At 67.8% G+C, this 54,997-nt stretch carries 55 protein-coding genes and 2 pseudogenes (2 of these 57 cut by a window edge); 27 read left to right on the top strand and 30 right to left on the bottom strand.

Annotated features, from left to right (window positions below; translation table 11 throughout):
• Together argJ and H536_RS0107575 are read right to left on the bottom strand one after the other, a co-directional pair.
• A protein-coding gene (gene argJ, locus H536_RS0107580; RefSeq protein WP_024349890.1) for a bifunctional glutamate N-acetyltransferase/amino-acid acetyltransferase ArgJ crosses the window boundary here: on the bottom strand, positions 1 to 74 show its 5' portion. 1,174 nt of this gene lie to the left of the window's left edge; 74 of the gene's 1,248 nt are visible here — the first part of the coding sequence; it begins with the start codon at positions 72 to 74; its stop codon lies beyond the left edge, outside the window.
• Positions 75 to 90: 16 nt separating this feature from the next.
• On the bottom strand, positions 91 to 975 hold the full coding sequence (locus H536_RS0107575; protein ID WP_244495381.1) for a peptidylprolyl isomerase: 885 nt from the start codon (positions 973 to 975) through the stop codon (positions 91 to 93).
• A gap of 304 nt (positions 976 to 1,279) precedes the next feature.
• On the opposite strand from H536_RS0107575, the gene secA reads away from it, so the two are divergent.
• A complete protein-coding gene (gene secA / locus H536_RS0107570; RefSeq protein WP_024349888.1) occupies positions 1,280 to 4,009 on the top strand; it encodes a preprotein translocase subunit SecA in 2,730 nt (909 codons plus the stop codon).
• Between the two features lie 270 nt (positions 4,010 to 4,279).
• Here secA and H536_RS0107565 read toward each other — a convergent pair whose 3' ends face one another.
• The 4 genes from H536_RS0107565 to H536_RS24920 all read right to left on the bottom strand — a co-directional run bounded on the left by H536_RS0107565 (position 4,280) and on the right by H536_RS24920 (position 7,858).
• The gene (locus H536_RS0107565; protein WP_306302715.1) at positions 4,280 to 5,227 is read right to left on the bottom strand and encodes a L,D-transpeptidase family protein; all 948 of its coding nucleotides are present in this window, start codon (positions 5,225 to 5,227) and stop codon (positions 4,280 to 4,282) included.
• A 346-nt stretch (positions 5,228 to 5,573) separates the two neighbouring features.
• Positions 5,574 to 6,524: an acetyl-CoA carboxylase carboxyltransferase subunit alpha gene (locus H536_RS0107560; protein ID WP_024349886.1), complete on the bottom strand. Its 951-nt coding sequence runs from the start codon at positions 6,522 to 6,524 to the stop codon at positions 5,574 to 5,576.
• A gap of 180 nt (positions 6,525 to 6,704) precedes the next feature.
• Complete coding sequence (locus tag H536_RS0107555; RefSeq protein WP_024349885.1) at positions 6,705 to 7,691, bottom strand: site-specific tyrosine recombinase XerD; 987 nt, start codon at positions 7,689 to 7,691, stop codon at positions 6,705 to 6,707.
• Positions 7,688 to 7,858 carry a hypothetical protein gene (locus H536_RS24920; protein WP_169513621.1) on the bottom strand — a complete coding sequence of 57 codons (171 nt, stop codon included), beginning with the start codon at positions 7,856 to 7,858 and terminating at the stop codon, positions 7,688 to 7,690. Before H536_RS24920 ends, H536_RS0107555 begins: the two co-directional genes overlap by 4 nt.
• Before the next feature lie 170 nt (positions 7,859 to 8,028).
• On the opposite strand from H536_RS24920, the gene H536_RS0107545 reads away from it, so the two are divergent.
• The 3 genes and pseudogenes from H536_RS0107545 to H536_RS0107535 all read left to right on the top strand — a co-directional run.
• Entirely contained in the window at positions 8,029 to 8,610 is a 582-nt protein-coding gene (locus H536_RS0107545; protein ID WP_024349884.1) for a shikimate kinase, read from the top strand.
• Complete coding sequence (gene aroB, locus H536_RS0107540) at positions 8,607 to 9,764, top strand: 3-dehydroquinate synthase (protein WP_024349883.1); 1,158 nt, start codon at positions 8,607 to 8,609, stop codon at positions 9,762 to 9,764. Before H536_RS0107545 ends, aroB begins: the two co-directional genes overlap by 4 nt.
• Positions 9,761 to 11,017, top strand: a pseudogene (locus H536_RS0107535) (HlyC/CorC family transporter); the annotation flags it as partial. The gene aroB and the pseudogene H536_RS0107535, both read left to right, overlap by 4 nt.
• Before the next feature lie 377 nt (positions 11,018 to 11,394).
• On the opposite strand, the gene H536_RS0107530 reads toward H536_RS0107535, so the two are convergent.
• Positions 11,395 to 11,697 carry a BolA family protein gene (locus H536_RS0107530; RefSeq protein WP_024349881.1) on the bottom strand — a complete coding sequence of 101 codons (303 nt, stop codon included), beginning with the start codon at positions 11,695 to 11,697 and terminating at the stop codon, positions 11,395 to 11,397.
• 142 nt (positions 11,698 to 11,839) lie between these two features.
• Between H536_RS0107530 and H536_RS0107525 the strand changes: the two genes are divergently transcribed.
• The 4 genes from H536_RS0107525 to H536_RS0107510 all read left to right on the top strand — a co-directional run bounded on the left by H536_RS0107525 (position 11,840) and on the right by H536_RS0107510 (position 16,557).
• Positions 11,840 to 12,469, top strand: coding sequence for a J domain-containing protein (locus tag H536_RS0107525; RefSeq protein WP_009210722.1), 630 nt, complete (start codon positions 11,840 to 11,842; stop codon positions 12,467 to 12,469).
• A gap of 162 nt (positions 12,470 to 12,631) precedes the next feature.
• Positions 12,632 to 13,618, top strand: a complete 987-nt coding sequence (cobS, locus tag H536_RS0107520) for a cobaltochelatase subunit CobS (RefSeq protein WP_024349880.1) — start codon at positions 12,632 to 12,634, stop codon at positions 13,616 to 13,618.
• A 6-nt stretch (positions 13,619 to 13,624) separates the two neighbouring features.
• On the top strand, positions 13,625 to 15,535 hold the full coding sequence (gene cobT / locus H536_RS0107515) for a cobaltochelatase subunit CobT (RefSeq protein WP_024349879.1): 1,911 nt from the start codon (positions 13,625 to 13,627) through the stop codon (positions 15,533 to 15,535).
• On the top strand, positions 15,535 to 16,557 hold the full coding sequence (locus H536_RS0107510) for an esterase-like activity of phytase family protein (protein ID WP_024349878.1): 1,023 nt from the start codon (positions 15,535 to 15,537) through the stop codon (positions 16,555 to 16,557). The genes cobT and H536_RS0107510 overlap by 1 nt, the downstream gene beginning before the upstream one ends.
• Positions 16,558 to 16,563: 6 nt before the next feature.
• Here H536_RS0107510 and H536_RS0107505 read toward each other — a convergent pair whose 3' ends face one another.
• Together H536_RS0107505 and rpmB are read right to left on the bottom strand one after the other, a co-directional pair.
• Positions 16,564 to 17,256, bottom strand: coding sequence for a queuosine precursor transporter (locus H536_RS0107505; protein WP_024349877.1), 693 nt, complete (start codon positions 17,254 to 17,256; stop codon positions 16,564 to 16,566).
• A 108-nt stretch (positions 17,257 to 17,364) separates the two neighbouring features.
• On the bottom strand, positions 17,365 to 17,661 hold the full coding sequence (gene rpmB / locus H536_RS0107500; RefSeq protein ID WP_009210727.1) for a 50S ribosomal protein L28: 297 nt from the start codon (positions 17,659 to 17,661) through the stop codon (positions 17,365 to 17,367).
• Between the two features lie 232 nt (positions 17,662 to 17,893).
• On the opposite strand from rpmB, the gene H536_RS0107495 reads away from it, so the two are divergent.
• Both H536_RS0107495 and yddG read left to right on the top strand, forming a co-directional pair.
• Positions 17,894 to 18,676 (top strand): DUF3108 domain-containing protein, encoded by a 783-nt coding sequence (locus H536_RS0107495; RefSeq protein WP_024349876.1) that lies wholly within the window; start codon positions 17,894 to 17,896, stop codon positions 18,674 to 18,676.
• A 131-nt stretch (positions 18,677 to 18,807) separates the two neighbouring features.
• Complete coding sequence (gene yddG, locus H536_RS0107490) at positions 18,808 to 19,692, top strand: aromatic amino acid exporter YddG (RefSeq protein ID WP_024349875.1); 885 nt, start codon at positions 18,808 to 18,810, stop codon at positions 19,690 to 19,692.
• On the opposite strand, the gene H536_RS0107485 is transcribed toward yddG, so the two are convergent.
• Together H536_RS0107485 and gloB are read right to left on the bottom strand one after the other, a co-directional pair.
• Complete coding sequence (locus tag H536_RS0107485; protein WP_024349874.1) at positions 19,689 to 20,141, bottom strand: cupin domain-containing protein; 453 nt, start codon at positions 20,139 to 20,141, stop codon at positions 19,689 to 19,691. The two genes, yddG and H536_RS0107485, sit on opposite strands and share 4 nt — an antisense overlap.
• Complete coding sequence (gloB, locus tag H536_RS0107480; RefSeq protein ID WP_024349873.1) at positions 20,141 to 20,911, bottom strand: hydroxyacylglutathione hydrolase; 771 nt, start codon at positions 20,909 to 20,911, stop codon at positions 20,141 to 20,143. The genes H536_RS0107485 and gloB overlap by 1 nt, the downstream gene beginning before the upstream one ends.
• Positions 20,912 to 20,967: 56 nt before the next feature.
• Here gloB and H536_RS0107475 point away from each other — a divergent pair, with 56 nt between their 5' ends.
• Positions 20,968 to 21,849, top strand: coding sequence for a class I SAM-dependent methyltransferase (locus tag H536_RS0107475; RefSeq protein ID WP_024349872.1), 882 nt, complete (start codon positions 20,968 to 20,970; stop codon positions 21,847 to 21,849).
• Positions 21,850 to 21,867: 18 nt separating this feature from the next.
• Here H536_RS0107475 and H536_RS0107470 read toward each other — a convergent pair whose 3' ends face one another.
• Positions 21,868 to 22,908: a helix-turn-helix domain-containing protein gene (locus H536_RS0107470; protein WP_024349871.1), complete on the bottom strand. Its 1,041-nt coding sequence runs from the start codon at positions 22,906 to 22,908 to the stop codon at positions 21,868 to 21,870.
• Between the two features lie 134 nt (positions 22,909 to 23,042).
• On the opposite strand from H536_RS0107470, the gene H536_RS0107465 reads away from it, so the two are divergent.
• Positions 23,043 to 24,092 (top strand): alpha/beta hydrolase family protein, encoded by a 1,050-nt coding sequence (locus H536_RS0107465; RefSeq protein WP_024349870.1) that lies wholly within the window; start codon positions 23,043 to 23,045, stop codon positions 24,090 to 24,092.
• A gap of 65 nt (positions 24,093 to 24,157) precedes the next feature.
• Here H536_RS0107465 and H536_RS0107460 read toward each other — a convergent pair whose 3' ends face one another.
• The 3 genes from H536_RS0107460 to metX are packed head-to-tail and all read right to left on the bottom strand — an operon-like array spanning position 24,158 to position 26,711.
• The gene (locus H536_RS0107460) at positions 24,158 to 24,826 is read right to left on the bottom strand and encodes a YoaK family protein (RefSeq protein ID WP_024349869.1); all 669 of its coding nucleotides are present in this window, start codon (positions 24,824 to 24,826) and stop codon (positions 24,158 to 24,160) included.
• 47 nt (positions 24,827 to 24,873) lie between these two features.
• A complete protein-coding gene (gene metW, locus H536_RS0107455; RefSeq protein ID WP_155898416.1) occupies positions 24,874 to 25,527 on the bottom strand; it encodes a methionine biosynthesis protein MetW in 654 nt (217 codons plus the stop codon).
• Positions 25,528 to 25,529: 2 nt separating this feature from the next.
• Positions 25,530 to 26,711: a homoserine O-acetyltransferase MetX gene (gene metX, locus H536_RS0107450; RefSeq protein WP_024349867.1), complete on the bottom strand. Its 1,182-nt coding sequence runs from the start codon at positions 26,709 to 26,711 to the stop codon at positions 25,530 to 25,532.
• 256 nt (positions 26,712 to 26,967) lie between these two features.
• Between metX and pheA the strand changes: the two genes are divergently transcribed.
• From pheA to H536_RS0107435, 3 genes are all read left to right on the top strand, one after another.
• Positions 26,968 to 27,765 carry a chorismate mutase gene (pheA, locus tag H536_RS0107445; RefSeq protein ID WP_024349866.1) on the top strand — a complete coding sequence of 266 codons (798 nt, stop codon included), beginning with the start codon at positions 26,968 to 26,970 and terminating at the stop codon, positions 27,763 to 27,765.
• A gap of 164 nt (positions 27,766 to 27,929) precedes the next feature.
• Entirely contained in the window at positions 27,930 to 29,027 is a 1,098-nt protein-coding gene (gene hisC / locus H536_RS0107440; protein WP_029702876.1) for a histidinol-phosphate transaminase, read from the top strand.
• Entirely contained in the window at positions 29,024 to 29,980 is a 957-nt protein-coding gene (locus H536_RS0107435; RefSeq protein WP_024349864.1) for a prephenate/arogenate dehydrogenase family protein, read from the top strand. The genes hisC and H536_RS0107435 overlap by 4 nt, the downstream gene beginning before the upstream one ends.
• On the opposite strand, the gene H536_RS0107430 is transcribed toward H536_RS0107435, so the two are convergent.
• Positions 29,981 to 31,000 carry a DUF2125 domain-containing protein gene (locus H536_RS0107430; RefSeq protein WP_024349863.1) on the bottom strand — a complete coding sequence of 340 codons (1,020 nt, stop codon included), beginning with the start codon at positions 30,998 to 31,000 and terminating at the stop codon, positions 29,981 to 29,983.
• Between H536_RS0107430 and H536_RS0107425 the strand changes: the two genes are divergently transcribed.
• Positions 30,999 to 31,577 (top strand): gamma-glutamylcyclotransferase, encoded by a 579-nt coding sequence (locus H536_RS0107425; protein ID WP_081651870.1) that lies wholly within the window; start codon positions 30,999 to 31,001, stop codon positions 31,575 to 31,577. The two genes, H536_RS0107430 and H536_RS0107425, sit on opposite strands and share 2 nt — an antisense overlap.
• A gap of 16 nt (positions 31,578 to 31,593) precedes the next feature.
• On the opposite strand, the gene H536_RS0107420 is transcribed toward H536_RS0107425, so the two are convergent.
• The 4 genes from H536_RS0107420 to ftsE all read right to left on the bottom strand — a co-directional run bounded on the left by H536_RS0107420 (position 31,594) and on the right by ftsE (position 34,941).
• Entirely contained in the window at positions 31,594 to 32,355 is a 762-nt protein-coding gene (locus H536_RS0107420) for a lysophospholipid acyltransferase family protein (RefSeq protein WP_024349861.1), read from the bottom strand.
• A 121-nt stretch (positions 32,356 to 32,476) separates the two neighbouring features.
• Complete coding sequence (locus H536_RS22455; protein ID WP_009210742.1) at positions 32,477 to 33,211, bottom strand: YdcF family protein; 735 nt, start codon at positions 33,209 to 33,211, stop codon at positions 32,477 to 32,479.
• Positions 33,212 to 33,299: 88 nt separating this feature from the next.
• On the bottom strand, positions 33,300 to 34,289 hold the full coding sequence (locus H536_RS0107410; RefSeq protein WP_024349860.1) for a cell division protein FtsX: 990 nt from the start codon (positions 34,287 to 34,289) through the stop codon (positions 33,300 to 33,302).
• Positions 34,282 to 34,941, bottom strand: a complete 660-nt coding sequence (gene ftsE / locus H536_RS0107405) for a cell division ATP-binding protein FtsE (protein WP_024349859.1) — start codon at positions 34,939 to 34,941, stop codon at positions 34,282 to 34,284. Before ftsE ends, H536_RS0107410 begins: the two co-directional genes overlap by 8 nt.
• Positions 34,942 to 35,111: 170 nt before the next feature.
• Between ftsE and H536_RS0107400 the strand changes: the two genes are divergently transcribed.
• The 3 genes from H536_RS0107400 (at position 35,112) to H536_RS0107390 (ending at position 36,977) form a co-directional block, all read left to right on the top strand.
• On the top strand, positions 35,112 to 35,864 hold the full coding sequence (locus tag H536_RS0107400; RefSeq protein ID WP_024349858.1) for a hypothetical protein: 753 nt from the start codon (positions 35,112 to 35,114) through the stop codon (positions 35,862 to 35,864).
• Complete coding sequence (gene hpt, locus H536_RS0107395; RefSeq protein WP_009210746.1) at positions 35,861 to 36,397, top strand: hypoxanthine phosphoribosyltransferase; 537 nt, start codon at positions 35,861 to 35,863, stop codon at positions 36,395 to 36,397. The genes H536_RS0107400 and hpt overlap by 4 nt, the downstream gene beginning before the upstream one ends.
• Positions 36,398 to 36,548: 151 nt before the next feature.
• Positions 36,549 to 36,977: a response regulator gene (locus tag H536_RS0107390; RefSeq protein ID WP_024349857.1), complete on the top strand. Its 429-nt coding sequence runs from the start codon at positions 36,549 to 36,551 to the stop codon at positions 36,975 to 36,977.
• 104 nt (positions 36,978 to 37,081) lie between these two features.
• Here the strand turns inward: H536_RS0107390 and H536_RS0107385 are convergent, their stop codons facing one another.
• The 4 genes from H536_RS0107385 to argH form a co-directional block, all read right to left on the bottom strand.
• Complete coding sequence (locus H536_RS0107385) at positions 37,082 to 39,691, bottom strand: TIGR02302 family protein (RefSeq protein ID WP_024349856.1); 2,610 nt, start codon at positions 39,689 to 39,691, stop codon at positions 37,082 to 37,084.
• A 94-nt stretch (positions 39,692 to 39,785) separates the two neighbouring features.
• A complete protein-coding gene (gene lysA / locus H536_RS0107380) occupies positions 39,786 to 41,060 on the bottom strand; it encodes a diaminopimelate decarboxylase (protein WP_024349855.1) in 1,275 nt (424 codons plus the stop codon).
• A gap of 39 nt (positions 41,061 to 41,099) precedes the next feature.
• A complete protein-coding gene (locus tag H536_RS0107375; RefSeq protein ID WP_024349854.1) occupies positions 41,100 to 41,402 on the bottom strand; it encodes a hypothetical protein in 303 nt (100 codons plus the stop codon).
• Between the two features lie 88 nt (positions 41,403 to 41,490).
• Complete coding sequence (gene argH / locus H536_RS0107365) at positions 41,491 to 42,912, bottom strand: argininosuccinate lyase (RefSeq protein ID WP_024349853.1); 1,422 nt, start codon at positions 42,910 to 42,912, stop codon at positions 41,491 to 41,493.
• 26 nt (positions 42,913 to 42,938) lie between these two features.
• On the opposite strand from argH, the gene tlpA reads away from it, so the two are divergent.
• Entirely contained in the window at positions 42,939 to 43,610 is a 672-nt protein-coding gene (gene tlpA, locus H536_RS0107360; RefSeq protein ID WP_024349852.1) for a thiol:disulfide interchange protein TlpA, read from the top strand.
• Positions 43,611 to 43,649: 39 nt separating this feature from the next.
• Here tlpA and H536_RS0107355 read toward each other — a convergent pair whose 3' ends face one another.
• Positions 43,650 to 44,837: an MFS transporter gene (locus H536_RS0107355; RefSeq protein WP_024349851.1), complete on the bottom strand. Its 1,188-nt coding sequence runs from the start codon at positions 44,835 to 44,837 to the stop codon at positions 43,650 to 43,652.
• Positions 44,838 to 44,936: 99 nt separating this feature from the next.
• On the opposite strand from H536_RS0107355, the gene H536_RS0107350 reads away from it, so the two are divergent.
• The 5 genes and pseudogenes from H536_RS0107350 to H536_RS0107335 all read left to right on the top strand — a co-directional run bounded on the left by H536_RS0107350 (position 44,937) and on the right by H536_RS0107335 (position 47,522).
• Positions 44,937 to 45,845, top strand: a complete 909-nt coding sequence (locus tag H536_RS0107350) for a LysR family transcriptional regulator (RefSeq protein ID WP_024349850.1) — start codon at positions 44,937 to 44,939, stop codon at positions 45,843 to 45,845.
• A 50-nt stretch (positions 45,846 to 45,895) separates the two neighbouring features.
• Positions 45,896 to 46,056, top strand: a pseudogene (locus H536_RS25105) (TlpA family protein disulfide reductase); the annotation flags it as partial.
• Between the two features lie 89 nt (positions 46,057 to 46,145).
• Complete coding sequence (locus H536_RS0107345) at positions 46,146 to 46,424, top strand: hypothetical protein (RefSeq protein ID WP_024349849.1); 279 nt, start codon at positions 46,146 to 46,148, stop codon at positions 46,422 to 46,424.
• A gap of 479 nt (positions 46,425 to 46,903) precedes the next feature.
• A complete protein-coding gene (locus H536_RS0107340; RefSeq protein WP_024349848.1) occupies positions 46,904 to 47,107 on the top strand; it encodes a hypothetical protein in 204 nt (67 codons plus the stop codon).
• Between the two features lie 157 nt (positions 47,108 to 47,264).
• Positions 47,265 to 47,522, top strand: a complete 258-nt coding sequence (locus tag H536_RS0107335) for an AbrB/MazE/SpoVT family DNA-binding domain-containing protein (protein WP_024349847.1) — start codon at positions 47,265 to 47,267, stop codon at positions 47,520 to 47,522.
• A 9-nt stretch (positions 47,523 to 47,531) separates the two neighbouring features.
• On the opposite strand, the gene H536_RS0107330 is transcribed toward H536_RS0107335, so the two are convergent.
• From H536_RS0107330 to H536_RS0107310, 5 genes are all read right to left on the bottom strand, one after another.
• Complete coding sequence (locus tag H536_RS0107330) at positions 47,532 to 48,413, bottom strand: 3-hydroxybutyryl-CoA dehydrogenase (RefSeq protein ID WP_024349846.1); 882 nt, start codon at positions 48,411 to 48,413, stop codon at positions 47,532 to 47,534.
• 79 nt (positions 48,414 to 48,492) lie between these two features.
• Entirely contained in the window at positions 48,493 to 49,422 is a 930-nt protein-coding gene (locus H536_RS0107325; protein ID WP_024349845.1) for an electron transfer flavoprotein subunit alpha/FixB family protein, read from the bottom strand.
• Between the two features lie 83 nt (positions 49,423 to 49,505).
• Positions 49,506 to 50,255, bottom strand: a complete 750-nt coding sequence (locus tag H536_RS0107320; RefSeq protein WP_024349844.1) for an electron transfer flavoprotein subunit beta/FixA family protein — start codon at positions 50,253 to 50,255, stop codon at positions 49,506 to 49,508.
• 200 nt (positions 50,256 to 50,455) lie between these two features.
• Positions 50,456 to 51,193, bottom strand: a complete 738-nt coding sequence (locus tag H536_RS0107315) for a rhomboid family intramembrane serine protease (protein WP_024349843.1) — start codon at positions 51,191 to 51,193, stop codon at positions 50,456 to 50,458.
• Positions 51,194 to 51,444: 251 nt separating this feature from the next.
• Positions 51,445 to 52,017 carry a cob(I)yrinic acid a,c-diamide adenosyltransferase gene (locus H536_RS0107310; RefSeq protein WP_024349842.1) on the bottom strand — a complete coding sequence of 191 codons (573 nt, stop codon included), beginning with the start codon at positions 52,015 to 52,017 and terminating at the stop codon, positions 51,445 to 51,447.
• A 295-nt stretch (positions 52,018 to 52,312) separates the two neighbouring features.
• Here H536_RS0107310 and H536_RS23655 point away from each other — a divergent pair, with 295 nt between their 5' ends.
• Together H536_RS23655 and H536_RS23650 are read left to right on the top strand one after the other, a co-directional pair.
• A complete protein-coding gene (locus H536_RS23655) occupies positions 52,313 to 54,073 on the top strand; it encodes an nSTAND3 domain-containing NTPase (RefSeq protein ID WP_081651847.1) in 1,761 nt (586 codons plus the stop codon).
• 48 nt (positions 54,074 to 54,121) lie between these two features.
• A protein-coding gene (locus H536_RS23650; protein ID WP_244495380.1) for an IS630 family transposase occupies positions 54,122 to 54,997 on the top strand; the annotation gives its coding sequence in 2 pieces (ribosomal slippage) (positions 54,122 to 54,458 and positions 54,458 to 54,997; 945 coding nt in all) (it continues 68 nt past the right edge of the window).

The raw sequence follows: 54,997 nt of genomic DNA, 5'->3' as shown, positions 1-54,997 counted from the left end.
CGCATGCCGTCGATCGGCGGCAGCGCAGCCAGTTCCGTGGGGGCGAGAGGCGAGACCGGGGTGGACTGGGCCATGGGGATCGCCGACCGCTTACTGCTCGGCGGGCGCGGCCGGAGCGGCCGCGGGATCCATCGACTTCTCCAGCGCCTCGACCTGGCTCTTCATCGCCGGGTCGACATATTCGACCGGCAGCTCGTCGCGGGCCTTCTGGACGAGGCCCATATATTTCTCGCGCAGCACGACCTGGCGGACCTGGTCCTTCACCGCGTCGAATTCGGGCTTCGGCGCCTCGCGCTTCTCCTCGACCTTGATCACGTGCCAGCCGAACTGGGTCTGGACCGGCTCCTTGGTGTAGGTGCCCGGCTCCATGGTGAAGGCCACCTTCTCGAATTCCGGCACCATCTGGCCGGCGCTGAAGAAGCCCAGGTCACCGCCCTCGGGGCCCGACGGACCGGTGGAGCTTTCCTTGGCGAGCTCGACGAAGTCGGCGCCGCCGTCGAGCTTGCCGATCACCGCCTTGGCCTCTTCCTCGGTCTTCAGGAGGATGTGGCGGGCATGGACCTCTTCGGTCGCCGGCATCGCCGCGACTTCCTTGTCGAAGCGCGCCTTCAGCTCCTCCTCGGTGATGTTGGCGACGCCGTTGCGGGCGAAATAGGCGTTGTGCAGCGTGCGCTCGCGCAGGAAGTCGATCTGCGCGGCGACCTCGGGATCGTCCTGCAGCGTCTCGGCCTCGGCCTGGCGAGCCAGCACCTTGATGTCGATCAGCGCCGACAGGACGGCGAGCTTGCGCTGGTCGGCCGGCAGGCGGGCGAACTGCTCGCCGACCTCGGCCGCGGCCGCCTTCAGGTCGCGCTCGGTGATCTCTTCCGATCCGACCCGGGCGACGACGTCCTCGTCGGCGGCATGGGCAGCGGTGCCGAATGCGGCGAAGACCAGCGCGCCGGCCAGAAGGGTCGAACGAAAAGCGGTGTTCATGGCAAAGAACGTCCTTGCGATAGCGTTGGATGGGCAGTCCGAGGGAACGGGAGAGAGGGCCGAAGGTGCCTGCGGCAAGAGATGCAGCCGCTTCTGTTCGTCCCGCCTCGACGGCGCGGTCGCCTCCCGGGCGCGCCGTTGACATCGGTTTGGCCCCCTCTTATCTCTCGCGCCAACCGAAAGTCCAGCCGACTTCCGCAAAGTTTGAAGCCTCCCGAAATTCTGCAAGTTGGTAGGATCGGTGGCATCGGCCTGCAAGCCGGCCACGGCATCGACGGTGCGATATCTTTTGGAAGGACCGGTTATGGTCAGTATTGGCGGGCTCGCCCGTAAGTTGTTGGGTTCGGCGAACGACCGGGTCGTTCGACGCTACGACGCCCGGGTCAAGGCGGTCGCGGCACGCGAAGCCGACATCGCCGCCCTCACCGACGACGAGCTGCGGGCGCGGACCGAGACGTTCCGCAGCGAGATCGCCGCCGGCAAGACCGTCGACGATCTGTTGATCGAGGCCTTCGCCGTGGTGCGCGAGGGCGCCAAGCGTGCCCTCGGCATGCGCCATTTCGACGTCCAGATGATCGGCGGCATGGTGCTCAATTCGGGCGCCATCGCCGAGATGAAGACCGGCGAAGGCAAGACCCTCGTCGCCACCCTCGCCGTCTATCTGAACGCGCTCGAGGGCAAGGGCGTCCACGTCGTCACCGTCAACGACTACCTCGCCCGCCGCGACGCGGAATGGATGGGGCGTCTCTACCGCTTCCTCGGCCTGACCGTCGGCATCATCGTCCACGGCATGTCCGACGAGGAGCGCCGCGCGGCCTATGCCTGCGACGTCACCTACGCGACGAACAACGAGCTCGGCTTCGACTATCTGCGCGACAACATGAAGTACGAGCGCAGCCAGATGGTCCAGCGCGGCCATCGCTACGCCATCGTCGACGAGGTCGATTCGATCCTCATCGACGAGGCGCGCACGCCGCTGATCATCTCCGGTCCGCTCGACGACCGGTCCGAGCTCTACATGACGATCGACGGGTTCATCCCGCAGCTCGACAAGAGCGACTACGACATCGACGAGAAGCAGCGCACGGTGACCTTCACCGAGGACGGCACCGAGAAGCTGGAGCGGCTTCTGGAGGCCGCCGGCCATCTCGTCGGCGATTCGCTCTACGACATCGAGAACGTCGCCATCGTCCACCACGTCAACAACGCATTGAAGGCCCACGCGCTGTTCCAGCGCGACAAGGACTACATCGTGCGCAACGACGAAGTGGTCATCATCGACGAGTTCACCGGCCGCATGATGCCGGGCCGCCGCTTCTCGGAAGGCCTGCACCAGGCGCTGGAAGCCAAGGAAGGCGTGACCGTCCAGCCCGAGAACCAGACGCTGGCCTCGATCACCTTCCAGAACTATTTCCGCATGTACGACAAGCTGGCCGGCATGACCGGCACGGCCCAGACGGAAGCGGCCGAGTTCGGCGACATCTACGGCCTGGACGTCATCGAGATCCCGACCAACCTGCCGATCCAGCGCATCGACGAGGACGACGAGGTCTACCGCACGGTCGAGGAGAAGTTCCGGGCGATCAGCCGCGAGATCCAGGACTGCGCCAAGCGCGGCCAGCCGATCCTCGTCGGCACGACCTCGATCGAGAAGTCCGAGCTTCTGGCCGAGCGCCTGCGCAAGGATGGGCTCAAGGACTTCCAGGTCCTCAACGCCCGCTACCACGAGCAGGAGGCCTATATCGTCAGCCAGGCCGGCGTGCCGGGCGCGGTGACGATCGCCACCAACATGGCCGGCCGCGGCACCGACATCCAGCTCGGCGGCAATGCCGAGATGCGCATCGACCGCGAACTCGCCGACATGGCCGAGGGACCGGAGCGCACCGCCAGGGAAGAGGCCATCAAGGCCGACATCAAGCGGCTGAAGGAAATCGCCATCGAGGCCGGCGGCCTCTACGTGCTGGCCACCGAGCGCCACGAAAGCCGGCGCATCGACAACCAGCTGCGCGGCCGCTCCGGCCGCCAGGGCGATCCGGGCCGCTCCAAGTTCTATTTGTCCCTGCAGGACGACCTGATGCGCATCTTCGGGTCCGACCGCATGGATTCGATGCTGACCAAGCTGGGTCTCAAGGAGGACGAGGCCATTGTCCATCCGTGGATCAACAAGGCGCTGGAAAAGGCCCAGAAGAAGGTCGAGGCGCGCAATTTCGACATCCGCAAGAACCTGTTGAAATACGACGACGTGATGAACGATCAGCGTCGCGTCATCTTCGAGCAGCGCATCGAGCTGATGGATTCCGAGGAACTCGACGAGGCCGTGGCGGACATGCGCCACGCCACGATCGAGGGCATCGTCTCGCGTCACATTCCGGAAAAGGCCTATCCCGAGCAGTGGGAGACCGAGGCTTTGAAGGCGGAGACGCTGGAATACCTCAATCTCGACCTGCCGATCACGGAATGGGCGAACGAGGAAGGCATCGCCGAGGACGACATCCGCGAGCGCATCCGCGAGCATGCCGACCGCGCCGCCGCCGAGAAGGCCGAGCGCTTCGGCCCGCAGGTGATGACCTATGTCCAGCGCAACATCGTCCTGCAGACGCTGGACGCCCTGTGGCGCGAGCATCTGGTCAATCTCGACCATCTGCGTTCGGTCGTCGGCTTCCGCGGCTACGCCCAGCGCGATCCGCTGAACGAGTACAAGTCGGAATCCTTCGAGCTGTTCGAGGCGATGCTGGGCAATCTGCGCGAGCGCACCACTTCGCAGCTCACCCGGGTCGAGATCGTCCAGCCGGAGCAGCGCCAGCCGGCGCCGCAGGTCCCGCCGATGGAGGCGCATCATGTCGACGCCACGACCGGCGTGGACGAGATGGGCGATGGCGCCGCGCGGCTGACCGCCAACTTCACCCCGGCCGCCGCCGACGGCCTGCGCCGCGATCCGGAGAACCCGGACAGCTGGGGCCAGGTCGGCCGCAACGAGCCCTGCCCCTGCGGGTCCGGCAAGAAGTTCAAGCACTGCCACGGCGCCTTCGTCTGAGGCAGACCGCAGCGACACATCGAGGCCGCCGGATCCGAAAGGTCCGGCGGCCTTTTTCGTGCCTTGTGTGTCTTGCGCTGGGGCGCGCGTCGCCGTGAGGGTCGCGGTACAGACCCCACCAGGCAGCCCGCTCTCACCGACCGTGGCCGCGCCTCCGAATGGCCCTGCGGCTCCTGCCCGAACACGAAAAAGCCCGCGACGGATGCCGCGGGCTTTTCCTAAACCGGATGGTTCGGCAGGGCCTGATCGCCCCGCCGCCGTCCGGCTGCGCTATTTCAGGAAGCTCGAGAAGATCGAGCCGCCACCGCCGCCGACGCGGTTGCCTTCGCGGTCATAGCCCTCGCGGCGATGCTGCTCCTGGGCATAGGCCTCGGGCGTGATCGGCTGGCCGGTGCGGTAGCTGAAGGTCGAGGTCTCGGCGAAGTCGCTCGGCGAGAAGCTCGAGGCGATCTTCTCCTCCTCTGCATGGTCGGCTTCCACCTTGGCGACGACCTGCGCCGGCAGGGAGAAGTCCGGGCAAGCGCCCGTGGCCGACAGGCCGGCGACCGTCTCGGCGCTCTGGTCGAAGACGTAGCGGCGGTCGCAGACGCCGACATTGGGCTGCTGGCGGGTCATCTCGAAATAGTCCGAGCCCTTCTTCAGCATCTTCCAGAAGTCGTAATGCTCGGAATTGCGGTGCCGCGCCATATTCTTCGGCGTCATGCGGAAGGGATAGGCCTGGATCTGGAAGGCGCGCTGGCCGCCCTCGAAGGAATGGCGGGCGAGCGAATAGATTTCCTGCACCTGCTCGTCGTCCATGGCATAGCAGCCGGACGAGTTGCACGAGCCGTGGATCATCAGATGCGAGCCGGTCCGGCCATTGGCCCGGTCATAGGTGTTCGGATAGCCCATGTTGAGGGCGAGATGGAAATTGGAATTCGGGTTCAGCTGCGCCGGCGTCACCGTGTAGAAGCCCTCTGGCGCCTGACGGTCGCCTTCCTTCTTCTTCGGGCCGAGCTTCCCGGACCAGGCGCAGATCTCGTAGGTCTTCAGGAGCGCGTAGGTGCCGTCGGTCTTCTGCTTCCAGACCTCGAGGTCCGACTCTTCCTTGTAGAGGCGGACGAGGATCGGCGACTTGACGCCCATCCCGTTGGACTTGATCGCCTGCACGAGAGCGGCCGGCAGCGGCGCTTCGGCGGGCAGCAGATCTTCGTACTGGCAGGCGGAAACTGCGAACATGGCTGTCGCAAGCGCGGCGGCCGTCACGAGGCGTCGAAACAACATCCCCTCATCCCCATCGCATTGACGGCACATCGGCCGTCCCCACTCGGACCGGCGCCTGCGAAGCGCCCGGACCATCGCGGCGGCCATATCCCAGTCGGATATCCCGTCGCATGCCTTTCCCCGTTCTGCCGCAACCGTCGTTAAGCAATCGTTAATGTTCAAAATTAGATCGATTGCCGACGACAGGCCGGACGACGACAGGCTGCGTTGATTTCGCCCCTCACCTTACGTCGTCCGGGAGCATCCTTGCAGAGCTTGAAGCCCAAGGGAACGGGAGGGCGTTGCCGCCAGGCAACAGGCTTTAGAGATTCCGCCCGATGGCGAGGAACTTTTCGCGGCGCTGGCGGCGGAGGCCGTCGCCGTCGAGCTCGGCCAGTTCGGCGAAGGCGGCGCGCACGCGCTCGGCGGCGGCCGCGATGCCCTCGGCGGGTGCCCGGTGGATGCCGCCCAGCGGCTCCTCGACGATGCCGTCGATGATGCCGAAGCCGGCGAGATCCTGCGCCGTGATCTTCATCGCCTGCGCCACGTCGCGGGCGCGGGTCGCGTCCCGCCACAGGATCGAGGCGCCGGCCTCCGGCGAGATCACCGAATAGATGGCGTGCTCGAGCATCAGCACCTTGTTGGCGGTGGCGATGGCGATGGCGCCGCCCGAACCGCCCTCGCCGATGACCAGCGAGACCATCGGCACGCGCAGATTGAGGCAGGCCTCGGTGGAGCGGGCGATCGCCTCGGCCTGGCCGCGCTCCTCGGCGCCGATGCCCGGATAGGCGCCGGCGGTGTCGACGAAGGTCAGCACCGGGATCTGGAAGCGCTCGGCAAGTTCCATCACCCGCACCGCCTTGCGGTAGCCCTCGGGCCGGGCCATGCCGAAATTGTGCTTCAGGCGGGTCTGGGTGTCGGAGCCCTTCTCCTGGCCGATGACCGCGACGGACTGGCCGTCGAAGCGGCCGAAGCCGCTGATGATGGCGTGGTCTTCCGCGTAGAAGCGGTCTCCGGCCAGCGGCACGAAGTCGGTGATCAGGGCAGCGATGTAGTCGAGGCAGTGCGGCCGGTCGGGATGGCGGGCGACCTGGGTCTTCTGCCACGGCGTCAGCTTGCGATACAGATCGGCCAGCGCCTCGCGGGAGCGCTTCTCCAGCCGCTGGATCTCGTCGGTGACGTCGACGGCGTCCTTGCCCTCGATCTTCTTGAGTTCCAGGATCTGGCCTTCGAGATCGGCGACGGGTTTTTCGAAATCGAGATAATTATGCATGGGTGCGCGGCGTCGAGCCGTCCTTCGAGATTTTGGCGACCGGACGCGACGGCCGACTGACCGCAGGGCGCGCGGCGCACGTGGGTCTGGCCCGCATGCGCCCCGCCCGCGGCGCAACGTCTGTGTTGCGGCGGAAACTGGCCATGCGCCGCACCCTTGTCAAGAAAACCGTGCGGCGCATCAATGCCGGCTCTCGTCCGACAGGGGATGATGGTCGGTGACCAGCCGGATCAGCCGCTCTTCCAGGACATGGGTGTAGATCTGGGTGGTCGAGATGTCGGCATGGCCGAGCAGCTCCTGCACCGCCCGCAGATCGGCGCCGTTCTGCAGGAGATGGCTGGCGAAGGCGTGGCGCAGCACATGCGGCGAGATCCGTTCGGCCGGAATGCCGACGCGGGCGGCCAGCGCCTTCAGGTCGCGGGCGAAGGCCTGGCGGGTCAGATGGCCGGTCTCCGACAGGGCCGGGAACAGCCAGCGCCCCTCCTCGCCGACGCCGGCGAGCTTCATAGCCTCGGCGAAGCGGGTCAGCGCATCGCGCGCCGCCTCGCCGATCGGCACCATGCGCTCCTTGTCGCCCTTGCCGCGCACGACGATCATGCGCTGGCGGCCGCGCAGCACGGCCCGCGGCAGGCTGACCAGTTCGGAGACGCGCATGCCGGTGGCGTAGAGCAGTTCGACCAGCGCATGCATGCGCGCGGCCCGCACCAGCCGGGCGGGCGACTGTTCGGGATCGACCGCCTCGGCGGCGGCCCGGTCGAGCAGCCGGTCGACCTCGTCCTCGCTCATCACCTTGGGCAGCGGCCGCTTGCGGCGGGCGCCCTCGATCGGACCGGTCGGATCGTCGCCGCGCCGGCCCTCCACATAGAGAAAGCGGTAATACTGGCGCAGCGCCGACAGCCGGCGCGAGCGGCTGGTCTCGGCAAAGCCGCGGGCGGCGAGCCGGCCGACATAGGCGCGGATGTCCTCGGTGGTGGCGGTCATCAGCGAGCCGCCCTGCCCGGCCATGAAGCCGCTGGCGTCCTCGAGGTCGCGGCGATAGGCGGCAACGGTGTTGTCGGCCGCGCCGCGCTCGACCGCCATCATCTCCAGGAAGGTCTCGATGTCGGCGCCCTCGCGGGCCGAAAGCCCCGTGGCGGCGGGCGCGCCGGGGGCCGGCGCCGGGCTCATGGCCGCAGGCCGCCGCCCGTGCCGGCGGGCTCGGTGGACGGCATCGGAATCTCGACGGTGGTTTCCCGGCGGGTCGGATCGACGAAGTAGACGAGCGCCGCCATGATGCCGTAGATGATGGCCGCAAGGATCAGGAGCGTCGTCAGGAGGCGGACGAGTGTCGGCATCGCGGTCTGGCGAACTCACCTTGGTGTGGGCGTCCCTTGCAATCGCCCGCTTCTAACGCGAACGGGACGCAACGCAAGCGAGACGGGCAGCCCCTGACGGGGTAAACGGCGAACTTTAAGATTTCCTCATGTTTGCATACGGCAAGGGTGGGACGGCTGCGAAAGGCGCAATGAGAAGCGAATTGCCATCGGGCGGAACCGACACCATCCAGGACCGCCTGGGCACGCGTTCCGTCACCCTCGTCGGCCTGATGGGCGCCGGCAAGACCACGGTCGGACGCCGGGTCGCGGCGCTTCTCGACCTGCCCTTCCACGACACCGACCACGAGATCGAGCTGGTCTCGCGCATGTCGATCCCTGAGCTGTTCGAGGCCTATGGCGAGCCCGAGTTCCGGGCGCTGGAGGCCCGCGTCGTCGGCCGCCTCATCGGCGAGGGCCCGCAGGTCGTGGCCACCGGCGGCGGCGCCTACATGCACGAGGAGACCCGCAGCCTTCTCCAGCAGTCGGCGATCACCGTCTGGCTGAAGGCCGATCTCGACACGCTGATGGATCGCGTCCGGCGCCGGGCCAACCGCCCGCTGCTCAAGCAAGACGATCCGCGCGCCGTGATGCGCGGCCTGATCGAGACCCGCTATCCCATCTATGCCGAAGCCGACATCACCATCCCGACGCGCAACGTGAAGCGGGACGTGATCGCCCAGGAAATCATCGAGGCGCTGGACCGCCACCTCGCCACGGAGACCGACCGATGAGCAGTGTTCCCGCCGCCCCTGCCACCACCGACGCGCCGGCCGCGCCCCGCAGCCATGTTAGTGTCGAGCTCGGCGACCGCGGCTATGACATCGTCATCGGCCCCGGCCTGATCGACGTCGCCGGCGAGGAGATCGCCCGGCGCCTGCCCGGCGTGCGCGCCGCCGTCCTCACTGACGCGACGGTCGCCGGCCTGCATTACGAGCGGCTGTCCATTGCGCTCAGGGCCGCCGGCATCGACCACGTGCAGATCGTCGTGCCGCCCGGCGAGACGACCAAGTCCTTCGCGCAGCTCACCGACGTCGTCGACCAGATCATCGGCGCCCGCCTCGAGCGCGGCGACGTGGTCATCGCGCTCGGCGGCGGCGTGATCGGCGACCTCGCCGGCTTCGCCAGCGCCATCGTGCGCCGCGGCATGGGCTTCGTGCAGATGCCGACGACGCTGCTGGCGCAGGTGGATTCCTCCGTCGGCGGCAAGACCGGCATCAATTCGCCGCGCGGCAAGAACCTGATCGGCGCCTTCCACCAACCGGCCCTCGTCCTCTCCGACACCGCCCTCCTCGACACGCTGAGCCCGCGCGAGTTCGCCGCCGGCTACGCGGAAATCGCCAAGATGGCGCTGATCGACCGGCCGGACTTCTTCGACTGGCTCGACGCCAACCGCGAGGCGATCTTCACCGGCGGGCCGGAGCGGGTCGAATCGGTGCGCCAGAGCTGCATCGCCAAGGCCGCCGTCGTCGCCGCCGACGAGCGCGAGGAAGGCAGCCGCGCGCTGCTCAATCTCGGCCACACCTTCGGCCACACGCTGGAAGCGGCGGTCGGCTACGACGCAAAGCGCCTCGTCCATGGCGAGGGCGTCGCCATCGGCACTGTCCTGGCGCATCGCTTCTCGGCCAGGCTCGGCCTCTGCCCGCCCGCCGATGCCGAGCGCTGCGCGGCGCATTTCGCCGCCGTCGGCCTGCCCACACGCATTGCCGAGATTCCCGGTGCGCCGCTCGACGTGGCGACGCTGATGGCCGGCATCGGTCAGGACAAGAAGGTCCGGCGCGGCAGCCTCACCTTCATCCTCACCCGCGGCATCGGCCAGGCCTTCATCGCCAGCGACGTCGACCCGGCCGCCGTCGAGGCCTTCCTGACTGAAGAGTTGACCCGATGAGCGTGACCCTCTGGATTCTCCTCGGCATCGTCCTGGTCCTCGTCTCCATCTCCGCCTTCTTCTCGGGCTCGGAGACGGCGCTGACCGCGGTCTCGCGGGCCCGGCTGATGAGCTACGAGAAGAATGGCGACGCCCGCGCCACGCTCGTCCAGACGCTGATCGAGAAGAAGGACCGGCTGATCGGCGCCCTTCTCATCGGCAACAACCTCGTCAACATCCTCGCCTCGTCGCTGGCGACCACGGCCTTTCTCGGCCTGTTCGGCCAGGCCGGCGTCGTCTACGCGACGATCGGCATGACCGTCATCGTGGTGATCTTCGGCGAAGTGCTGCCGAAATCCGCGGCGATCGCCCGGCCCGACGGCTTCTCGCTGGCCGTCTCGCGGCCGGTGAGCTGGGTGGTGGCGCTGCTCGGGCCGCTGACCCGGGTGGTCAACTGGATCGTCCGCCGCATCCTGGCGCTGTTCGGGGTGAGTCTCGAATCCGGCGCCTCGCTCCTGACCGCCCACGAGGAACTGCGCGGCGCCGTCGAGGTGCTCCACCGCGAGGGTTCGCTGGTCAATGCTGACCGCAACCGGCTCGGCGGCCTGCTCGACCTGCACGAGCTGGAGGTCTCCGACGTCATGGTCCACCGCACCGCCATGCGGCAGGTCAATGTCGATGACGGGCCGATCGAGGTGGTGCGGCAGATCCTGGAAAGCCCCTATACCCGCATGCCGGTCTGGCGGACCCATTACGACAACATCGTCGGCGTGGTGCATGCCAAGGACATCCTGCGGGCGCTGCACGAGGTCGACAACGACCCGGCCAAGGTCGACATCCTCAAGATCTGCGCCCAGCCCTGGTTCGTGCCCGAGACGACGACGCTGCAGGACCAGCTCAACGCCTTCCTGCGCCGCAAGACCCATTTCGCCATCGTCGTCGACGAATATGGCGAGGTCGAAGGCCTGATCACCCTGGAGGACATTCTCGAGGAGATCGTCGGCAACATCGCCGACGAGCACGATGTCGACATGCAGGGCGTCAAGATCGAGGCGGATGGCTCGGTCATCGTCGACGGCCAGGTGCCGATCCGCGATCTCAACCGGGCGCTGGACTGGAACCTGCCGGACGAGGAGGCGGTGACGATCGCCGGGCTGGTCATCCACGAGACCCAGACGATTCCGGAAGAGCGGCAGGCCTTCACCTTCTTCCACAAGCGCTTCACTGTCCTGAAGCGCGAGAAGAACCGCATCGCCAAGCTGCGCATCCGGCCGGCCACCATCCTGGTTCCGCCCAAGAAGGGTGGCCATCATGCCCTGGCGAGCGGCGAGGTCGCGCCCGTGCTGGAGCCGGAGATCGACGATTACGATTACGGCATCGAGACGATCGAGCCGGACGCGACGGATTTCGAGACTGGCGAGGTCGTCACCGAAACGGCGGATCGGGACGAATGGTCGCCCGGACCGCGCCCGGTCGACGCCGACCTGACGAACACCGACGACATGCCCGCCTCGTCCGACGCCGCCGATACGGTCTCCGATCCCGAGGCGACGCGCCGCGACTGAGCGGCACAGCCTGCCGGTATCAGGCGGGCGCACCGGGCGTCGGGTCTCCTGTCAGGCGCCGCGCTCGCCGCTTTGCCGGCCCGCGCTCAGCGGCGACGCGCCTCGCCCGGCGCCGAAACCTCGATGGCGAGGGCATGGACGCCGGCGTCCAGCTCGTCCTGCAGCACCCGGTTGATCGCGCGGTGGCGCGCCACCCGGCTTTGGCCGGCAAAGGCCGCGCTCACGAGTCGCACCCGGAAATGCGTCTCGCCCGATCCGTCGAATGTCGCGTGATGGTCGCTGTCGGCGTGGTGGTGACCGGCATGCAGATGGCTCTCGTCGATGATCTCCAGATGCTCCGGCGCAAACGCCTCGGCCAGCTTGGTCTCGATTGTCGCCCTGGTGTTCATGGCAGTCACTCTCCTGTAGTAGCGGTCGCCGCACCGCGCCAAGCGAAGCTTGCGCGAAGCAGGCGGACCCTCTGCATTTTCGGGCTTTTTCCGGGATGTCAATTCTTGTCCGCACCGGTCCCGGGCACCATTATTGGACGCGATGAAACTCGACTCCGAATATTTCGATGCGATCCGCGTCAAGGGGAAGCGCAAGACCAAGGGCAAGGCGGAGCCACGCCGGGCCGAAGTCTGCGCGTGGGAAGGCTGTAACGAGCCGGGCTCCTACAAGGCGCCGATGGGCCGTGATCACGAAGGGCAGTACCTGCATTTCTGCGTCGATCACGTGCGCCAGTACAACAAGTCCTACAATTATTTCTCCGGTCTGAACGACAAGGACATCCAGCAGCACCTCAAGGATTCCATGACCGGCCACCGGCCGACATGGACCATGGGGCATAATGGCACGGCCGCCGGCAACGGCGCCAAGGCGGCCAGCGCCGCGCGGGCCAAGCGCTGGAACAGCCGCATGCGCGACCCCTTCGACCTGTTCCCGGAGGAGGGTGGCGGGCGCCCGCAGCCGCGGCGCCCCAAGGTCCGCTCGCTGGAGCACAAGGCGTTCGAGACGCTGGACCTCACCGACGAGGCGAGTGGCGAAGCGATCCGCACGCGCTACAAACAACTCGTCAAGCAGCTGCATCCCGATGCCAATGGCGGCGACCGCGGCACCGAGGACAAGCTGCGCGAAGTGATCCAGGCCTACAAACTTTTGAAACAGTCAGGTTTTTGCTAAGCGCGAGGGGAACGCGCCGGCCACCCCGAAAACCAGCGTGCGCAAACGCCATGCGGCGATGATCGCGGAGCCCGTCGGGGCCCCGCCCTCTCGCCCGCAAACCGACAGTGATGACTTGGTCCCCGAGGCTCGCCGGAGAGCCGCCGGACCGTTGGAGGTAGTATGAGTGCAGCGGAACATCACGTGGCCCCCCTGCCCGATACCACGGTCTCGGTGCGTGACACCTTCGGGTTCGACAGCGACCTGACGGTCCCGGCCTTTTCCGCGTCCGACCCGCACGTCCCAGAGATCGACCCGGACTATCTGTTCGACAAGCCGACGACGCTGGCGATCCTCGCCGGCTTCGCCAAGAACCGGCGCGTCATGGTCTCGGGCTATCACGGCACCGGCAAGTCGACCCATATCGAGCAGGTCGCGGCCCGCCTCAACTGGCCCTGCGTGCGCGTCAATCTCGACAGCCATGTCAGCCGCATCGATCTCGTCGGCAAGGATGCCATCGTCGTGCGCGACGGCATGCAGGTCACCGAGTTCAAGGACGGCATCCTGCCCTGGGCCTACCAGAACAACGTCGCACTGGTGTTCGACGAATACGACGCCGGTCGCCCCGACGTGATGTTCGTCATCCAGCGGGTGCTGGAATCCTCCGGCCGGCTGACCCTGCTCGACCAGAGCCGCGTCATCCGCCCGCATCCGGCCTTCCGCCTGTTCGCCACGGCCAACACCGTCGGCCTCGGCGACACGACCGGCCTCTATCACGGCACCCAGCAGATCAACCAGGCGCAGATGGACCGCTGGTCCATCGTCACGACGTTGAACTATCTGCCCCACGACCACGAGGTCGGGATCGTCGTGTCCAAGGCCAAGACCTACGCCACCAAGGAAGGCCGCGAGACCGTCTCCCAGATGGTCCGCGTCGCCGACCTCACCCGCTCGGCCTTCGTCAATGGCGACCTCTCGACGGTGATGAGCCCGCGCACGGTGATCACCTGGGCCGAGAATGCCGAGATCTTCGGCGATCTGGGCTTTGCCTTCCGGCTCACCTTCCTGAACAAGTGCGACGATCTGGAGCGCCCGCTCGTCGCCGAGTTCTACCAGCGCGCCTTTGGCGAGGAACTGCCGGAGAGCGCCGCCAACCTCGTTCTGGACTAGGCGGCCATGGCCAAGATCGGCGACAACACGCGTCCTGTGGACCGCAAGCCGGCCGATAGCGAGCCGTTCCGGCGCGCCGTCGCCGGCTGCCTGCGGGCGATCGCCGGCGATGCCGAGCTCGAGGTCACCTACGCCTCCGAGCGTCCGGGTCTCAGCGGCCAGCGCGCCCGCCTGCCGGACCTGCCCAAGCGCGTCTCCAAGACCGATCTCGGCGTCACCCGCGGCCTGTCCGACGCCATGGCGCTGCGCAAGGCGCGCCACGATTCGCGGCTGCATTCCAGCCTGTCGCCCGACGGCCGCAGCGCCCGCGCCGTCTACGACGCCGTCGAGCAGGCCCGCTGCGAGGCGATCGGCGCCAATGCCATGCGCGGCGTCGGCGACAATCTCGCGACGATGCTCGAGGACAAGTATTTCCGCTCCAACCTCGCCGACGTCACCGACCGCGCCGAGGCGCCGATCGAGGACGCGGTGGCGCTGATGGTGCGCGAGAAGCTGACCGGCCGCCCGATCCCGCCCAGCGCCGAGGCGCTGGTCGACGTGTGGCGCGACTTCATCGACGAGAAGGCCGGCGCGAAGTTCGACCGGCTCAGCGAGACTGTCGGCGACCAGCAGGCCTTTGCGCGGGCGATGCGCGACATGCTGGTCTCGCTGGAGATGGCCGAGAGCCTCGGCGACGAGGACGAGAGCGACGACACCGACAGCGAGGAAGAGCAGGGCGACAACCAGACCCGCGATTCCGACGAGGGCGGCTCCGAGAAGGAGAGCGGCACCGACGAGGCCGAGGCCCAGGAGAACGAGAGCGAAGGCGAGAACCAGGAGGCGGCCGAGGCCGAATCCTCCGAGGCGACCGCCGACGATCCCTCCGACGAGGACAGCCAGGACACCGAGACGCCGGGCGAGTCGCGGCGCCCCAACCAGTCGCAGCACGGCTTCAATCTCGACAGCGACTACAAGGTCTTCACCCAGGCCTTCGACGAGACCATCGGCGCCGAGGAATTGTGCGACGAGGCCGAGCTCGATCGGCTGCGGGCCTTTCTCGACAAGCAGCTCTCGACCCTGCAGGGCGTCGTCGGCCGGCTGGCCAACCGGCTGCAGCGCCGCCTGATGGCCCAGCAGAACCGCTCCTGGGACTTCGACCTGGAGGAAGGCTATCTCGATCCCGCCCGGCTCAGCCGGATGGTCATCGACCCGATGCAGCCGCTGTCCTTCAAGATGGAGCGCGACACCGACTTCCGCGACACGATCGTGACGCTGGTGATCGACAATTCCGGCTCCATGCGCGGCCGTCCGATCACCGTCGCGGCCACCTGCGCCGACATCCTGGCGCGCACGCTGGAGCGCTGCGGCGTCAAGGTCGAGGTGCTCGGCTTCACCACCCGCGCCTGGAAGGGCGGGCAGGCGCGCGAGGCCTGGCTGAAGGCCGGCAAGCCGCAGAAGCCCGGCCGCCTCAACGATCTGCGCCACATCATCTACAAATCCGCCGATTCGCCGTGGCGCCGCTCGCGGCGCAATCTCGGCCTGATGATGCGCGAGGGGCTGCTGAAGGAAAACATCGACGGCGAGGCGCTGATCTGGGCCCACAACCGGCTTCTCGCCCGGCCCGAGCAGCGCCGCATCCTGATGATGATCTCGGACGGCGCGCCGGTGGATGATTCGACCCTGTCGGTGAATCCCGGCAACTATCTCGAACGGCATCTGCGGGCGGTCATCGAGCAGATCGAGACCCGCTCGCCGGTCGAGCTCCTGGCGATCGGCATCGGCCACGACGTCACCCGCTACTACCGGCGCGCCGTGACCATCGTCGATGCCGAGGAACTGGCCGGCGCCATGACCGAGCAGCTCGCCGATCTCTTCGAGGACGAGAAGGCCGGCGGCCGGCGCGGACAGCGGCGCCGTGCAGGCGGCGCCGGACGCTGATGGGCGGGCGCAGCCGGCGCATCAGTGCCACGGCGCTCTGCGCCCTCCTCCTGGCCACCACCGCGCCCGTCGCCGCGGGCAGCGGCCTCGACATCGCTGCCAAGCCCGTCGCGCGGTTCGACAAGAACTCCGACCGCGTCCGCTTCGGCGCGCTCGACTTCGTCGGCGGCTTTTCCTTCTGGTCCGATGACAGCCGGCTGATGGGCCTGTCCGCCTTCCGGTTCCGCGACGGCGGCAGCCGCTTCCTCGCGGTCTCCGACACCGGCTACTGGCTGGGCGGGCGCATCGCGCGTGACGCCGACGGCCGGCCGGTGGGCATCGCCGAGGCGACGCTCGACCCGATCCTCGCCCCCGACGGCCAGGCCCATCGCCGCAAGGGCGATGCCGACGCCGAAGGGCTGGCGATCGACGGCGACAGGGTCGTCGTGTCCTTCGAGAGCGATCACCGCATCGCCGCCTTCGCTGCCGCCCCCAGCATGGCGGCAAGCCGGCCTTCGCCGCTCGCTTTGCCGATCCCGCGGCGCGAATTGCGCGGCAACAAGGGGCTGGAGATGCTGGCGGCCGCACCGGCCTCGGGGCCGCTGGCCGGTGCGCTGGTGACGGTGAGCGAGCATTCCATCGACCGCGCCGGCAATCTCTTCGCCGCAATCCTCGACGGTCCGCGATCGGGTCTCTTCACGGTGCGCAAGGATACCGACTGGGAGGTCTCGGACGGCACGTTCCTCGCCGGCGGCGACCTCCTGCTCCTGGAGCGGCGCTACAATGGCTGGGTCGGCGGGCTGGGCATCCGGATCCGGCGGGTCGCGTCAAACGGCATCCGTCCCGGCGCCCTCGTCGACGGCCCGGTGATCGCGTCCTTCGATCTCGGCCAGGAGATCGACAACATGGAAGCGATCGACGCCTGGACCGACGACACCGGCGCGACCCGGCTGACGCTCATGTCGGACGACAACGGCTCGTATTTCCAGCGCAACATGGTGCTGGAATTCCGCCTCGCCGAGGACGAGGCGCGCACCCACTGAGGGGTGTCAGATGCCGGCGGCCGCCACCGGCCGGACCGGCATGAAATGCTGCATGATGATCCGGTAGGGCACCAGCGCGAACACCGCGATGAACAGCTTCACCGTGAAATCGCCGATCGCCCAGGATACCCAGCGCGGTGCCTCCACGGCCATCAGGCCGAGCAGCGGCGCGCTTTCCAGCGCGAAGCCGTCATTGGGGCCGAGGAACAGGAAGAACGGCGCGAAGGCGACGGTGAAGAAGGTGATCGTGTCGACCACCGACCCCGACAGCGACGACGCCGCCGGCGCCCGCCACCAGCTTTCCTGGCGCAGGCGGTTGAACACCGCGATGTCGAGGAGCTGCGCGGCCAGGAACGCCCCGCCCGAGGCGATGGCGATTCGCAGCAGCCGCTCGGCGGCCGTCGCATATTCCAGGAAGCCGAGATCGTAGAGCACCGGCGGCACGACGATCGAGCAGGCGACCGCGGCGGCAAAGCCGATATAGACCACGCGCCGGGCGATGGCCGGGCCATAGCGACGGTTGGTCAGGTCGGTGACGAGAAACGCGAAGGCGTAGGTGAAGGCGCCGTAGGTCAGGATGTCGGCCAGCTGCAGCGAGCCGATCTGGGCGAAGACCGGGAACTGCACCGCGACGTTCGACGCGAGCACGATCGCCGTCATGGCGATGACGGGAAGCAGATAGATGCGCAGGAGCTGCATTTTTTTAACCTGGGTGATGGAACCAGTTTGTGCCGGACGCCCGAAGGCGACCGGCCCGGATATGTCGGATATCAGGGGCGCTGGCGCGCCCCCGTCAGCACGGCCTGATCAGGCGGCTGCCGTCTCGGCGATCTTCTTGGCGATCTGGCGCTTCAGCAGACGGGCGCGCTGCGACAGCTCGGCCGCGTCGGCCTTGGCCAGGAACGCGTCGAGACCGCCGCGGTGCTCGACCGAACGCAGCGCATGCGCCGAGATGCGCAGACGATAGCGCTGGCCCATCGCGTCGGAGATCAGCGTGACCTGGCACAGATTCGGCAGAAACTTGCGACGCGTCCTGTTGTTCGCGTGGCTGACATTGTTGCCGGACTGGACAGCCTTGCCAGTGAGTTCGCAGGCGCGTGACATCGGATCACCTTTCAGATTAACGTAACGCCCGACCGAGACGCGCCACCGCAACAGGCGCGATCATCGACATCGGGTATGACCGGAAATTCGAACGGGTCTATAGTCCGGGCCGGACGATGCGTCAAGCCGCGCGACGCGGCGACCTGCCCGTCCGATCGCCACAAATTCGCACCGTTTGTCCCGTCTGCCCGAAAGCTGCCCGTTCCCCTTCGCCGCGAGAGGCCTTCGCCCCATGATGTCCAGACCGATTCTCGCCCTTGTCGCCGTCGCGGCAACGCTCGCCGCCGGCCTCGCTCCGGTCCGGGCCGAGCAGACGGTTACGACGCGCTACGGCGTCTCGATCATCGGCCTGCCGGTCGGCAAGGCGAGCTTCGACACCACCATCGACGGCAGCCGATTCTCGGTGAAGGGCACCCTGTCCTCGGCCGGGCTCGGCAGCCTCGTCTCCAACACCCGCGGCACCAGCCGGGTCGCCGGCAAGGTCACCAGCCGCGGCTTTGCGGCCGAAAGCTACGGCCTCGACTATACCAGCGACGCCAAGCGCTGGTCGAGCGACGTCGCCTTCAGCGGCGGCCGCGTGACCTCGGCGAAGGTCGGCCCGAAGCGCGCCAAGGCCAAGCCCGATTACGTGCCGGTGCAGCGCGCCCAGCTGCGCTCGGTGGTCGATCCCCTGAGCGGGCTGATGATCAAGACCGGCGACGCCGCCTCGGTGTGCCGCCGGACCCTGCCGCTCTATGACGGCTGGTCGCGCCTCGACCTGAAGCTGTCGCCGGCCGGCACCCGGCGCTTCGACATGCCCGGCTTTTCGGGCAATGCCGCGGTCTGCAAGCTGCGGATCGACCCGGTCAGCGGCTATGACAAATCCTCCAAGGGGCTGAAGTTCCTGAAAGGCCAGACGCTGGAACTCTGGTTCGCGCCGATCGCCCGCGAGGACGTCTACGTCCCGGTCTATGCCCATATCCCCACCACCGTCGGCCCGCTGACCCTGTCGGCCCTGTCGGTCTCCGTCGATTGATACGGGCCGGGCGCGGCCCCGCCGCGCCTCGCCGTTCCGCCGACAGCCGCACCGCCGGCGAGATCCGCCCCCGTGCCATTGACCCGCCGCACACGGGGCGAGCATAGATCGCCGCGGCAGCAGGAGTGGACATGGGCACGATACTGGGTTTTGCGGCGGTCCTGATGTGGGCTGTCCTGGCGCTTCTGACGGCGCGCAGCGGCGCGGTCCCACCGTTCCAGCTGGCCGCCATGACCTTCCCCATCGCCGCCATCATCGGCGTCGTCGCCCTCAAGCTGCGCGGCGGCGGCCTCGCGGTCTTCCGCCAGCGGCCGGCCGTGTGGCTCCTCGGCGTCGGCGGGCTGTTCGGCTACCACGCCCTGTACTTCGCCGCCCTGCGCAACGCCCCGGCGGCCCAGGCCGGCCTGATCGCCTATCTCTGGCCGCTGCTGATCGTGCTCGGATCGGCCGCCCTGCCCGGCGAGCGCCTGCGCTGGTTCCACATCCTCGGCGCCCTCTGCGGCCTTGCCGGCGCAGCGCTGATCGTCACCGGAGGCGGGGCGCTGGCCTTCTCCCCCGACTATGCGCTCGGCTACGGCCTCGCCGGGCTCTGCGCCCTCACATGGTCGAGCTACTCGCTGCTGTCGCGGCGCTTCGGCGACGTGCCCAGCGACGTGGTCACCGGCTTCTGCGCGGTGACGGCGGTGCTGTCGCTCCTCGCCCATCTCGCCTTCGAGACCACGGTCTGGCCGCAGACGGGTGGCGAGTGGATCGCGGTGCTGCTGCTCGGCCTGCTGCCGGTCGGCGGCGCCTTCTATGTCTGGGACTACGGGGTCAAGCACGGCGACATCCAGGTCATCGGCGCGGCGAGCTATGCCGCGCCGCTCCTGTCGACGCTGGTGCTGATCGCGGCGGGCGAGGCGGCGCTGTCGGGCACCATCGTCATCTCGGCGATCCTCATCACGCTGGGGGCCTGCCTCGCCGCGCTGCCGCTGTTCCGGCGGCTGCTACGGCGCGGCGAAGCGGTGGCGCGCTAGTTCCCGGAGGCCTTGCGCGGCGTCGGCCGCCAGTTCTCCGGCGCCATCTCGAAGGACGCGAAGTCGAAGCCGGGCGCCACGGTGCAGCCGACGAGGGTGTATTCGCCAAGGCTCGTCGCGGTCTGCCAGCAGCCGGCAGGCACGACGAATTGCGGCCGCTCGCCGGCCTCGACATCGGGGCCCAGCCGGTGCGCCGAGGCGTCGTGGCCGTTCTGCGAGATGGTGATCACCAGCGGCGCGCCGCCATACCAGTGCCAGACCTCGGCCGCATCGGTCACACGGTGCCATTCCGAGGTCTCGCCGGCTTCCAGGAGATAGTAGATCGCCGTGGAGGCGGCCCGGCCGCCCTCCCCGGTCGCCTCGTCGCGAAAGGTCTCGCGATACCAGCCGCCCTCGGGATGCGGCTTCAGGTCGAGCGTGCGGACGAGGTGCAGCGCTTTCAGGCTCATCAGTAACCATCCCGCTTCTTGCGGATGGCCGCGAAGACCTCCGCCGGTTCTGCGTCTTCCATGCCCATGGCCGCCTTCAGCTCCGGATCGTCGGCCCGCAGGAACGGATTGGTCTTCTTCTCGCGTCCGAGCGACACCGGCAGGGTCGGCTTGCCCTCGACCCGCAGATGCTCGACCTCCTTCACCCGCTCCTGCAGCGCCAGGTTCTGCGGATCGATGTCGATGGCGCAGCGGGCGTTGGTGGCGGTGTATTCGTGGCCGCAATAGAGCATCGTGTCGTCCGGCAGGGCGCGCAGCCGCTGCAGCGAGTCCCACATCATCGCGGCATCGCCCTCGAACAGGCGACCGCAGCCGAGCGAGAACAGCGCATCGGCGGCAAACAGCGCCTTGGCGTCGGGCATGTAGTAGGAGACCTCGCCCAGCGTGTGGCCCGGCGTGTCGATCGCCTCGACGCGGATGCCGCCGACATCGAGCGTGTCGCCGCCGGACGCCGTTCGGTCGATGCCGGGAATGCGGTCGCGCTCCTTGGCCGGGCCGATGATCTCGACCTGGAAGCGCGCCTTCAAGGCCTGATTCGCCTCGACATGGTCGCCGTGATGGTGGGTCGTCAGGATGTGGGTCAGCGTCCAGCCGGCCGCCTCCAGCGCGTCGAGGATCGGCTGTTCCTCAGGCGCGTCGATGGCGATCGTGGTGCCGGTGCCCCCGTCGTGCACCAGCACGCCGAAATTGTCGCTCCGGCAGCCGAACTGGCGGATCTCGATCGAAGCCATAAGCACTCGTCCCCCTCTGATTGATGCTGTCCTGCGAGTTAGGGCAGCATGGCGCGATGTCAGCCGCCATCCGGCGGTCGCTCGCGCCCGCCGATTGCGCGACGGGAGTTTCGAGCCAGCTTGCAATCGTTCTATGTAAGGATCGCTGGCGGGACGGACGCCGAACCGGAGAGCACACACTGACGACCAATGCCGACATCGTCGACCTGCGCGACTTCTACGCCTCGCCCCTGGGCGCGGCGGCCGCGCGGGCCGTCTCGCTGGCGCTGACGCCCTTGTGGCGGCCGATCTCGCAGGAGCGGCTGGTCGGCCTCGGCTATGCGGTGCCCTATATCGACCGCTTCGCCGCCGACGCCGAGCGGGCGCTGGCCTTCATGCCGGGGGCCCAGGGGGCGCAGGTCTGGCCGGCCGGTGCTGCGTCGCTGACCGCGCTGATCGGCATCGAGGATCTGCCGCTGGGCGACGCCTCGGTCGACCGGGTCCTCATCGTCCATGCGCTGGAATTCGCCGAGAGCCCGGAGGCGATGCTGGCCGAGGCCTGGCGGGTGCTGGCGCCGGGTGGGCGCATCGTCATCGTCGCCCCCCACCGCCGCGGCATCTGGGCGCGCTTCGAGCATACGCCCTTCGGCTCGGGCCGGCCGTGGTCGCGCGGCCAGCTGACCCGCCTTCTGCGCGCCACCATGTTCACGCCCACCGCCTGGTCGCAGGCGCTGCTCTTCCCGCCCTTCCAGCGGCGGTCCATGCTGAGCTTCGCCACGCCGCTGGAGCGGGTCGGCCGCGACCTGTGGCCGGTCTTTGCCGGCGCGGTGATCATCGAGGCGACCAAGCAGCTCTATCGCGGCGTGCCGGTGACCTCGATGGCGAGAGAACGCCGCCGGGCGATCAAGCCGGTGCTGGTGCCGGCCGGCGCCGGCGCGGGCGCCCGGCTGTTCCGCTAGCCGCCACGCCGCGCGCTCTCAGGCCGGCGCCGTCACGCGCCGTGGCGCATCCGGCGCGTTGGCCGCCTGCCACGCCCCCGGTGCCATCCCGGTCACCCGCAGGAACTCGCGGTTGAAGTTCGACTTGGTGTTGAAGCCGCTGTCCAGCATGGCCGCGGTCACGCTCTCGCCGGCCGTCAGGCGCGCGCAGGCATGGCGGATGCGGAAGCCGTTGACGTAGCGCGAGACGTTCTCGCCGGTGGTCCGGTTGATCGCCGTCGACAGCCGCTTGGCCGGCACCAGCAGCCGCCGCGACAGCCGCTCGAGGGTGAGATCGGCGTCGAGATAGAGCGCCCCCTCGGCGACCAGCGCGTCGAGCCGCGCCATGATCTCGGCATCCTGCCGGACATCCTCCGATGTCGGCTCGGCCGCCGTCTTCTCCTCCGCCGCTGCCGCCGCATCGCCACCTGCCAGGCTCTGCGACAGGCACAGGGCGCCGACGAGGCCGAGCGAAAGCGAGGAGAACAGGCTGATGATCAGCGGCTGCGTCCATCCGGCGCCCGACAGCTGCAGCACCCCGATCAGCCCGTCGCTGACGGCGGACAGGATCAGCGCCAGCGCGATGACGCTCCACACGCGGCCCGGCCGGTCGGCGGTCTCCAGCCGGGTTAGCGGCAGGCTGTCGGCGCCGGCCCGCACCGCAACGAGGATCGCGACGCCATAGGCCGAGAAGAGCCCCGGCACGACCAGATCGAGGAGGACGGGCGCGAAGGCGACGCAGAAAGCGGTGAAGACCGGTCCCGCCAGATGCGGCAGCGCGCGCCCCGGATCGAAGCGCCGCACCGCCGTCGCCTGGAAGGTGGCGAAGGCCAGCGGCGGGATGATCGTCGCGGTCACCGGCTGGACGAGGCGCAGACCCGTCAGCCCGTAATATTGCGCCAGCGAGATCACCACTCCCTGCAGCGCGCAGGCGGCCAAAAGCAGCAGGAATAGCCACGGCCGGTCCTTCTTCAGGGCGGCGTGCAGCAGCAGGAAGCCCAGGATCAGGGAGACGATCAGCGGGATCGGCAGAACGAGCATGGCGAAACGACCTCCGTTCACCGCGACCTAGACCAAAAACCGGTTCGGCTCGACCTGAAACCGGTTTTCGGACGCCGATCGGGGGGCGCGCCGTCCATGCAGAACGGGTCAGTCCAACCCGAAAGGATCACCCCATGTCCCGATCGCTCATCGCCGCCGCCCTCCTTGCCGGCCTCACCGGTTCCGCCATCGCCGAACCGCTGGCCGGCTACGACCGGCTGACCGTCGCGGCGCCGCATCGCCCGGCGCCGCTCGCCGCCTCGCTCTGGTACCCGCTCGGCACCCCGACCTATCGCGGCATCGTCGGCGAGAACGCGGTATTCGAGGGCACCGAAGCCTATGTCGGCGCCGCCATTGCCAAGGGCCGCTTCCCCCTCGTCCTCCTGTCGCACGGGTCAGGCGGCAACATGGACAATCTGTCCTGGCTGTCGGCGCAGCTCGCCGCCCGCGGCGCCATGGTGCTGGCGGTCAACCATCCCGGCAGCACCACCGGCGATTCCTCGCCGCGCCGGTCGATCCGGCTCAGCGAACGCGCCGCCGATTTGACGGCCGCGCTCGACGCCATTCTTGCCGATCCCGCCTTCGCACCGCATGTCGACGCTGGCCGGATCGCTTCGCTGGGCTTTTCCCTCGGCGGCGCGACGGCGCTGAACCTGGCCGGCGCGCGGCTCGATCGCCGGGCCTATCGCGACTATTGCGCCCGGCTCGGCGACCGCGCGGCCGATTGCGTGTTCTTCGCCCAGGGCGGGGTGGATCTCGCCGCCCTGCCCGACGACTGGGAGCGCGACATGCGCGACGCGCGGATCGCCGCTGCGGTCGCCGTCGATCCGGGCATGAGCTACGCGATCACGCCGGACAGCATCGCCGCGATGACCCTGCCGGTGCTGCTGGTCAATCTCGGCGACGAGACCCGCTGGCCCGCCATCGACGTCAGCGCCGCGGGCAGCGACCTCGTCGCCCGCCTGCCCGACGCCAGCTATGCGGCGGTCGCACCGGGCAACCACTTCACCTTCCTCGCCGAATGCAAGCCGGAGGCGCCGGCCCTGCTCATCGCCGAGGGCGAGGACCCGATCTGCGACGAACCCGCCGGCACCGACCGGGCCGGCGCCCATGCCGAGATCGCCGCCTTCATCGCGGCCTTCCTCGGTCTCGACGCCGACGCACCGCCGGCCATCACGAACTGAGACAGTCTTCCCGAGGACACCGGAACCGGACGGCGCCCCGGTTCCGGACGTCGCGGCGATGCCTCTCAGCCGGCCGGCCGGATCATGTCGCGCAGCGGCTCCGCCGGCCCCATGCGATGGGCAAGCCAGGCGAGGAGTGCGGCGACGGCGACGGCGGGAGCGAGGCTGACCGCCTCGAAGGCGCCATGCGCCAGGGCGCCCAGCGTGGCGCCCGCCAGAAGGCCGGTCCAGAGCAGGAGATACGGCACCCAGCCGAAGCGTTTGCCGCCAAGGCAGGCATTGGCGATGTGCTGGCCCAGCTTCACGAGCGTACCGGTCATGTAGCTGACGCCGATGCTGACCTCGCCATTGCGCTGGAAGACGCAGTTCACCGTGCCCATCGCCGCCGCCAGCGTCAGCGAGGCGTAAGGCCGCCCGACCGTCGCGTCGAGGCCGGCCGCCACCGCCAGGAGCACCGCCACCTGGATCAGCACGGCGGCCTTGCGGGCCGTCCCCGCCACATGCGCCGTCAGCGACCCGGCGACCACGCCGCCGACAAAGGCCGCGACGATCGCCAGGGCCAGCCCGGCGATGCCGGAGAGCTCGGCGAGCCCCACCGCCAGCCGGGTCGAATTGCCGCTCATGAAGGAGACGAACAGGCCGCCGAGCTTCAGAAAGCCGATCGCGTCGACATAGCCGGCGAGCGCCGCAAGGCAGGCGGCCAGGAACCAGCGGCGCGAATCGTAACGGGTCATGCGCCTGCCTGTCCCCGCCTCACCATCGACCGGCCCCCATCCTCACCCTAGCGCTTCAGGACGAACACCGCCTGCTGGCCGAACAGGTTCCAGAACGCCCAGGGCAGCTTCATGCCGATGCGCTGGCCGGTAGAGTTCAGCGCCATGGCGGTCTCCACCGTCGCGCCGACCTCCTCGGCCAGGGCGACGAAGTCGCGGATGGTGCAGAAATGGATGTTGGAGGTGTCGTACCAGGCCTGGTGCAGATTGCGGGTCACCGGCATGCGGCCGCGCAGCGCCACCCAGTAGCGGATCGACCAGTGGCCGAAATTCGGGAAGGAGACGATCGCCCGGTTGCCGATGCGCAGAAGCTCCGACAGGACCAGCTTGGGATTGCGCGTCGCCTGGATGGTCTGGGACAGGATGACATAGTCGAAGGCGTCGTCCGGATAGTGGACGAGATCGCGGTCGGCGTCGCCCTGGATCACCGACAGGCCGCGCGCGACGCATTCGTTGACGCCCGGCTGGCTCAACTCCATGCCGCGGCCGTCGACCTGCCGGCGCTGCTCCAGAAGCGCCAGCAGCGCGCCGTCGCCGCAACCGATGTCGAGCACTCGGCTGCCCGGCGTGACGAGGTCGGCGATGATCTCCAGATCGACGCGCGTCGCAGCGTCCTTCGACACGCTCTCGCTGGTCGGCAGGGGTGCGTCGGCAAGCGCCATGGTCAAAGTCCCCGCGCCGTTGCGGCCGACGACACGAAGCCGTCGATGGCCGCGAAGAATTCCGGCTCGTCCAGAAGGAACGCGTCGTGGCCGCGGTCGGTGTCGATCTCGACGAAGGAGACCGAGGCGGCGGCGGCGTTCAGGGCATGCACCACGGCGCGGTTCTCCTCGGTCGGAAACAGCCAGTCGGACGAGAAGGAGACCATGCAGAACCTTGTCTTCGACCCCCGGAAGGCGTTGGCCAGCCGGCCCTCATAGTCCCCGGCGATGTCGAAATAATCCATGGCGCGGGTCATGTAGAGATAGGAATTGGCGTCGAAGCGGTCGACGAAGGTCATGCCCTGGTGGCGCAGATAGCTCTCGATCTGGAAGTCGGCGTCGAAGCCGAAGCCGAGCTGGTCGCGGTCCTGCAAGTTGCGGCCGAATTTCCGCTGCAGGGCCATCTCCGACAGATAGGTGACATGGGCGGTCATGCGCGCCACGGCGAGCCCCTTGTGCGGCCGCTTGCCGAACTCGAAATAGCGTCCGCCCTGCCAGTCCGGATCGGCCATCACCGCCTGCCGGCCGACCTCGTGGAAGGCGATGTTCTGCGAGGAATGGCGCGCGCCGGTGGCGATCGGCAGCGCGGCGAAGACCCGCTCGGGATAGCTCACCGTCCATTGCAGCACCTGCATGCCGCCCATCGAGCCGCCGATCACGGCGAACAGCGTGTCGATGCCCAGCCGCGTCACCAGCATCGCCTGCGCCCGCACCATGTCGCGGATGGTGATCACCGGCAGGCCGAGGCCGTAGGGCTTGCCCGTCGCCGGGTCGATCGAGGCCGGGCCGGTCGAGCCCATGCAGCCGCCGATCACGTTGGAGCAGATGACGAAGTATTTCGACGTGTCGATCGGCTTGCCCTCGCCGATGATCGAGGACCACCAGCCGGGCTTGCCGGTCACCGGCGAGCGGCTGGCCGGATAATGGTCGCCGGTCAAAGCGTGGCAGACGAGGATGGCGTTCGACTTGTCGGCGTTCAGCGTGCCGTAAGTGTTGTAGGCGATCTGGAAGGGCGACAGGTCGCGGCCGGCGTCCAGATGCAGCGGCTCGTCGGGGCCGAAGCGGGCGACCGGGCTCGAGGGTTCGTTGGCCTCGCGGCTGCCGAGGGAATAGTCGAGCTGTTCGCGGGAAGGTTCGGCGCTCATGGGTCTTACCGGCTGCTTGATCGCTGGCGCGAAAGGGCGGGCTGTCCGGCACGTCTCGTGGTGCCGGCGCGTCGTTCGCTGCCACAGATACGCACTGGGAGGCGTCGCGGCAATCGCGGCGACGCGGCGGCCGTGCCCGTTAGCCCGTCGCCGGCCCGTGGCGGGATGACTTTGCCAAGTGCGCAGCGGCCCGATACAAGCCCGACAGACTGTAGAGAATGGCGCGCGAGGGGCGCCGGAGGGGAGTGCCAGACAGATGAACGGACCCGCCAAGGCCGACCCGTCGCGGCTTGCCGAACTGAGAGCCAAGATCGACGCCATCGACGAGTCCGTGCACCGGCTTCTGATGCAGCGTGCCACCGTCATCGACGAGCTGATCGAGGTGAAGGGCACGGCCCGCAACGGCGCCGCCTTCCGCCCCGGCCGCGAGGCCGAGATGATGCGCCGCCTGGCCGGCCGCCACCAGGGCCATCTGCCGCTGACCGCCATCGAGCATCTGTGGCGCGAGATCATCTCCACCTTCACCGCCCTGCAGGCGCCGTTCGCCGTGCATGTCGCCGACGAGGGCGACCTGGTCGCGGCGGTCGAGACGGCGCGCTTCTATTTCGGCTTCTCGGTGCCGATGACCATCGGTGGCTCCAGGCAGGACGTGATCGCGGCGATCGAGGACGGCGGCGACCGCCTCGGCATCGTGCCGATCGGCGCGGCCGGCCGGCCCTGGTGGCAGGGCTTCCGCTCGGCGCAGATCGTCGCACGGCTGCCCTTCTTCGACGCGCCGGGCCGTCCCGCCGGCACGCCCTGCCTCGTCGTCGCGCCGCCGCTGGCCGATCCGGTGCAGCCGGAAATCGCCTGTTACTGCGTCGACGGCCTGACCGGCATGGCGACGCCGGGCGACGGGGTGACGGTGATCGCCGAGGCGCCCTACGGCGCCGACCGCTTCAGCGCGCTGGTCGCCACGACCGGCGGCGAGGACGCGGTGAAGGCGGCGATGGGCGACGGTCTCGACATCCGGCCGGTCGGGGGCTATGCGGCTCCTTTCCGGCTGCCATCCTGACGACCATCGCGCCCACGCGCCCGGGCCGCCCGGGACGGCCGGACCGATCCCCGGATCGCGGCGCCTCCTGACGGGGCGTCCTCCGGGTCGTTGAATTGACGCGTCGGGCCCGCCGGAGCTGATCCGGCGCCAGGGGCCGACGCCGCAGCGAAAGAGTGCGGACGATGAGACCCGTTCCGACCAAGGGCGTCCTCGACATCGAGGCCTATGTCCCCGGCAAGAGCAAGGCGCCGGCCGGCGTGACGCTGCACAAGCTGTCGTCGAACGAGACGCCGCTCGGACCGCCGCCGGCGGCGCGCGAGGCGGCCGTGGCCGCGCTGGCGCAGCTCGAGGTCTATCCCGACGGCCAGTCCTCCGCCCTCAAGGACGCCATCGCCGAGGTCCACGGTCTCGACGGCCGCCATATCCTGTGCGGCAATGGTTCGGACGAACTGCTGGGGCTTCTGTGCCAGTGCTATCTGTCGCCCGGCGACGAGGCGATCCACACCGAGCACGGCTTCCTGGTCTACCGCATCCAGATCCTGGCGCGCGGCGCGACGCCGGTCGCGGTGAAGGAAACCGACGCCACCGCCGATGTCGACGCGATCCTCGCCGCCGTCACCGAGAAGACGAAGCTGGTCTTCCTCGCCAATCCGAACAATCCGACCGGCACCTATCTGCCCTTCGACGAGGTGCGGCGGCTGCACGCCGGCCTGCCCGGCCACGTCATCCTCGTCCTCGACGCCGCCTATGCCGAATATGTCCGGCGCAATGATTACGGCGCCGGCATCGAGCTGGTCTCGTCGTCCGAAAACGTCGTGATGACCCGCACCTTCTCCAAGATCTACGGCCTTGCGGGTCTGCGGATCGGCTGGATGTACGGGCCCGAGGCGATCGTCGATGCGCTGGACCGGGTGCGCGGACCGTTCAACCTCAACGCCGCCGCCATCGCCGCGGGCGCCGCGGCGATCCGCGAGCGCGCCTTCGTCGAGAGCGCCGTCGACCACAATGCCCGCTGGCTGGAATGGACGACCGGCGCGCTGGAAGGCCTCGGCCTCACCGTGACGCCGAGCGTCGGCAATTTCGTCCTGGTCCATTTCCCTGACGAGGCCGGCCGCACCGCCGCCGATGCCGACGCCTTCCTGACGTCGAAGGGCTTCATCCTGCGCCGGGTCGCCGGTTACGGCTTCCCGAATGCGCTGCGCATGACCATCGGCACCGAAGAGGCCAATCGCGGCGCCGTCGCCGCCCTTGCCGATTTCCTCGGCCGGGGGCAGCCATGAGCGAGCCGCTGTTTCAGCGTGTCGCGCTGATCGGTATCGGCCTGATCGGCTCGTCGCTGGCGCACAATATCCGCGCCCGCAAGCTGGCCGGCCATGTCGCGATCACCACCCGCCGCGCCGCGACGCTCACGCGGGCCGAGGAGCTGGGGCTGGGCGACAGCTACCATCTCGACGCCTCGGACGCGGTCCGGGATGCCGATCTCGTCATCCTGTGCGTGCCCGTCGGCTCCTGCGGCGCGGTCACCAAGGAGATCGCCGGCGCGCTGAAGCCCGGCGCGATCGTCAGCGATGTCGGCTCGGTGAAGGGCGCCATCGTCCAGCAGATGCAGCCGCATCTGCCAAGCCATGTGCATTTCGTTCCGGCCCATCCCATCGCCGGTACCGAGCAGTCGGGACCGGATGCCGGTTTCCTCGAATTGTTCGACAATCGCTGGTGCATCCTCACCCCGGTCGAGGGCACCGACGCGGACGCGGTCGCCAGGCTGCGCGCCTTCTGGGAGGCCTGCGGCTCGGACGTCGAGATCATGACGCCGGAGCACCACGACCTGGTGCTGGCGATCGTCAGCCACGTGCCGCATCTCATCGCCTACAATATCGTCGGCACCGCCGCCGATCTGGAGACGGTGACCCAGTCGGAAGTGGTGAAGTTCTCGGCCTCGGGCTTTCGCGACTTCACCCGCATCGCCGCCTCCGACCCGACCATGTGGCGCGATGTCTTCCTGACCAATCGCGACGCGGTGCTGGAGATGCTGGCGCGGTTTTCCGAGGACCTCGCCTCCCTGCAGCGGGCGATCCGCTGGGGCGACGGCGAGACGCTGTTCGACCTGTTCACCCGCACCCGGGCGATCCGGCGCGGCGTCATCGAGGCCGGACAGGACACCGCCAAGCCCGATTTCGGCCGCGACCATTCCCCGGCCCCGGCGGCAGCGCCCACCCCGACGCCGAAGGACTGATCACCGCAGCGGCGGGATCCGGCCGAGCGGCACGACGCCGGCGGCGACATTGCCGTTGCGCACATTGAGGCCGATGACGCTGCGGCCGTTCTCGCTGCGCCCGGCAAAGGACAGCGCCGTGGCGATGGTCTGGGCCGGCGACGCCAGATCCGGCGCGGCCGCCGCGACCAGCGCCGCGATGCGCGCGGGGTCCTGCACGGCGAGCTCGAAATCGCCGCTCAACAGGCCGTCGACGCCCACCGAGAACTCGCCCGACAGCGCCATTTCCGCGTCGCCGAAATCGATCGACAGCATCCGCAGCGCGCCCTCGCGGCCGGCCATGAGCTCGCCCAGCGTCGCCCCGGCGGCCCGCCCGCCGAGCCAGTCCGCCGCGCCGCGGATCGTCAGGTCGAGACCCGCCGTACCCGGCGGCACCTCTGAGAGTTGCGGCGCCAGGCTGCGGGTGTCGCGGCTCGACAGGGCGACGTCGAGATCGCCGTCGCGGCGCCGCAGATGCGCCTCGACCCGCGCGGCCTCGGCCAGCGGCAGGCGGTCGGCAGCCGGCTGGGTCAGCGCCACCACCGGCACCTCGATGGTCAGCGCCGCCCGGTCCAGCCCCTCGGTCCAGAAGGACGCGCTCGCCTGCGCCAATTGCCAGCGCAGCTCCAGCGGCGGCGCGTCCGCCGTGTCGACGATCAGCGGCGCGTCTAGTTCGGCGACGACGCGGTTGGGCTGGTAGATCTGGGCGGCGGTGCGCAACGCGCCGGAGGTCGCCCGCACGCCGTCGCGCGGCGCGTCCAGCGTCACCGCGTCGCAGCGCAGGCCGAGCCGGAACGGATAGCCGAAGACCGCCTGGTTGGCGCAGTCGATCGCGGTGCCGCGCGCCCGCGCATCCTCGATCACCCGGGCGACGCGCGTGTCGAGCTGGTTCGCCAGATAGTACCAGGCGCCCGACAGGCCCGCCGCCAGAAGCACGACGATCGCGATGATCCAGAGATAGGCGCGACCGGCTTTCCCGGGGCCGCCGCTTGACGTCGCCATGGCGTTATCCTTTGAGGGCCCGACCGATATCGCGGACGGGCGGGGCATTTCGAGGGCAATGGACGATTTGTGGGTATTTGGCTACGGCTCGCTGATCTGGCGGCCGGGCTTCGACTTCACCGAACGCCTGCAGGCGCGGCTCGGCGGCTATCACCGGGCCCTGTGCGTGCGCTCCCACGTCCATCGCGGCACGCCGGAAAAGCCGGGGCTGGTCTTCGGCCTGGATCGCGGCGGCTCCTGCGTCGGCATGGCGTTCCGCGTGCCGGCCGCCGAGCGGGACCCCACCATTGCCTATCTGCGCGAGCGCGAGCTGGTCACCCATGTCTATCGCGAGATGACCCTGCCGGTCCGCCTCACCGACGGCCGCAGCGTGCGCGCCCTGACCTATGTGGTCGATCGCGGCCACAGCCAGTATGCCGGCCGTGTCACGGTGGAGCATGCCGCCACGGTGGTGCAGCGCTCGCACGGCCAGTCCGGCGCCAATGTCGACTATGTGACGAGCGCCCTCGACCACATCCACGAGATGGGGCTGCGGGATTCCTGGCTCGAACAGGTGGTCGCGCACCTCCATCGCTAGCCCCGCCACGCGCGCCTCAGACGTCGCGCGGGCCCTGCGACGCCGGCAGATGGCCGTCGCTGGCATAGGCCTCCGCCATCAGATCGGCGGAGCGCGTCTCGATGGAATCGCGCAGATGCGAGAGGAAGTCGGCGCGGTTCAGCCCCGGCTCGATGAGCGGCAGATAGTCGGCCCGGATCGTGCCGGGACGGCGCAGGAAGGCGTGGCGCGGCCAGTAGAGGCCGGAATTCAGCGCCACCGGAACGACCGGCACGCCGACATCCTCGTACAGCCGGAAGACGCCCTGGCGATAATCGGCGATCGCGCCGGGGGCGGTGCGCGTGCCTTCGGGGAAGATGACGATCTGACGGCCCTCGGCGACGGCCTTGCGGGCGCCCTCGATCATCGAGGCGACGGCGCCGCCGCGCTTGGCCCGGTCCACCGGGATCATGCCCATATGGCCGGCCAGCCAGCCGAACAGCGGAATGCGCATCAGCTCCTTCTTCAGGATGAAGGTCGGCCGGTCGAGATCGGGGATGATGGCGAAGACGTCCCAGAAGGACTGGTGCTTGGCGGCGATGATCGCCGGGCCCGCGGGCACATGCTCGGTACCGGTGATCTTCGAGCGCACGCCGCCGACATGCTCGAGCAGCCAGACGCTGGAGCGCGCCCAGTTCTTGACGACCCACCAGCCCGTCGCCTCCGAGCCGAAGAACATCAGCGGGCCAAGCACGATCATCTGGACGATCAGATTGACGTAGAACAGCACGTTGAAGGCGAGCGAGCGGATGAAGATCATGGCTGGAAGCGCCTCCGGCATGGGTCGGCGCGGCAGGGACGGACAGGATTGCAGGCCGGCGACGTGCCGACGCCATACGACGTCGGGCGGCGAGAATCGAGGGGCTGGTCGGCGGCCGGCCTCAGGGATCGAGACCGGCAAGTTCGGTGGCGACGCTGTCGGTCTGGGCGACGCCGAAGACCAGCCGCACCCGGGCGGCGATCAGCTTGGCATATTCGGTCAGGAGCACGCGCAGCCCGGCGGTGTTGGGCATCAGCTCGGCCGACCACAGGTCGTCGCGGCGCACGGCATAGGGGGTCACGGAGCGCAGTTCGCCGATGCGGTCGAATTCGCGCAGCGAGCGCGGCATGTGATAGTCGCTGGTCACCAGGATGAGGTCGCGAAAGCCCTGCTCGCGCGCCCAGTTGCGGGCGATCTCGGCATTGCCCACCGTGTTCAGCGCGGCATAGTCGAGATCGACGCAGCAGGCGAAGAGATCGCGGTCGGTGTCGGTCATGCGGGCCAGCGTCGCGGCGCTGGTGCCCGGATTGACGCCGCTGATCAGGAGCCGGCGGCCCCGCCCCTCCTTCAACAGGTCGATCGCCTGGTCGATGCGCAGCGCGCCGCCGGTCAAAACCACGATGCCGTCCGCCGCGCCGATCGGCGCCGGCTTGGCGAGAAGGCTCACCTCCTCGGCAAAGCGCACGAAGCCGCCGGCCAGATAGCCGCCCAGAAGCACGCCGACGAGAACCGCCGCAAGGCACAGCCGCCGTACGCCCCTCGGCATCCAGCGATGCGACCGGCGCACCGGTTTGTCGCCGGGCGCGTCGCGGCCGGGGCCGGAAGAATGGGGGTGGGCCGATGACGCTAGGATCATCGGATCATGTTCCTCTCGGAATGCGACATCGCTTTGTCCGTGTCCTCGTCCTGAGACGCAGTCTTTCCAGTCCAGGGTTAACCGGACCTTACCGCTCGACCGGCGAGATCATGTCGATCTCCGCGAGATGACGGACCACAGTAAGGCGAGATGTAAACGCCGTCAGCCCTCCCACGGTTGCAACGAGGGCGACGACGCCGACATAGCCGATCCAGCCGATCGAGAAGGACCCGAACAGGGCGCTGATCTGGTCGGCCTCGGGCGTCGCGGTGTTACTCGCCGTCCAGAACCCCATCATCGCGAAGAGGACGAGCGCCGTCGCGCCGCCGATCACCGCCCCGACGAGGCCGAGCCGCAGGAAGTGCCGCTCGAACTCGCGGGCGATGAAGGAGGAGCGGGCGCCTACGAAATGCAGCACCTCGATGATGTGGCGGTTGCCGGACATCGCCCCGCGGGTGGCGAAGACCACGGTCAGGGTCGTGGCCACCAGCACCAGCGTCAGGACGCCGACGCCGACCAGCACCGTCGCCCGCGCCATGGTCACCAGCCGCGACACCCAGGCGCGGTGATCGTCGAGCTCGGAGGCCGGCACCTCGCTCTGCAGGCGTGCCACGAGGGCGACGAAGTCGGGCGGCGAATCCTGGTCGATGGATATGATCACCAGCCGCGGCACCGGCAGGTCGTCGAGATTGAGCCCGTCGCCCAGCCAGGGCTCCAGCAGCCGGCCGGTGGCCGCGTCGTCGAGAATGGTCGCGCCGGTGACCCCGGGCGTCGTCAGCGCGATGCGCCGCACGTCGGCCAGCGCCGCGGCCATGTCAACGCCGTCGTCGGGCAGCACCTGTACGGTGATCTCGCGGGAGATGTCGTTCTGCCACTGGGACGCCGTGTCCGAGACCAGCGTCACCGCGCCGACGGTCAGGCTCGCCAGGAAGGTCATGATGGCGATGACCGTCATCAGCGCGCGGCCTGCGACATTGGCGCGCGGCACGATCGGCGCCGGCCTGTCCTCGCCGGTCCGGCCGACGAGCCGCAGCACGGTTTCGCGCAGGTCGATCCAGTGGTCGGCGAGATCAATCATAGATGTCGAGGCGTCCGTCCGAGAGGACCAGGCGGCGCGCGGCCACCTGTTCCATCAGGTCGAGATCGTGGGTGGCGATGACCACCGCGGTGCCCGTGCGGTTGAGCTCCATGAACAGGCGCAGCAGCCGGCGGGCGAGCGGCGGATCGACATTGCCGGTCGGCTCGTCGGCCAGAAGGATGTCCGGCTGGTCGATCAGCGCCCGGGCGATGGCGGCGCGCTGCTTCTCGCCGCCCGACAGCACCACCGGCGAGGCATGCAGCCGTTCGCCGAGCCCGACCCATTTGATCAGGTCGATCACGTCCTGCCGGTAGGAGGCCTCCTCGCGGCCGCGCACCCGCAGCGGCAGCGCGACGTTCTCGTAGGTCGACAGATGCTCCAGCAGGCGGAAATCCTGGAAGACGACGCCGATGCGCCGGCGGATCGACGGCAGGTCGGTGCGCGACAGGGTCGAGGCGTCGCGGCCGAGAACCGTGATCAGGCCGCGGGTCGGCTTCAGCGCCAGAAACAGCATGCGCAGCAAGCTGGTCTTGCCGGCGCCCGACGGCCCGGTCAGGAACTGGAAGGACTGGCGCTTCACCTCGAAGGACAGATCGCGCAGCACTTCCGGCCCCATGTCGTATCGAAGCCCGACATTCTCGAACCGAATCACTGCGCAAAGCCCCCGTCTTGTCGCCCTCGATCGTCCAGATGCACCGGACTTGTGGTGAATGTTGGCCGTCCTAACCGGCGCGCGCCGCGACGGCCACCCCGCAGCCGGATTCACGGTTTGTTAAGCATAAATCCTTACCGATTGCTGAACGCCGAAGCACAGAGGATGCGATGACCGAGTTTCGCACCAACGCTGACACGCGCCGGGCTCCCCGCCGCGTCATCACCATCGACGGCGAGGCCGAGATCGTCGGCCGCCAGTCGCTGCCGCGCCATGCCTCGACGCTCCGCCAGATCGCCCACGAGCCGACGGTAAGCGAAGCGATGCCCACATCAAGCGGGCGTCCCTTCGGACGCCGGGCGAGCGGTCATGGCCATGGCAGCTTTCCCGACGCCGCCGCCGAGGAGCGCGACCTGCTGCGCCAGGCGTTCCTGCTGTCGCGCCACGCCTCGCGGCCCGCGCAGGACGCCCCGGCCCGCTCGTCGCTTGCCGCGCGCGCCCGCCGGCTCAGTCCCGGCCGCGCCGTCCTCGTCGTCGGCGGCTTCCTGGTCGGTCTTCTGGCTGCGCCGGTCCTTCTCCTGTCGATGCCCGATTCGCCGGTCGCCGCGCCCTATGCGGTCACCAGCGCCTCCGGCCTCGTCCTGCGCAATGTCGATGCCAACGTCGTGCCGCGCGGCAGCGGCGCCGTCCTGTCGGTCGCCGGCGTCATCGCCAACGACACCGCCGGCCCGCTGACCGTTCCGACGCTCCGCATCGCGCTGACCGATGCCGGCGGCATCACCCGCAGCAAGCCGCTGAACGCGCAGATTTCCGCCCTGCCGGCGGGACAATCGGTGCGATTCCTCTCGGCACTGGCGGTCGCGGATGATACAGCGGGCGACATCAGGGTCGAATTCGAAGACACAGGAGCGGCTGACCGGTGATTACCGTCCGCGGCAAACAGATCGAGCCGCTCTACAGCGTCGAGGAAATCGCGAAGACCGTCGACCGGGTCGCCGGCGAGATCGCGGCCGTGCCGGCCAAGGACCTTCTGGTCATCTCGGTGCTGAAGGGCTCCTTCGTCTTCGCCGCCGACCTGATCCGCGCCCTGCACCATGCCGGGCTTGCGCCCGAGGTCGAGTTCATCTCCCTGTCGAGCTACGGCGCCGGCACCGAACCCGGCGAAATCCGCGTCCTGCGCGACGTGGAGAGCGAGGTCGCCGGCCGCACGGTGCTGCTCATCGACGACATTCTTGAATCGGGCCGCACGGTGAAGTTCGCCCGCGACCTGATGCTGTCGCGCGGTGCCGCCGAGGTGCCGATCGCGGTCCTGCTCGACAAGCCGATGCGCCGCAAGGCGGATATCGAGGCCGATTATGTCGGCTTTTCCTGTCCCGACCAGTTCGTCGTCGGCTACGGCATGGATGTCGGCCACGCCTTTCGCGAACTGCCTTTCGTCGGTCGCGTCGTCGACTGACGGCGCCTACCATCGCCTGCCGCACGACCGCCCGAGCGGCCGCCGCCATCTGGCTGCGACGATCGAAAGCCTCGACACGCAAGCTTTGCGCAAGGATTGTGCCTTAGAAGCGCAATTTGGTGTTGCGTAGGCAGACGATGGGAGGCCCCTCTTGGCGAGGATTCTGATCGCGGAAGACGACGCCGGCGTTCGCCTCCTGGTTTCGCGGGCGCTCGGGCTGGAAGGTCACGAGGTGACCGTCGCCGAAGACGGCGAAATGGCGCTGGACGTCCTGGTCGAACGGGACGGCGCCTTCGACTTCGTCCTGTCCGACATCCGCATGCCCTGCCTCACCGGCATCGAGCTCGCCCACGAGATCGCCGCATCCTGGCCGCATCTGCCGGTGCTTCTGATGACCGGCTATGCCGAGCAGATGGAAGCGGCAGAGGATCTGACCGCGATCATCGAGGGCGTGGTGGAAAAGCCGTTCTCGATCGCCGAACTGCGCCGCGAGGTCGCCCGCATACTGGCCGAGCGCGCGGCACAAAAGGGCGATGCCGCCGACGCCCCCACCGCACCGCATATCCGCCGCTGCGCCTGACGCTACCGCGAATACAGCCGGGCTCTATCCCTGACATTCGATGAGAAATACCGCCGCGACGCTGAGGCGTCGCAGCGGCGATGTCGCCTGACGGCCGGTCCGCCTCAGGGCGTCTCGAGCAGCCGCTCCAGATAGTCCCGCTCCATCTGCGGCGACAGCGCGTCGCCGAGCCGGTTGCGGATCGCGTCGAGGATCTCGCGGGCCCGCTCGGTGTCGATCTCGTCCGGCACGCCGACATCCTGCCCGAAATCGGGGCCCTGGGTCTGGCGCTGGCGGCCCAGCGGATCGCGACCGGAGCGCTGCTGGGCGCCGTTGAAGCCCTGTCCCATCTGGCCGCCCTGTCCCTGCATGCCGGGCTGGCCCTGCCCCTGCTGCATGGCCTCCTGCATGTGCTGCATCATGTCCTGGGCACCGCGGCGCATGGCTTCCATGGCGCGGCCCTGCTGGCCGACCGCCTCGCCATCCTCGCCCTCGCCGAGCGCGCCCTCGGCCTTGCCCATCGCCTCGCCGGCCTCGCCGAAGCCTTCCGACGGCTCCATGCCCATGCCCTGCATCTGCTCCTGCAGCGCCTGCAGCTCTTCCTGGAGCTGGCCCTGCTGCTCCTGCAGCTGCTTCATCATCTCGCGTAGCTGTTCGGCCGTCAGCGGCTCGCCCTGCTGGCCCTGTTGGCCTTCCTGTCCTTGCTGCCCTTGTTGCCCCTGCTGCTGCTCGCGCTCGATCTGGCGGCGGCCGAGATCGAAGGTCTCGTCCATCAGCTGCTGCTGGCGCTGCAGCAATTCGCCCATCTTGTTCATCTGCTGCTGCATGGCGTTCTGTTCGCCATTCTGCGGCTGGCCGGGGCGCATGGCCTGCAGATTGTCCATCATCTGCTGCAGTTCGGAGAGAAGCTGCTGGGCCGCCTCCTTGGACCCGGACTTCGCCAGATCCTCGATGCGGTCCATCATGCGCTGCAGATCCTGCGGCCGCAGCTCCTGCATGTCGCCGGCCTGCATCTGGTCCTGGTTCATCGGCGGCTGATTGCGCATCGCCTCGGCCAGCGCCTGCATGTATTCCTGCATCGCCTCGCGCAGTTCCTGCATCAGCTGGTCGATTTCGGCGTCCGACGCGCCGTTCTCCAGCGCCTCGGAGAGCTGCTCGCGGGCATCGCGCAACCGCCGTTCGGCCAGCGACAGATTGCCGTCCTCGATGCCCAGCGCGATCTCCCACATGAAGTCCACCGCCGAGACCAGCGCCGCGTCGTCATAGGCGGTGGCGATGCGGGTGCGCACGGCCTTCAGCGCCAGATAGGTCGCCGGGCTCTCGATGAATTCGTCGCCGCGCAGGGTCACCGCGTCGAGCATCTGGACGACGCGGGTCGTGCTGTCGGCGTCCAGCGCCAGGATGCGCCGCTGCTCGACCACGGCGCGGGCCAGCGGGTTGGAGAAGCGCCGCTCGGGCAGCGTCAGGGTCAGCGCCTCGGAGCGGCCCTCCTGCCCGGCATCGTCCACCGCGACGAGGGTCATCGCCACCTCGGCCCCGGCATAGGGGCTTTCGGTCAGGTCTGCGCTGGTGCGGCCCTCGGCCGTGCCTTTGGTGCGGCGCGGCAACGCCAGCCGGATCTCCGGCGGCGCGATCAGCGGCCGCGCATCGTCCGGCACGATGTCGTCGGTGACGGCGATCGCGGCATTGGCCTGCCGTACGCCGTAATCGTCGGTGACCTTGTAGGTGAGCTGCAGCGCGCCATTGCGCGCCACACCCGGCTCGCCCTCGAAGGCGATCTCCGGGTCGAGATCGGGCGTCACGTCGAAGCGCCAGCGGCCGAGGGTGGTGAAGGTGGTGGTCAGCGCCGCCTCGCCCGGCATGTCGAGGGCATAGGCATATTCGCGCGGGCCGGCCGGGGCGTCGGCCTCGGTCTCGGCATCGCCGGCCGCGGCGTCAGCGACCTCGCCCTCGTTCTCCGTGACCGGGGCGATGGCGATCGGCTCGGCGCCGGCCGGGGTGAAGCTCAGTTCGGCGTTGGAGCCGTCGGAAATCCGCACCTCCAACTCGCTGCCCTCGGGCACGGTGACGGGCGCGTCCGAGGCACCGACATCGGTCAGGAAGATCGGCGCGCGGCCGGTATAGGCCGGCGGCGTCACCCAGGCGTCGACCCGCGCCGAGGCGACGCTGTCGGCGGCGTCCGGCGCCAGCGCATCGACGACGCGGCCGCCGCCCGGACCGAAGGAAAAGGCGAAGGCGGTGACCAGCAGCAGCGCCACCAGCGCGCGCAGGCCATAGGGGTCGATCCGCTCGGTGCGGGTGGCCGGCGCGCCGCCGCTGAGATCGCGCAGCCGCTCGGCCATGCGGCGCTGATGGGCACGCCACAGCGCGGCGGCAAACGGGTCGGCGCCGACGGGGCGCTGGTCCTGCGCCTGCAGCGGCTGGTGGTCCAGCCGGCTCGCCCCCTCGATGCGCGCATCCACTGCGGCCGCGCTCGGCAGCCGCAGGCCGCGGTTGCGCCACAGTGCCGCAAGGCCGAGCCCGGCGAGAATCGCGATCACCGCGACGCGGGCCAGGAAGGGCAGCGCGGCGAACAGGCCGAACCAGGCGAGGATCAGGAAGACCGCGACGAGGCAGGCGAGCCCCAGCACCAGGGGCCAGGCGCGCTCGATCAGCAGTGCCGCCCAGGCCATGCGCCGCGTCGCCGCGACACGCCCGGACGCGGTCCAGTCGCTCTGCCGCTCGTGTCGCGCCATGGGGCCAGCCTCGTTCGTCGCAAGTTTCAGCGAGCGTAACAGTTTTTGCGGCGAAGACGAGGCGGGTGACGCAGCTGTGAAGCGGCCAAAGGCCTCAGTCGTCGCCGCCCAGCCAAGGCGGCAGACGGTCCAGCGCGATCATCTCGTCGATGGTCTGGCGCGGCCGGATGGCGTGGAAGGCGTCGCCCTTGACCAGCACCTCGGCGATCAGCGGCCGGGAATTGTAGGTGCCCGACTGGACCGCGCCGTAGGCGCCGGCCGAGGACAGATAGACGAGGTCGCCGGCCTTCACCGCCGGAATGTCGCGGGCGCGGGCGAAATAGTCGCCGCTCTCGCAGACCGGGCCGACCACGTCGGCGACGAGGCGCGGCGCGTCCGGATCGTCGAGCACCGGATGGATGTCGTGCCAGGCATCGTAGAGGGTCGGGCGGATCAGGTCGTTCATGCCGGCGTCGACGATGACGAAAGTCTTGCCCTCGGCTTCCTTCACATAGACCACCCGGGTGACCAGGATGCCGGCATTGGCGGCGATCAGCCGGCCGGGCTCGAACACCACCTTGCAGTCGAGGTCGCGGACATGGCGCTTGACGATCTCGGCATAGGCCGGCGGGGCCGGCGGCGGGGTGTTGGTGCGGCTGTAGGGCACGCCGAGGCCGCCGCCGAGATCGACATGGGCGATGTCGTGGCCGGCGCCGCGCAGCCGCCGCACCAGGCCCGCCAGCCGCTCGAAAGCCTGGTCGAAGGGCTCCAGCTCGACGATCTGGCTGCCGATATGCATGTCGATGCCCGACACCGCGATGCCCGGCAAAGCGCGGGCCCGGTCGTAGACGGCCTCGGCCCGCTCATAGGCGATGCCGAACTTGTCGGACTTCTTGCCGGTGGAGATCTTGGCGTGGGTGCGCGCATCGACATCGGGATTGATGCGGAACGAGACATGCGCCGTGCGTCCGGCCGCCACGGCGCGGGCGGAGATCATCTCGAGCTCCGGCTCCGATTCGATGTTGAAGCAGAAGATGCCCGAGGCCAGCGCCAGGTCGATCTCCGGCACGCTCTTGCCGACGCCCGAGAACATGATCTTCTCGGCCGGGATGCCGGCCCGCAGCGCCCGCAGCAATTCGCCGCCCGACACGACGTCGGCGCCGGCGCCGAGCGCGGCCAGCGTCTTCAGCACCGCCTGGTTGGAATTCGCCTTCATGGCGTAGCAGACCAGCGCGTCGATGTCGGCGAAGGCCTCGGCGAACACCGTGTAGTGGCGCGTCAGCGTCGCGGTCGAATAGCAGTAGAAGGGCGTGCCCACGTCATGGGCGATCGTTTCGACGGAAACGTCCTCGGCATGCAGGACGCCGTCGCGGATTTCGAAATGGTTCATGGCAGGTCAGACGGCACTCGGTAGAGGGGCGGGAACGGCTCAATTCAGCAGCGGATCGAGGATGAAGCCGCTGCTGGTGGCGCCCTTGTTACGGCTCACCTCGGCCGGTCCGATGGCAGTGTCGTCCTGGATGCGCGAGACGCGCACGGCGCCCGCCGCCGAGCCCGCCGTGCCGAAGCCGCTGCTGGCGTTGTTGGCGGCGACCGCGTCGGCACCGGCCGATGCCCCGGTCTGCCCGGAGGACGGCGCCACCGGATTGTTCTTGATGCCGCAGCCCGCCAGCATCGCCGATGCGGCGACGAGCAGCAGCGGCAGATAGGTCCGGCTCGATCGAATGGTCATGTCGTCACCCCTCGCCGCATCCCGGCGTCAGCTTCCCCGTCAGCGGTCATAGCGATTTCCCGGCGGAAAATCACCACCGCCGCGATCGTCATTGCGCGTCGGTCGCCATCCGCTCGCGCCAATAGGCGACCTGCGCCCGCACATTGGCCGGCGCGGTTCCGCCGAAGCTGGTGCGGCTGTTGACCGAGGCGTCGACGCCGAGCACCGAGAACACCGCCTCGCCGATCCGCGCATCCAGCTCCCGCAGGCTGTCCAGCGGCAGTTCCTCCAGCCCGACGCCGCGCGCTTCGGCCAGCGCAACGGCCCGGCCGGTGACGTGATGGGCCTCGCGGAACGGCATGCCGAGTTCGCGCACCAGCCAGTCGGCCAGGTCCGTCGCGGTGGAGAAGCCGTGGCCGGCGGCCTTGCGCATCGCCCCGGTCTGGATGGTCATGTCGCGCACCATGCCGGTGGCCGCCGCCAGCGCCAGGGCCAGCGAATCGATGGCGTCGAAGACCTGTTCCTTGTCTTCCTGCATGTCCTTGGAATAGCTGAGCGGTAGGCCCTTCATCACGGTCAGCAGCGAGATCAGCGCGCCGTTGATGCGGCCCGGCTTGGCGCGCACCAGTTCGGCGGCGTCCGGGTTCTTCTTCTGCGGCATGATCGACGAGCCGGTCGAGAAGGCGTCGGACAGGCGCACGAAGCCGAATTGCGGCGTCGACCAGATGACGATCTCCTCGGCCAGCCGCGACAGATGCGTGCCGCAGATCGCCGCCACCGACAGGAACTCCAGCGCGAAGTCGCGGTCCGACACCGAATCCAGCGAATTGCGGGTCGGCTCGCGAAAACCGAGGGCCTTCGCCGTCATGTGTCGGTCGATGTCGAAGCCGGTGCCAGCCAGCGCGGCGGCGCCCAGCGGGCATTCGTCCAGCCGGTTCACCGCGTCGCGGCAGCGCGACAGGTCGCGCGCCGCCATCTCCACATAGGCGAGGCAGTGGTGGCCGAAGGTCACCGGCTGGGCGACCTGCAGATGGGTGAAGCCCGGCATCACCGTGTCGGCGTGGTCCTCTGCCTTGGCGAGCAGCGCGTCGATGAAGCCGGTGAGCGCCCGGTCGAGGGACAGGAACGCGGTCTTGACGTGCAGGCGGAAATCCAGCGCCACCTGGTCGTTGCGCGAGCGCGCCGTGTGCAGGCGGCCGGCGGCGGGGCCGATCAGTTCGGCCAGCCGCGCCTCGATGTTCATGTGAATGTCCTCGCGCTCTCGCGAGAAATTGAACCGGCCGGCCTGTATCTCGCCGCGGATCTCCTCCAGACCCGCAATGATACTTTCTGCGTCATCCGCCGTGATGATGCCCTGTTGCGCCAGCATGGCGGCATGGGCTTTCGAACCGGCGATATCCTCTTCATAAAGCCGGCGATCGAAATCGATCGACGCGTTGATTTCTTCCATGATCGCGTCGGGACCCGAGGCGAAGCGTCCGCCCCACATCGCGTTGGCGGCACCGGGGACGTTGTCGGGATTCTGGCTCATGGACACTCGAAAGGGCTCTTGACGACATGTCCGAAGCAAAACGATCGACTTCGAACGGGCGGCGGCTCGGTCTCATCGCCGCGGTCGCGCTGGTCTGCGGCATCGCGGCGGGTGGTGTCGTCCTATACGTGAGCGAGAGCGGGTCTGGCAACGAAACCGCCAGCGCCTGTCCGGCCGATGCGGCGATCACCGCGGCGGTGGATGCCGAGGCGCGCGGCGAGGTGGCCGCGGTGCAGGCGCTGGAAACGCCCTTCGACGTCTCGGCCATCGCCTTTTCCGACGGCGACGGCGCCGCCGTGACGCTGGCCGACTTCTCCGGCAGGACGCTGCTGGTCAATCTGTGGGCCACCTGGTGCGTGCCGTGCCGCCAGGAGATGCCGGCGCTGGACGAGCTGGAGCGCCAGGAAGGCGGCGACGACTTCGCCGTGGTGCCGATCAATGTCGACATGGGCGACATCGAGAAGCCGAAGACTTTCTACGCCGAGACCGATCTGACCGCCCTGCCCTTCTATCGCGACGAGACCATGGGGGTGTTCAACGACCTGAAGCGCGCCGGCGTCGCCTTCGGCCTGCCGATCTCCCTCGTCGTCGGCCCCGACGGCTGCGCCCGCGCCGCGATCAACGGCCCGGCCGAATGGGCCAGCCCCGACGCCATCCGCCTGATCGAGGCGGTGAAGGCGAGCGGGACGTCGGCCTGATCGGCACGACGTCCCTTCCGGCAGGTGTCGGCCGGCGCCTCAGCCGGCATAGCCCATCTGCGCCGGCTGCCGCTCCGGGGCCGCCCGGTCCAGCCGGACGGCGGTGAGCGCCACCGCCAGGGCTGCCAGCGGGAACAGCGCCGCGGTCCAGGTGACGTAGCCGAGGCCCGGGCCGGAATCGATGACCAGGCCACCGGCGAAGGCGCCGACGGCATTGCCGAGATTGAAGGCGGCGATGTTGAAGGACGAGGCGAGGCTTTCGCCGGCGCCGTCCGCCTTGGACAGCACCCACATCTGCAGCGGCGGCACGGTGGCAAAGGCCGCCGCCCCCAGGAGCGTCACGGCGACGAGTGCGGTCACCGTCCCCTGCAGCGCCGGTCCCATCAGGACGAGCACCACGAACAGGACGACGAGGCTGCCGATCATCGCGGGCACCAGTGCCTTGTCGGCGAGACGCCCGCCGAGCAGATTGCCGGCCACCAGCCCGGCGCCGAAGAGCAGCAGGATCGGCGAGATCGCCGCCTCGCCGAAGCCGGTGATGCCGGTCAGGAGCGGCGCGATATAGGTGAAGACCGCGAAGACGCCGGCATAGCCGAGAACCGTTGTCAGCAGGCCGAGCAGCACGGGGCGACGGCCGAGCGCCTTGAGGTCGGCGCGCCAGTCGTCGGCGGCCTCCGGCTTGCCGTCCCGGGGCACCGCCCAGGCGATGACGGCCGCGGCGAGAATGCCGACGATCGCGACGGCCCAGAAGGTGGCGCGCCAGCCGGCCGCCTGCCCGAGCCAGGTGCCGAGCGGCACGCCGAGGATGTTGGCGACGGTCAGGCCGGTGAACATCAGCGCGATGGCCGAGGCGCGCTTGTCGGCGGGCACCAGCTTCGTGGCGACGACCGAGCCGACGCCGAAGAATGTGCCGTGGGCAAAGGCGGTCAGCACTCGCGCGCCCATGAGCAGGCCGTAGCTGGGCGCCAGCGCACAGGCGACATTGCCGGCGATGAAGATCGCCATCAGCGCCAGGAGCACGGTCTTGCGCGGCCAGCGGCTGGTCAGGATGGTCAGGAGCGGCGCGCCGACGACGACGCCGATGGCATAGCCGGAGATCAGGAAGCCGGCGGCGCTGGTCGAGACGCCGAGATCGGCGCCGACATCGAGCAGCAGGCCCATGATGACGAATTCGGTGACCCCGATGCCGAAGGCACCGGCGGTCAACGCGTAGAGAGCAAGAGGCATGACGAAATCCCTGATGATGAACAGGGCCGTCAGATGACAGCTTGTGCTTTGATGAAGTAGACTGCCGCCAGGAACAACATTCAGGACTTCACGTCACAAATGCCGCGTCCCGACGCCAATCGCTTTGCCGAGATGGAGGTGTTCGCCACGGTGGTCGAGCGCGGCGGCTTCTCGGCGGCGGCGCGGGTCTCGGGCATGTCGGCCTCGGCGGTCTCGAAACTCGTCGCGCGCCTCGAAGCGCGGCTCGGAACGCGGCTCGTCCATCGCACCACCCGGCGTTTCCAGCTCACGCCGGAGGGCCAGGGCTTCTACGAGCGGGCCGTGGGGATCCTCGCCGATCTCTCCGACGCCGAACGGGCGGCGGGCGCCGGCGAACGGCCCGCCGGGCGCGTGCGGCTCAATTCCAGCGCCTCCTATATCAGCCATGTCCTGGCGCCGATCCTGCCGGATTTCCTCGCCCGCTATCCCGAGATCGGCCTCGACATCGTGCAGACCGATCAGGTCGTCGACCTCGTCGCCGAGCGCACCGACATCGCCATCCGCGCCGGTCCCATGCCCAGTTCCAACCTGATGGCGCGCAAGCTCGGCCAGACGCGCATGATGATCGTTGCCGCGCCCGGCTGGGTCGCCCGCCACGGCCTGCCGCGCACGATCGCGGATCTGGAAGCGCATGAACGGCTGGGCTTCGGCTATGCGCGGGCGATGAAGGGCTGGCCGCTCAGGAGCGACGCCGGCGAGGACGTCACCCTGCCGACGCTCGGCCGCGTCCAGATCAATGACGGCGAAGGCCTGCGGCGCCTGGCCCTCGCCGGCGTCGGACCGGCACGGCTGGCGGCCTTCACCATCCGCGCCGACATCGCCGAAGGCCGGCTGGTGCCGCTCCTCGAAGACGCCAATCCGGGCGACAAGGAGGCGTTCCACGCCGTCTTCATCGGCCAGTCCGCCAGCCTCCCCGCCCGCGCCCGCGCCCTGCTCGACTTCCTGGCCGAGCACGGACAGGTCAGCTGAAGCGGATAGACCGGCGCTGACTCATCCACCGCCGGGATGCCACGGGCATGTTCGACGACCTGAAGCGCGCGGCGTTGCCTTCGGCCTGCCGATCTCTCTCGTCGGCCCCGACGGCTGCGCCCGCGCCGCCATCAACGGTCCGGCCGAATGGGCTCGCCCAGACGCAATCCGGCTGATCGACGCGGTGAAGGCCAGCGGGGGGACAGTTTGATCTAAAGCATATGACATCGAGGCGGTATTATACTTCACACACCACACGGATGTCGCGTAGAGTGATCGCTTCACAACGGGAGGATGCGGATGGCCTTCAATCTGTTCATCGCCTACGACTTGCACACGCCGGGGCAGAACTATGATGAGGTTCGAACCCGCATCAAAGACTTGGGACAGTGGCACCAGTTCCAGCTATCCCTTTTCTACGTCAACACCACCTATGATCCCGTAGCGGCTTACAACCACATCATCGCTGTGATGGACGGCAACGACAAACTCGCGGTTATCGACGCCGCAGGCGGGGTAGTCACCACTTGGGATCGCCCTCCCATCGACGCGATAAATGCCATCTGGACCCAGCGATAGGTCGAAGCGCGAATTGCTGTCTTCGCCGGCGATTGGTTGCCCCATGGTCAGCCTCACTGACCCCAAACTCGCAGGAGGGGGCTATCAATCTGAGTGCGCTCGCGAATCGGGTGCGTCGCAGCATGGCTGGCGAATCAGGCAGGTCCGGCGTATGAAGAAGCGTTGTTGCACGTGACGCAACAGCAGGTTGGGCTGGGAGGAACCACCGAACCTTTATGAGTATCAAGAGGTTATGCGAACGTCGCCGGTCTAGGTTGGGGGCGCGCCTCCGCGCGCCTTGCCAACTCATCCGGACTCCGGCTACGTCTTTGCTTGATGAAATGAAAAAGGCTCCGCGCCGGCAAGCTACGGAGCCTTCTCATTTAGCCCGCGTGGTTGGTGCCGCGCGCGGGGTAGTGGGCTGTTGCCGACTCCTTTGTGAGTCAATTGTCCCAACTCGTCAAGCTCGGCATCGTTGCAAGAGTCAAGGAACTCTAACGATGACGCATGACCACAACAAACCTTCTCGTACCATCACGAGAGAGGGGGCCATCCAGATTCATCTCATGATTATGGATGGCTGGTTCTTGAACAGGATCGCAGCCCACTTCGATGTGGACCAGGATCGGGTAAGCGAGATCAAGAACCACAAGACCCACGTAGGCAGCTACGACGAGGCGGTGATGCGCCGACGAGCAGCCTAGCCCTGATTGTTCCGGGCGGTCTTCTTCCGGTCGCCCGGTTCATCACCCTTCGGCTGCTGCGCCCTCGCAATAGCGACCGGCCACACCAGCATCCTCGCGAGCCTGTTGTCCTGACATGCTGGCGGCTTACGCTTCCGGACTACCGGGAGAAAGCGCGATGACAACCTTCCTGACCGTCACGAAGAGAGGCGCGGTCACCCTCGACCGGACTGTGCTCGACCATCTCGGCGTGAATCCTGGCGAAAGTCTTGCCGTGAAGCTCGATCCGAAAGGCAGGGTCAGCCTCAGCGCCGCAGCGCCCGGAGCCCGCCCGGATCCCAGTCGGCCGCTCGGCAGTCTCGAAGACACGTTCGGGACGCTCAACGCGCATCATGCCGGTCCGCCCCTGACGATCGAGGCGATTGCGGCACCGTGACCGCGCCGCCTACCGTGTCGGGACCGGCGTCTCGCCGCGATAGTCGTAGAAGCCGCGGCCGGCCTTGCGGCCGAGCCAGCCGGCCTCGACATATTTCACCAACAGCGGACAGGGCCGGTATTTGGAATCGGCCAGCCCGTCATGCAGCACCTGCATGATCGACAGGCAGGTATCCAGGCCGATGAAATCGGCGAGCTGCAGCGGGCCCATCGGATGGTTGGCGCCCAGCTTCATGGCGGTGTCGATGGATTCGACCGAGCCGACGCCCTCGTAGAGCACGTAGATCGCCTCGTTGATCATCGGCAGGAGGATGCGGTTGACGATGAAGGCCGGGAAATCCTCCGAGACGCTGATCGTCTTGTCGAGGGCGGTCACGTAGTGGCGCGCCGATTCGAAGGTCGCGTCCTCGGTGGCGATGCCGCGCACCAGCTCGACCAGCTTCATCACCGGCACCGGGTTCATGAAGTGGATGCCCATGAACCGCTCGGGGCGGTCGGTGGCCGAGGCCAGCCGGGTGATGGAGATCGACGAGGTGTTGGTGGCCAGGATCGCGCCGGGCGCCAGATGCGGGCAGATCTCGCGGTAGATCTTGCGCTTGACCGTCTCGTCCTCGGTCGCCGCCTCGATGACGAGATCGGCGGTGCCGAGCGCCGCCGTGTCGGTGGTGGTGGTGATCCGCGCCATCGCCGCGTCGCGGTCGGCCGGCGTGATCTTCTGCGAGGCGAGCTGGCGGTCGAGGGTGGCGGCGATCTTGTCGCGGCCGGCGCTCGTGCGGTCCTCGGCGATGTCGTAGAGCGTCACGCCGTAGCCGGCGAGGGCCGAGACATGGGCGATGCCGGAGCCCATCTGCCCCGCGCCGACGATGCCAACGTGCTTGATACTGTCCGCCATCGCGCCTTCGCTCACCTTCGATGTTGCGTCGCGAACCTAGCGGCGGCGCGCGGCTTCGTCAAAGCCGCGCGCCGGACGCTCAGAGCTTGTCCTTCAGCTCGGGCAGGATCTGGAACAGATCGCCGACGAGGCCGTAATCGGCGACCTGGAAGATCGGCGCTTCCTCGTCCTTGTTGATGGCGACGATGATCTTGGAATCCTTCATGCCGGCCAGGTGCTGGATGGCGCCGGAGATGCCGACGGCGATGTAGAGATCGGGCGCCACGACCTTGCCGGTCTGGCCGACCTGCCAGTCGTTCGGGGCGTAGCCGGCATCGACCGCCGCCCGCGAGGCGCCGATCGCCGCGCCGAGCTTGTCGGCGACGGGCAGCAGCACCTCGTCGAACTTCTCCTTGGAGCCCAGCGCGCGGCCACCCGACAGGATGATCTTGGCACTGGTCAGCTCCGGCCGCTCGCTGTGGGCGAGCTTTTCCTCGACGAAGGTCGACAGGCCCGGATCGCCGGCCGCGTCAACCGCCTCGACAGTTGCCGAACCGCCGGTGCCGGCGGCCTGGAAGCCGGAGGTGCGCACGGTGATCACCTTCTTGGCGTCGGTCGACTTCACCGTCTGGATGGCGTTGCCGGCATAGATCGGCCGCTGGAAGGTGTCGGCGCCCTCGACGACGACGACGTCGGAGATCTGCATCACGTCGAGCAGCGCGGCGATGCGCGGCGCGACGTTCTTGCCGGCGGTGGTGGCCGGCGCGACGATGGCGTCGTAGCCCTCGGCGAGCCTGACGACGAGGTCGGCCAGCGGCTCGGCGAGGCCGTGGGCATAAGCCTCGGCATCGGCATGCAGCACCTTGGCGACGCCGCCCAGCTGGCCGGCGGCCTCGGCGACGGCGGTCGAGCCTGAACCGGCGACGAGCACATGCACGTCACCGCCCATCTGGGCGGCGGCGGTCAGCGCCTTGGCGGTCTGCTCGGACAGGGTCTGGTTGTCGTGTTCGGCGATGAGAAGCGTGGTCATGATCGCGGGTCTCCCTGGCATCCGGCGGTCGCCTGCGCGTTCCGCGCGCGGCCGGCCGGCATCCAATCCTTCAAGGCGCGTGCTCAGAGCACGCCGGCTTCGTTCTTCAGCTTGTCGACCAAAACGTCGACGCTCTCGACCTTGATGCCGGCCTCGCGCTTGCCCGGCTCGGCGGTCTTCAGGATTTCCAGCCGCGGCGCGATGTCGACGCCGAAATCGTCCGGCGACTTCTCCTCGAGCGGCTTCTTCTTGGCCTTCATGATGTTCGGCAGCGAGGCGTAGCGCGGCTCGTTGAGGCGCAGGTCGGTCGTCACGATCGCCGGCATCTTCAGCGCCACGGTCTGCAGGCCGCCATCGACCTCGCGGGTCACGGTCGCCTTGCCGTCGGTCAGCTCGATCTTGTTGGCGAAGGTGCCCTGGCTCCAGCCGAGCAGCGCCGCCAGCATCTGGCCGGTCTGGTTGCAGTCGTCGTCGATCGCCTGCTTGCCGAGAATGACGAGGTCCGGGCTCTCGGCCTCGACGACGCCCTTGAGGATCTTGGCGACGGCCAGCGGCTCGGTCGGCTGGTCGGTCTTGACCAGGATGCCGCGGTCGGCGCCCATGGCGAGCGCCGTGCGGATCGTCTCCTGCGCCTGCTGCGGGCCGACGGACACCGCGACGATCTCCGTCACCGTGCCGGCTTCCTTCAGGCGGATCGCCTCCTCGACGGCAATCTCGTCGAAGGGGTTCATGCTCATCTTGACGTTGGCGAGGTCGACGCCCGTGCCGTCCGGCTTGACCCGGATCTTCACGTTGTAGTCGACGACGCGCTTGACTGCGACGAGAACCTTCATCGGTCGTGTCTCTCCCTTTTTGGGCGCCGAGCGCCCGAAAGCCTCATGTCCTGCCCGGCCCGGCGTCGCCGTCGCGATATCCGCGCAGGCGACCGGAGCCGATTGGCCGCGAGCGATATCTGACTTTTACGTAATGGTCAAAATTTCGCGGTCTCGTAGCGGCCTTGTGCGGTTCCCGCGCCGATCTTGCAAGTGCCGGGTCACGATCGCCCGGTGTCGCTGGGCTCCAGCTCCACCGCCCGCGGCGTCTGGATCTGCCGGTCGAACAGCACCACGCCGCGCCGGCGCAGCACCAGCGTCAGTGCCGCCCCGGCCAGGATGCCGCCGGCATGGGCGGCATAGGACACGTCCTCGGCGCCCGACGCGAACAGCACGAACTGCAGGCCGATCCACACCATCAGCAGCAGCCAGGCCGGCAGGTTCAGCGGAATGCGCCCGAAGGCCAGCACCCAGACCCAGACCCTTGGATGCAGCATCAGATAGGCCGCCGCGACGCCCGACACCGCCCCGGACGCGCCGATCAGCGTCGCCTCCGAGCCGGGAAACATCAGCGCATGCAGCCCCGCCCCCGCCGCCGCGCAGGCGAGATAGAAGACGAGGAACTTCACATGGCCGAAGGCGTCCTCGACATTGTCGCCGAACACCCAGAGGAACAGCATGTTGCCGCCGATATGCCAGATGTCGAGATGCAGGAAGGAATAGGTCAGGAAGTTCAGCCAGCCCGGCACCGCCACATAGGCCGGCGGCAGCTCGGCATAGCCGTTCACCACCGCCGGGATGAAGCCGTAGGAGATCTCGAAGGCCGACAGGAACGCCCCGGTCTCGCCGCTCGCCTTGGCCAACAGATAGACCAGCGCATTGGCCGCGATCAGCCCCACCGTCACATACTGGAAGCGGATATGACGCAGGCGGTTGGCGTCGTAGAAGGGGACGAACACGGTGGACCTTTCAGGCTCTTGGCCGGGGGACTTTTGGCCGGGGGCTTTTGGCCAACGGCTTTCGACCGGAGGGCTCCAGGCCGGGGCTCCCGACCAAAGCGCAAGCCGAAACCACTGCGCCCGCGACCGTCCGCGCCCCCCTGTCACCGCCGACGCCCGGCCCGCCGCGCCACGCCAGCCCCCTCACCCGGAGACGCCGCCGGGCCGCGAACCGTCCCGGCCGTGCGCCCCGCGTCGGCGATCCCGCCGCCTCAGCGGCTGGCGCCGGGCACCCACAGAACATCCGCCCTGCCGTCGTCATTGGCAATGCGGCCGGCGACGAACAGATGGTCGGACAGGCGGTTGACGTAGCGCAGCGCCACCTCGGCGACCGTCTCGCCGTCCTTCTTCGCCAAAGCGACCATCAGCCGCTCGGCCCGCCGCGCCACGGTGCGGGCATGGTGCAGATGGGTGGCGGCGGGCGAGCCGGCCGGCAAGACGAAGCTCTTCAGCGGCTCCAGCCGCGCGTTCATGGCGTCGATCTCGCGCTCCAGCGCATCGACCTGCGAGGCGACGATCTTCAGCGGCTCGTAGGGCAGAGGCTCGCCGGTCTCCGGCGTCGCCAGTTCCGCGCCGAGATCGAACAATTCGTTCTGGATGCGCGCCAGCATGGCGTCGAGCTCGCCCTCGGCATGCAGCCGCACCAGCCCGAGAACGGCGTTGAGCTCGTCGATCGTGCCGTAGGTCTCGACCCGCAGATCACTCTTCAACCGCCGCTCGCCACTGCCGAGCCCCGTCTCCCCGGCATCGCCGGTGCGCGTGTAGATCTTGTTCAGCTTGACCATGATGTCTCCGGTTTGGCGACATCATAGGGGATGGAGGGGCGGAGGACAGGGGGGCAAAGAAGGACTTAAAGCAGCAATAATTAACGTACCGCCGACGGAATCTTTTAACGCAATCGCACACGCTCGAAATTGGCGTCACCGGAACGCGACTTGAGTCAACGACGACCTCTGAAGCGCCACTATCGCCAATCCGGCTGCAGAACCTATGAGCCCAAGCACCGAAATGACCAGGAAATGGTGGATTGTTCCACCTTTATCGGTAGCATTACGCTTCCTCGCTTGGGAGTAGTTTTCGATGTCTGACCGTTACGATTTCGCCAACTTGTCACCGATTGAATTCGAAGGCCTCTGTGTTGATCTCGTTTCCGCAGAAACTGGCCTCAGGTTCGAAAGATTTTCTGTCGGAGCTGACGGCGGAGTTGACGGCCGACATAGCCGAGCGAGTGATGAAATAGTCTTACAAGCTAAGCACTATAAAAACAGTACATGGTCCGATCTAAAGAAAGCCGTGAAGCTAGAGAAGAAAAATGTCCACACACTGAACCCGACCGAATATTATTTCGTAACATCTCAGCCGCTTACGGTGGCAAGGAAATCTACTATAGTTTCCTTGCTGGACCACCCATCTGTGACGGCCCCGAACGTTTGGGGGCGGTCAGAAATGAACGCATACATTACCGCTCATGCTGATGTTGAGAGGCGGAATATCAAGCTTTGGCTGTCCAGCGCTACCGTACTCGAGAGGCTTTTGACAAACGAAATTGCCGTGTTTACGGAAGCGACCGCGGACGAAATTGAGAGAATACTCAAGATATTTGTAGTCAACCCGAGCCTCCAGAGATCAGAAGAGATTCTCAAAGCGACACACAACTTGATTGTATCTGGCCCGCCTGGCGTAGGGAAAACAACACTGGCCCAGTTTATCGCCGCGCGATACATTGAAGCGGGTTGGGAATTAGTTGCGATTTCGAAAATAGATGAAGGTTTTCGCGCGTTTCACCGTGAAAAATCCCAAATCTTTGTGTTCGACGACTTCCTTGGAAAAATCAGACTCGACCCCGTGTCGCTGGGCAGAGCCGACAGTAAAATCGTCAAGTTTATGTCTAAGGTACATAAGGACAAACGAAAGAAATTCGTTCTCACGACACGCTCCTACATCCTTCACGCAGCTCGCACCCAGTCAGAAGCGCTTGATGACAGAGAGGTTGAGCTTTCAGAAATGGTTCTCAACCTCGCAACCTACACTAGGGAGCTGAAGGCAAGAATCTTATACAATCACCTCTACCATTCAGAGATTGATGAGAAATCTATACAGAGCCTTTTAGATGGAGATACTGTTCGCAGGATCGTTGATCATAGCAACTACATGCCGCGCATAATACAATGGATGACCGACGAATTGAGGCAACGCGATACTCCACCAGCGGAATATCCAAACGCATTCCTTCAGACGCTCAATTATCCGGATAAGATTTGGGATAAGGCATTCAAAAAACACATAACTACAGGCGCCCAGGTTCTGCTTTATTGCCTTTTCTTCTGCGAACGTGATATATACCCAGTAACCGGCGTAAATCTAAATAAACTCCGGATCTTCTTCGAAAAGTCTATGGTCGGATTCAATATTATCGCCCAGGAGCAAATGCGTTCTGCGATCTTCGACGAGACAGTTCGCGAGGTGAAGTCTTCATTTGTAATTATTGATTGCAATATAGCCAACTTCATCAATCCATCAATACAGGATTATCTTTCTCGCGAGACCTCCGATGCAACCGTACTCCTAACGCTCGCGCGCTGTGTTCCTACGTTAGCTACCGCCGTCTCGTTCTGGAATAACGTCAGAACGAGCGTTGATAACGTAGTCCGCGTGCAAATAGCAAACGAGTTGCTAGAAAGCTTGATCGCGGGTCGCATTGACGGACGTCTTCCGCTCGACGAAATTGCCGATTTTTGTGGTCAACTTGTCGGAGCAACTGGTGGCGATCATTTTTGTGAGCGCATTCGCGTGTCAGATATTAGAGCGCATCCTCTGATCGATGAATCGGATGTGAAGTGACGGTGTGCCCGACGTCTGGTTCAACTTCTACCTCGATGGAGGTGGATGATGGCCAGAGCGTTGAGCGAGGATCTGCGGTCACGGGTTTTGAAGGCGTCGTCGGACGGGATATCTGCACGGCAGGCCGCCGCCCGGTTCGGGATCGGCATATCGACCGCGATCCGGTGGATTGGGAGAGCCAGGATCGGCGAACGGACGGCCCGGCGACAGGGCTGGCAGCGTGGGTCGAGCCTCGATCCGCACGAAGCCTTCATCGTCGGAATGATCGAGGAGCAGAAGGACATCACGCTCGACGAGATGGTGAGCCGTCTCGATGCGGAGGCGGATGTCCGGATCGGTCGCAGCGCCTTGAGCGTCTGGCTCCGCCGTCGTGGCTGGACGTTCAAAAAAAGACCGCACATGCATTGGAGCAGGAGCGCGCCGAGCTCCTGAAGCGGCGTCAGGCGTGGTTCGACGACCAGCTCGATCTTGATCCGGCCCGCCTGGTGTTCGTCGACGAAACAGGCCTATCGACGAAGATGACCCGCCTGCGTGGACGGGCTCCTCGCGGTGAACGTTGCCGGGCCGGGGTTCCTCACGGCCACTGGAAGACGACGACCTTCACCGGTGCTCTGCGCCTGACCGGCATGACCGCGCCGATGGTCCTCGACGGTGCCATGAACGGCATCGCCTTTCGAGCCTATGTCGATCAGGTGCTCGTGCCGACGCTCACCCCGGGCGACATCGTGATCATGGATAACCTGCCCGCGCACAAGGCCGAAGGCGTCCGCCTCGCGATCGAGCAGGCCGGCGCCGAGTTGCGCTACCTGCCGCCCTACAGTCCCGACTTCAACCCGATCGAAATGGCCTTCTCCAAGCTCAAGGCGGTGATGAGATCAAAGGCCGAAAGGACAGTCGACGGGCTATGGGATGCAGTCGGCGCCG

The sequence above is a fragment of the Aurantimonas coralicida DSM 14790 genome (assembly GCF_000421645.1).
Classification (GTDB): domain Bacteria; phylum Pseudomonadota; class Alphaproteobacteria; order Rhizobiales; family Rhizobiaceae; genus Aurantimonas; species Aurantimonas coralicida.
The sequence above is the reverse complement of the archived record's forward strand: the minus strand, read 5'-3'. Positions and strand labels throughout refer to the sequence as shown.

Coding starts and splice junctions, on each gene's coding strand:
- H536_RS0107575 (WP_244495381.1), bottom strand. CDS start 975: ATGAACACCGCTTTTCGTTCGACCCTTCTGGCCGGCGCGCTGGTCTTC.
- secA (WP_024349888.1), top strand. CDS start 1,280: ATGGTCAGTATTGGCGGGCTCGCCCGTAAGTTGTTGGGTTCGGCGAAC.
- H536_RS0107565 (WP_306302715.1), bottom strand. CDS start 5,227: ATGTTCGCAGTTTCCGCCTGCCAGTACGAAGATCTGCTGCCCGCCGAA.
- H536_RS0107560 (WP_024349886.1), bottom strand. CDS start 6,524: ATGCATAATTATCTCGATTTCGAAAAACCCGTCGCCGATCTCGAAGGC.
- H536_RS0107555 (WP_024349885.1), bottom strand. CDS start 7,691: ATGAGCCCGGCGCCGGCCCCCGGCGCGCCCGCCGCCACGGGGCTTTCG.
- H536_RS24920 (WP_169513621.1), bottom strand. CDS start 7,858: ATGCCGACACTCGTCCGCCTCCTGACGACGCTCCTGATCCTTGCGGCC.
- H536_RS0107545 (WP_024349884.1), top strand. CDS start 8,029: ATGAGAAGCGAATTGCCATCGGGCGGAACCGACACCATCCAGGACCGC.
- aroB (WP_024349883.1), top strand. CDS start 8,607: ATGAGCAGTGTTCCCGCCGCCCCTGCCACCACCGACGCGCCGGCCGCG.
- H536_RS0107530 (WP_024349881.1), bottom strand. CDS start 11,697: ATGAACACCAGGGCGACAATCGAGACCAAGCTGGCCGAGGCGTTTGCG.
- H536_RS0107525 (WP_009210722.1), top strand. CDS start 11,840: ATGAAACTCGACTCCGAATATTTCGATGCGATCCGCGTCAAGGGGAAG.
- cobS (WP_024349880.1), top strand. CDS start 12,632: ATGAGTGCAGCGGAACATCACGTGGCCCCCCTGCCCGATACCACGGTC.
- cobT (WP_024349879.1), top strand. CDS start 13,625: ATGGCCAAGATCGGCGACAACACGCGTCCTGTGGACCGCAAGCCGGCC.
- H536_RS0107510 (WP_024349878.1), top strand. CDS start 15,535: ATGGGCGGGCGCAGCCGGCGCATCAGTGCCACGGCGCTCTGCGCCCTC.
- H536_RS0107505 (WP_024349877.1), bottom strand. CDS start 17,256: ATGCAGCTCCTGCGCATCTATCTGCTTCCCGTCATCGCCATGACGGCG.
- rpmB (WP_009210727.1), bottom strand. CDS start 17,661: ATGTCACGCGCCTGCGAACTCACTGGCAAGGCTGTCCAGTCCGGCAAC.
- H536_RS0107495 (WP_024349876.1), top strand. CDS start 17,894: ATGATGTCCAGACCGATTCTCGCCCTTGTCGCCGTCGCGGCAACGCTC.
- yddG (WP_024349875.1), top strand. CDS start 18,808: ATGGGCACGATACTGGGTTTTGCGGCGGTCCTGATGTGGGCTGTCCTG.
- H536_RS0107485 (WP_024349874.1), bottom strand. CDS start 20,141: ATGAGCCTGAAAGCGCTGCACCTCGTCCGCACGCTCGACCTGAAGCCG.
- gloB (WP_024349873.1), bottom strand. CDS start 20,911: ATGGCTTCGATCGAGATCCGCCAGTTCGGCTGCCGGAGCGACAATTTC.
- H536_RS0107475 (WP_024349872.1), top strand. CDS start 20,968: ATGTCAGCCGCCATCCGGCGGTCGCTCGCGCCCGCCGATTGCGCGACG.
- H536_RS0107470 (WP_024349871.1), bottom strand. CDS start 22,908: ATGCTCGTTCTGCCGATCCCGCTGATCGTCTCCCTGATCCTGGGCTTC.
- H536_RS0107465 (WP_024349870.1), top strand. CDS start 23,043: ATGTCCCGATCGCTCATCGCCGCCGCCCTCCTTGCCGGCCTCACCGGT.
- H536_RS0107460 (WP_024349869.1), bottom strand. CDS start 24,826: ATGACCCGTTACGATTCGCGCCGCTGGTTCCTGGCCGCCTGCCTTGCG.
- metW (WP_155898416.1), bottom strand. CDS start 25,527: ATGGCGCTTGCCGACGCACCCCTGCCGACCAGCGAGAGCGTGTCGAAG.
- metX (WP_024349867.1), bottom strand. CDS start 26,711: ATGAGCGCCGAACCTTCCCGCGAACAGCTCGACTATTCCCTCGGCAGC.
- pheA (WP_024349866.1), top strand. CDS start 26,968: ATGAACGGACCCGCCAAGGCCGACCCGTCGCGGCTTGCCGAACTGAGA.
- hisC (WP_029702876.1), top strand. CDS start 27,930: ATGAGACCCGTTCCGACCAAGGGCGTCCTCGACATCGAGGCCTATGTC.
- H536_RS0107435 (WP_024349864.1), top strand. CDS start 29,024: ATGAGCGAGCCGCTGTTTCAGCGTGTCGCGCTGATCGGTATCGGCCTG.
- H536_RS0107425 (WP_081651870.1), top strand. CDS start 30,999: ATGGCGTTATCCTTTGAGGGCCCGACCGATATCGCGGACGGGCGGGGC.
- H536_RS0107430 (WP_024349863.1), bottom strand. CDS start 31,000: ATGGCGACGTCAAGCGGCGGCCCCGGGAAAGCCGGTCGCGCCTATCTC.
- H536_RS0107420 (WP_024349861.1), bottom strand. CDS start 32,355: ATGATCTTCATCCGCTCGCTCGCCTTCAACGTGCTGTTCTACGTCAAT.
- H536_RS22455 (WP_009210742.1), bottom strand. CDS start 33,211: ATGATCCTAGCGTCATCGGCCCACCCCCATTCTTCCGGCCCCGGCCGC.
- H536_RS0107410 (WP_024349860.1), bottom strand. CDS start 34,289: ATGATTGATCTCGCCGACCACTGGATCGACCTGCGCGAAACCGTGCTG.
- H536_RS0107400 (WP_024349858.1), top strand. CDS start 35,112: ATGACCGAGTTTCGCACCAACGCTGACACGCGCCGGGCTCCCCGCCGC.
- H536_RS0107385 (WP_024349856.1), bottom strand. CDS start 39,691: ATGGCGCGACACGAGCGGCAGAGCGACTGGACCGCGTCCGGGCGTGTC.
- lysA (WP_024349855.1), bottom strand. CDS start 41,060: ATGAACCATTTCGAAATCCGCGACGGCGTCCTGCATGCCGAGGACGTT.
- H536_RS0107375 (WP_024349854.1), bottom strand. CDS start 41,402: ATGACCATTCGATCGAGCCGGACCTATCTGCCGCTGCTGCTCGTCGCC.
- argH (WP_024349853.1), bottom strand. CDS start 42,912: ATGAGCCAGAATCCCGACAACGTCCCCGGTGCCGCCAACGCGATGTGG.
- tlpA (WP_024349852.1), top strand. CDS start 42,939: ATGTCCGAAGCAAAACGATCGACTTCGAACGGGCGGCGGCTCGGTCTC.
- H536_RS0107355 (WP_024349851.1), bottom strand. CDS start 44,837: ATGCCTCTTGCTCTCTACGCGTTGACCGCCGGTGCCTTCGGCATCGGG.
- H536_RS0107350 (WP_024349850.1), top strand. CDS start 44,937: ATGCCGCGTCCCGACGCCAATCGCTTTGCCGAGATGGAGGTGTTCGCC.
- H536_RS0107345 (WP_024349849.1), top strand. CDS start 46,146: ATGGCCTTCAATCTGTTCATCGCCTACGACTTGCACACGCCGGGGCAG.
- H536_RS0107340 (WP_024349848.1), top strand. CDS start 46,904: ATGACGCATGACCACAACAAACCTTCTCGTACCATCACGAGAGAGGGG.
- H536_RS0107335 (WP_024349847.1), top strand. CDS start 47,265: ATGACAACCTTCCTGACCGTCACGAAGAGAGGCGCGGTCACCCTCGAC.
- H536_RS0107330 (WP_024349846.1), bottom strand. CDS start 48,413: ATGGCGGACAGTATCAAGCACGTTGGCATCGTCGGCGCGGGGCAGATG.
- H536_RS0107325 (WP_024349845.1), bottom strand. CDS start 49,422: ATGACCACGCTTCTCATCGCCGAACACGACAACCAGACCCTGTCCGAG.
- H536_RS0107320 (WP_024349844.1), bottom strand. CDS start 50,255: ATGAAGGTTCTCGTCGCAGTCAAGCGCGTCGTCGACTACAACGTGAAG.
- H536_RS0107310 (WP_024349842.1), bottom strand. CDS start 52,017: ATGGTCAAGCTGAACAAGATCTACACGCGCACCGGCGATGCCGGGGAG.
- H536_RS23655 (WP_081651847.1), top strand. CDS start 52,313: ATGTCTGACCGTTACGATTTCGCCAACTTGTCACCGATTGAATTCGAA.